The sequence below is a fragment of the Oricola nitratireducens genome (genome assembly GCF_014904745.1).
Lineage (GTDB): Bacteria > Pseudomonadota > Alphaproteobacteria > Rhizobiales > Rhizobiaceae > Oricola > Oricola nitratireducens.
The window spans coordinates 393573-448676 of the sequence record NZ_JACZCS010000001.1; the positions used below are offsets into that span (position 1 = coordinate 393573).

General features: G+C 63.7%; 57 protein-coding genes and 1 pseudogene (2 of these 58 running past the window's edge). 39 read left to right on the forward strand and 19 right to left on the reverse strand.

The genetic code is table 11. The features are described from left to right. The 3 genes in view from ftsY to dapF are tightly spaced (at most 14 nt apart) and all read right to left on the reverse strand, a layout consistent with a single transcriptional unit that may run on beyond the window. Positions 1-1575, reverse strand: the 5' portion of a protein-coding gene (gene ftsY, locus IG169_RS01950) for a signal recognition particle-docking protein FtsY (protein ID WP_193174451.1). 186 nt of this gene lie to the left of the window's left edge; the window shows 1575 of its 1761 coding nt (coding positions 1-1575); it begins with the start codon at positions 1573-1575; its stop codon lies beyond the left edge, outside the window. 14 nt (positions 1576-1589) lie between these two features. Beyond that, positions 1590-2882 carry a tRNA (N(6)-L-threonylcarbamoyladenosine(37)-C(2))-methylthiotransferase MtaB gene (gene mtaB / locus IG169_RS01955; protein WP_193174452.1) on the reverse strand — a complete coding sequence of 431 codons (1293 nt, stop codon included), beginning with the start codon at positions 2880-2882 and terminating at the stop codon, positions 1590-1592. After that, positions 2882-3775: a diaminopimelate epimerase gene (gene dapF, locus IG169_RS01960; RefSeq protein WP_193174453.1), complete on the reverse strand. Its 894-nt coding sequence runs from the start codon at positions 3773-3775 to the stop codon at positions 2882-2884. The genes mtaB and dapF overlap by 1 nt, the downstream gene beginning before the upstream one ends. A gap of 144 nt (positions 3776-3919) precedes the next feature. Here dapF and IG169_RS01965 point away from each other — a divergent pair, with 144 nt between their 5' ends. Continuing rightward, positions 3920-5113 (forward strand): winged helix-turn-helix domain-containing protein, encoded by a 1194-nt coding sequence (locus IG169_RS01965; RefSeq protein ID WP_193174557.1) that lies wholly within the window; start codon positions 3920-3922, stop codon positions 5111-5113. A gap of 1 nt (position 5114) precedes the next feature. Here the strand turns inward: IG169_RS01965 and IG169_RS01970 are convergent, their stop codons facing one another. Both IG169_RS01970 and IG169_RS01975 read right to left on the reverse strand, forming a co-directional pair. Then, positions 5115-6161: a fatty acid desaturase gene (locus IG169_RS01970; protein ID WP_193174454.1), complete on the reverse strand. Its 1047-nt coding sequence runs from the start codon at positions 6159-6161 to the stop codon at positions 5115-5117. Between the two features lie 130 nt (positions 6162-6291). After that, entirely contained in the window at positions 6292-7341 is a 1050-nt protein-coding gene (locus IG169_RS01975) for an MBL fold metallo-hydrolase (RefSeq protein ID WP_193174455.1), read from the reverse strand. A 272-nt stretch (positions 7342-7613) separates the two neighbouring features. Here IG169_RS01975 and ffh point away from each other — a divergent pair, with 272 nt between their 5' ends. The 3 genes from ffh to rpsP are packed head-to-tail and all read left to right on the forward strand — an operon-like array spanning position 7614 to position 10037. Continuing rightward, positions 7614-9161, forward strand: coding sequence for a signal recognition particle protein (ffh, locus tag IG169_RS01980; protein WP_193174456.1), 1548 nt, complete (start codon positions 7614-7616; stop codon positions 9159-9161). Positions 9162-9172: 11 nt separating this feature from the next. Further along, on the forward strand, positions 9173-9496 hold the full coding sequence (locus tag IG169_RS01985; protein WP_428982223.1) for a chorismate mutase: 324 nt from the start codon (positions 9173-9175) through the stop codon (positions 9494-9496). Positions 9497-9548: 52 nt separating this feature from the next. Further along, positions 9549-10037: a 30S ribosomal protein S16 gene (rpsP, locus tag IG169_RS01990; RefSeq protein ID WP_193174457.1), complete on the forward strand. Its 489-nt coding sequence runs from the start codon at positions 9549-9551 to the stop codon at positions 10035-10037. Positions 10038-10083: 46 nt separating this feature from the next. On the opposite strand, the gene bioB is transcribed toward rpsP, so the two are convergent. From bioB to IG169_RS02005, 3 genes are all read right to left on the reverse strand, one after another. Beyond that, entirely contained in the window at positions 10084-11073 is a 990-nt protein-coding gene (gene bioB, locus IG169_RS01995; RefSeq protein ID WP_193174458.1) for a biotin synthase BioB, read from the reverse strand. Further along, on the reverse strand, positions 11070-11642 hold the full coding sequence (locus IG169_RS02000) for a biotin transporter BioY (protein WP_193174459.1): 573 nt from the start codon (positions 11640-11642) through the stop codon (positions 11070-11072). Before IG169_RS02000 ends, bioB begins: the two co-directional genes overlap by 4 nt. Before the next feature lie 100 nt (positions 11643-11742). Continuing rightward, positions 11743-12399, reverse strand: coding sequence for a GntR family transcriptional regulator (locus IG169_RS02005; RefSeq protein WP_193174460.1), 657 nt, complete (start codon positions 12397-12399; stop codon positions 11743-11745). A 226-nt stretch (positions 12400-12625) separates the two neighbouring features. On the opposite strand from IG169_RS02005, the gene IG169_RS02010 reads away from it, so the two are divergent. The 12 genes from IG169_RS02010 (at position 12626) to IG169_RS02065 (ending at position 27821) form a co-directional block, all read left to right on the forward strand. Next, the gene (locus IG169_RS02010) at positions 12626-14203 is read left to right on the forward strand and encodes an alkaline phosphatase D family protein (protein WP_193174461.1); all 1578 of its coding nucleotides are present in this window, start codon (positions 12626-12628) and stop codon (positions 14201-14203) included. A 388-nt stretch (positions 14204-14591) separates the two neighbouring features. After that, entirely contained in the window at positions 14592-15047 is a 456-nt protein-coding gene (locus IG169_RS02015) for a protease inhibitor Inh/omp19 family protein (protein WP_210325808.1), read from the forward strand. 21 nt (positions 15048-15068) lie between these two features. Then, positions 15069-16223 carry a cell division protein ZapE gene (gene zapE / locus IG169_RS02020; RefSeq protein WP_193174463.1) on the forward strand — a complete coding sequence of 385 codons (1155 nt, stop codon included), beginning with the start codon at positions 15069-15071 and terminating at the stop codon, positions 16221-16223. A 308-nt stretch (positions 16224-16531) separates the two neighbouring features. Then, the gene (mdh, locus tag IG169_RS02025; protein ID WP_193174464.1) at positions 16532-17494 is read left to right on the forward strand and encodes a malate dehydrogenase; all 963 of its coding nucleotides are present in this window, start codon (positions 16532-16534) and stop codon (positions 17492-17494) included. A 42-nt stretch (positions 17495-17536) separates the two neighbouring features. Beyond that, on the forward strand, positions 17537-18736 hold the full coding sequence (gene sucC / locus IG169_RS02030; protein WP_193174465.1) for an ADP-forming succinate--CoA ligase subunit beta: 1200 nt from the start codon (positions 17537-17539) through the stop codon (positions 18734-18736). Then, entirely contained in the window at positions 18736-19371 is a 636-nt protein-coding gene (locus IG169_RS02035) for a hypothetical protein (protein WP_193174466.1), read from the forward strand. Before sucC ends, IG169_RS02035 begins: the two co-directional genes overlap by 1 nt. A 16-nt stretch (positions 19372-19387) precedes the next feature. After that, a complete protein-coding gene (gene sucD / locus IG169_RS02040) occupies positions 19388-20308 on the forward strand; it encodes a succinate--CoA ligase subunit alpha (RefSeq protein ID WP_193174467.1) in 921 nt (306 codons plus the stop codon). Between the two features lie 140 nt (positions 20309-20448). Then, on the forward strand, positions 20449-23439 hold the full coding sequence (locus tag IG169_RS02045) for a 2-oxoglutarate dehydrogenase E1 component (RefSeq protein WP_193174468.1): 2991 nt from the start codon (positions 20449-20451) through the stop codon (positions 23437-23439). A 37-nt stretch (positions 23440-23476) separates the two neighbouring features. Then, positions 23477-24709: a 2-oxoglutarate dehydrogenase complex dihydrolipoyllysine-residue succinyltransferase gene (gene odhB, locus IG169_RS02050; protein WP_193174469.1), complete on the forward strand. Its 1233-nt coding sequence runs from the start codon at positions 23477-23479 to the stop codon at positions 24707-24709. A gap of 63 nt (positions 24710-24772) precedes the next feature. After that, positions 24773-25414, forward strand: coding sequence for a LysE family transporter (locus IG169_RS02055; RefSeq protein ID WP_193174559.1), 642 nt, complete (start codon positions 24773-24775; stop codon positions 25412-25414). A gap of 88 nt (positions 25415-25502) precedes the next feature. Further along, positions 25503-26912 carry a dihydrolipoyl dehydrogenase gene (gene lpdA, locus IG169_RS02060; protein ID WP_193174470.1) on the forward strand — a complete coding sequence of 470 codons (1410 nt, stop codon included), beginning with the start codon at positions 25503-25505 and terminating at the stop codon, positions 26910-26912. 90 nt (positions 26913-27002) lie between these two features. Beyond that, positions 27003-27821 (forward strand): MipA/OmpV family protein, encoded by an 819-nt coding sequence (locus tag IG169_RS02065; RefSeq protein WP_193174471.1) that lies wholly within the window; start codon positions 27003-27005, stop codon positions 27819-27821. A 22-nt stretch (positions 27822-27843) separates the two neighbouring features. Here IG169_RS02065 and IG169_RS02070 read toward each other — a convergent pair whose 3' ends face one another. The 4 genes from IG169_RS02070 to IG169_RS02085 form a co-directional block, all read right to left on the reverse strand. Continuing rightward, positions 27844-28044: a hypothetical protein gene (locus tag IG169_RS02070; protein ID WP_193174472.1), complete on the reverse strand. Its 201-nt coding sequence runs from the start codon at positions 28042-28044 to the stop codon at positions 27844-27846. A 142-nt stretch (positions 28045-28186) separates the two neighbouring features. Then, on the reverse strand, positions 28187-28384 hold the full coding sequence (locus IG169_RS02075; protein ID WP_193174473.1) for a hypothetical protein: 198 nt from the start codon (positions 28382-28384) through the stop codon (positions 28187-28189). Positions 28385-28487: 103 nt separating this feature from the next. Further along, the gene (locus IG169_RS02080; protein ID WP_246717056.1) at positions 28488-29573 is read right to left on the reverse strand and encodes a TraB/GumN family protein; all 1086 of its coding nucleotides are present in this window, start codon (positions 29571-29573) and stop codon (positions 28488-28490) included. A 61-nt stretch (positions 29574-29634) separates the two neighbouring features. Beyond that, positions 29635-30582 carry a tyrosine recombinase XerC gene (locus IG169_RS02085; protein ID WP_193174474.1) on the reverse strand — a complete coding sequence of 316 codons (948 nt, stop codon included), beginning with the start codon at positions 30580-30582 and terminating at the stop codon, positions 29635-29637. Between the two features lie 106 nt (positions 30583-30688). Here IG169_RS02085 and rimM point away from each other — a divergent pair, with 106 nt between their 5' ends. Together rimM and trmD are read left to right on the forward strand one after the other, a co-directional pair. Then, the gene (gene rimM, locus IG169_RS02090; protein WP_193174475.1) at positions 30689-31255 is read left to right on the forward strand and encodes a ribosome maturation factor RimM; all 567 of its coding nucleotides are present in this window, start codon (positions 30689-30691) and stop codon (positions 31253-31255) included. After that, positions 31252-31935: a tRNA (guanosine(37)-N1)-methyltransferase TrmD gene (gene trmD / locus IG169_RS02095; protein WP_193174476.1), complete on the forward strand. Its 684-nt coding sequence runs from the start codon at positions 31252-31254 to the stop codon at positions 31933-31935. The genes rimM and trmD overlap by 4 nt, the downstream gene beginning before the upstream one ends. Positions 31936-31953: 18 nt before the next feature. Here the strand turns inward: trmD and IG169_RS02100 are convergent, their stop codons facing one another. Continuing rightward, on the reverse strand, positions 31954-32697 hold the full coding sequence (locus IG169_RS02100; protein ID WP_193174477.1) for a sulfite exporter TauE/SafE family protein: 744 nt from the start codon (positions 32695-32697) through the stop codon (positions 31954-31956). Between the two features lie 294 nt (positions 32698-32991). Here IG169_RS02100 and rplS point away from each other — a divergent pair, with 294 nt between their 5' ends. The 8 genes from rplS to leuC all read left to right on the forward strand — a co-directional run bounded on the left by rplS (position 32992) and on the right by leuC (position 39523). Then, entirely contained in the window at positions 32992-33525 is a 534-nt protein-coding gene (gene rplS, locus IG169_RS02105) for a 50S ribosomal protein L19 (protein WP_193174478.1), read from the forward strand. Positions 33526-33852: 327 nt separating this feature from the next. Next, positions 33853-34041, forward strand: a complete 189-nt coding sequence (locus tag IG169_RS02110; RefSeq protein WP_193174479.1) for a hypothetical protein — start codon at positions 33853-33855, stop codon at positions 34039-34041. Further along, the gene (locus IG169_RS02115; protein WP_193174480.1) at positions 34038-34661 is read left to right on the forward strand and encodes a cytochrome b N-terminal domain-containing protein; all 624 of its coding nucleotides are present in this window, start codon (positions 34038-34040) and stop codon (positions 34659-34661) included. Before IG169_RS02110 ends, IG169_RS02115 begins: the two co-directional genes overlap by 4 nt. Continuing rightward, the gene (locus tag IG169_RS02120; RefSeq protein WP_193174481.1) at positions 34658-35686 is read left to right on the forward strand and encodes a hypothetical protein; all 1029 of its coding nucleotides are present in this window, start codon (positions 34658-34660) and stop codon (positions 35684-35686) included. Before IG169_RS02115 ends, IG169_RS02120 begins: the two co-directional genes overlap by 4 nt. Positions 35687-35812: 126 nt before the next feature. Next, positions 35813-36610 (forward strand): basic amino acid ABC transporter substrate-binding protein, encoded by a 798-nt coding sequence (locus IG169_RS02125; RefSeq protein WP_193174482.1) that lies wholly within the window; start codon positions 35813-35815, stop codon positions 36608-36610. Positions 36611-36677: 67 nt separating this feature from the next. Continuing rightward, a complete protein-coding gene (locus tag IG169_RS02130) occupies positions 36678-37493 on the forward strand; it encodes an amino acid ABC transporter permease (RefSeq protein ID WP_193174483.1) in 816 nt (271 codons plus the stop codon). Positions 37494-37594: 101 nt separating this feature from the next. Next, positions 37595-37870 carry a hypothetical protein gene (locus tag IG169_RS02135; protein WP_193174484.1) on the forward strand — a complete coding sequence of 92 codons (276 nt, stop codon included), beginning with the start codon at positions 37595-37597 and terminating at the stop codon, positions 37868-37870. A 246-nt stretch (positions 37871-38116) separates the two neighbouring features. Then, the gene (gene leuC, locus IG169_RS02140; protein ID WP_193174485.1) at positions 38117-39523 is read left to right on the forward strand and encodes a 3-isopropylmalate dehydratase large subunit; all 1407 of its coding nucleotides are present in this window, start codon (positions 38117-38119) and stop codon (positions 39521-39523) included. Positions 39524-39574: 51 nt separating this feature from the next. Here the strand turns inward: leuC and IG169_RS02145 are convergent, their stop codons facing one another. Further along, complete coding sequence (locus tag IG169_RS02145) at positions 39575-40522, reverse strand: AEC family transporter (protein ID WP_193174486.1); 948 nt, start codon at positions 40520-40522, stop codon at positions 39575-39577. 262 nt (positions 40523-40784) lie between these two features. Between IG169_RS02145 and IG169_RS24310 the strand changes: the two genes are divergently transcribed. The 6 genes from IG169_RS24310 to IG169_RS02170 all read left to right on the forward strand — a co-directional run bounded on the left by IG169_RS24310 (position 40785) and on the right by IG169_RS02170 (position 45981). After that, entirely contained in the window at positions 40785-41921 is a 1137-nt protein-coding gene (locus IG169_RS24310; RefSeq protein WP_193174487.1) for a diguanylate cyclase domain-containing protein, read from the forward strand. A gap of 234 nt (positions 41922-42155) precedes the next feature. After that, a complete protein-coding gene (locus IG169_RS24180) occupies positions 42156-42278 on the forward strand; it encodes a hypothetical protein (RefSeq protein WP_281435886.1) in 123 nt (40 codons plus the stop codon). 231 nt (positions 42279-42509) lie between these two features. After that, positions 42510-42914, forward strand: coding sequence for a succinate dehydrogenase, cytochrome b556 subunit (gene sdhC, locus IG169_RS02155; RefSeq protein ID WP_193174488.1), 405 nt, complete (start codon positions 42510-42512; stop codon positions 42912-42914). Between the two features lie 14 nt (positions 42915-42928). Beyond that, complete coding sequence (gene sdhD / locus IG169_RS02160) at positions 42929-43309, forward strand: succinate dehydrogenase, hydrophobic membrane anchor protein (RefSeq protein WP_193174489.1); 381 nt, start codon at positions 42929-42931, stop codon at positions 43307-43309. Between the two features lie 45 nt (positions 43310-43354). Then, positions 43355-45190 (forward strand): succinate dehydrogenase flavoprotein subunit, encoded by a 1836-nt coding sequence (gene sdhA, locus IG169_RS02165; RefSeq protein WP_193174490.1) that lies wholly within the window; start codon positions 43355-43357, stop codon positions 45188-45190. A gap of 11 nt (positions 45191-45201) precedes the next feature. Next, positions 45202-45981 (forward strand): succinate dehydrogenase iron-sulfur subunit, encoded by a 780-nt coding sequence (locus IG169_RS02170; RefSeq protein WP_193174491.1) that lies wholly within the window; start codon positions 45202-45204, stop codon positions 45979-45981. A 379-nt stretch (positions 45982-46360) separates the two neighbouring features. Here IG169_RS02170 and IG169_RS02175 read toward each other — a convergent pair whose 3' ends face one another. After that, complete coding sequence (locus IG169_RS02175) at positions 46361-47011, reverse strand: hypothetical protein (RefSeq protein WP_193174492.1); 651 nt, start codon at positions 47009-47011, stop codon at positions 46361-46363. Positions 47012-47115: 104 nt separating this feature from the next. On the opposite strand from IG169_RS02175, the pseudogene IG169_RS02180 reads away from it, so the two are divergent. Further along, positions 47116-47445, forward strand: a pseudogene (locus tag IG169_RS02180) (4Fe-4S dicluster domain-containing protein); the annotation flags it as partial. Positions 47446-47448: 3 nt separating this feature from the next. Here IG169_RS02180 and IG169_RS02185 read toward each other — a convergent pair. Beyond that, a complete protein-coding gene (locus IG169_RS02185) occupies positions 47449-48105 on the reverse strand; it encodes a transglycosylase domain-containing protein (protein ID WP_193174493.1) in 657 nt (218 codons plus the stop codon). A gap of 264 nt (positions 48106-48369) precedes the next feature. On the opposite strand from IG169_RS02185, the gene IG169_RS02190 reads away from it, so the two are divergent. The 3 genes from IG169_RS02190 (at position 48370) to IG169_RS02200 (ending at position 50457) form a co-directional block, all read left to right on the forward strand. Beyond that, positions 48370-49026 carry a TetR/AcrR family transcriptional regulator gene (locus IG169_RS02190; protein ID WP_193174494.1) on the forward strand — a complete coding sequence of 219 codons (657 nt, stop codon included), beginning with the start codon at positions 48370-48372 and terminating at the stop codon, positions 49024-49026. 262 nt (positions 49027-49288) lie between these two features. Further along, on the forward strand, positions 49289-49972 hold the full coding sequence (locus IG169_RS02195; RefSeq protein ID WP_193174495.1) for a hypothetical protein: 684 nt from the start codon (positions 49289-49291) through the stop codon (positions 49970-49972). A 140-nt stretch (positions 49973-50112) separates the two neighbouring features. Further along, positions 50113-50457 (forward strand): carboxymuconolactone decarboxylase family protein, encoded by a 345-nt coding sequence (locus IG169_RS02200; RefSeq protein WP_193174496.1) that lies wholly within the window; start codon positions 50113-50115, stop codon positions 50455-50457. A 22-nt stretch (positions 50458-50479) separates the two neighbouring features. On the opposite strand, the gene IG169_RS02205 is transcribed toward IG169_RS02200, so the two are convergent. Together IG169_RS02205 and IG169_RS02210 are read right to left on the reverse strand one after the other, a co-directional pair. Further along, the gene (locus IG169_RS02205) at positions 50480-51613 is read right to left on the reverse strand and encodes a Leu/Phe/Val dehydrogenase (RefSeq protein ID WP_193174497.1); all 1134 of its coding nucleotides are present in this window, start codon (positions 51611-51613) and stop codon (positions 50480-50482) included. Between the two features lie 143 nt (positions 51614-51756). After that, positions 51757-52182, reverse strand: coding sequence for an OsmC family protein (locus tag IG169_RS02210; RefSeq protein WP_193174498.1), 426 nt, complete (start codon positions 52180-52182; stop codon positions 51757-51759). A 176-nt stretch (positions 52183-52358) separates the two neighbouring features. On the opposite strand from IG169_RS02210, the gene msrA reads away from it, so the two are divergent. Both msrA and IG169_RS02220 read left to right on the forward strand, forming a co-directional pair. Further along, on the forward strand, positions 52359-53006 hold the full coding sequence (msrA, locus tag IG169_RS02215; protein ID WP_193174499.1) for a peptide-methionine (S)-S-oxide reductase MsrA: 648 nt from the start codon (positions 52359-52361) through the stop codon (positions 53004-53006). Between the two features lie 154 nt (positions 53007-53160). Further along, a complete protein-coding gene (locus IG169_RS02220) occupies positions 53161-54060 on the forward strand; it encodes a 1-acyl-sn-glycerol-3-phosphate acyltransferase (protein WP_193174500.1) in 900 nt (299 codons plus the stop codon). Between the two features lie 68 nt (positions 54061-54128). On the opposite strand, the gene fsa is transcribed toward IG169_RS02220, so the two are convergent. Then, positions 54129-54782 carry a fructose-6-phosphate aldolase gene (gene fsa / locus IG169_RS02225; protein WP_193174501.1) on the reverse strand — a complete coding sequence of 218 codons (654 nt, stop codon included), beginning with the start codon at positions 54780-54782 and terminating at the stop codon, positions 54129-54131. A gap of 84 nt (positions 54783-54866) precedes the next feature. On the opposite strand from fsa, the gene IG169_RS02230 reads away from it, so the two are divergent. Further along, positions 54867-55104 carry the 5' end (the start) of a primosomal protein N' gene (locus IG169_RS02230; protein WP_193174502.1) on the forward strand. It continues 1949 nt past the right edge of the window, so 238 of the gene's 2187 nt are visible here — the first part of the coding sequence; the start codon lies at positions 54867-54869; its stop codon lies beyond the right edge, outside the window.

Consider the following 55104-nt stretch of genomic DNA (forward strand, 5'->3'; position numbering starts at 1 on the left):
GTTGCGGAAGATCTCGACCTGGTTGAGCGCGTTCTGCCCGGTCGTCGCGTCGAGCGTCTGCAGCACCGTGTGCGGCGCTTCGGGATCGTGCTTCTGCAGCACGCGGACGATCTTCGCCAGTTCGTCCATCAGTTCGGCCTTGTTCTGCAGCCGGCCGGCGGTGTCGATGATCACGACGTCGGAACCGTTCTCTTGCGCCGTCCTGTAGGCGTCCCAGGCGAGTCCGGCCGCGTCCGCGCCGATCTTGGTGCCGACGAAGGTGGAGCCAGTGCGGTCAGCCCAGATCTTCAGTTGCTCGATCGCTGCGGCACGGAAGGTGTCGCCGGCGCCGAGCGTGACCTTGAGTCCGGCATCGCGCAGCTTGGCGGCGAGCTTGCCGATGGTGGTCGTCTTGCCGGTGCCGTTGACGCCGACGACAAGAATGACATGCGGCTTGAAGGACAGGTCGAGTTCCAGCGGCTGGGCGACCGGTTCCAGTACCTTGGAGACCTCGCTCGCCATGATCCCGCGCACTTCTTCGCCTGACACTTCCTTGCCGTAACGGCCGGAGGCGAGCGTATCGGTGATGCGCATGGCGGTCTCGATGCCGAGATCGGCCTGGATCAGGACGTCTTCGAGATCCTGCAGCGTGTCGTCGTCGAGCTTGCGCTTGGTAAAGACGCCGGCGATGTTGTCGGACAACTGGCGCGATGACCGCGACAGACCGGTGGTCAGGCGGGCGATCCAGTTGCGGCGCTCCGGTTGCGGGGCCTCGTCGACACCGGGCGTGGGCCGTTCGTCGCCGATCAGCACCTTGCCTTTCGGTTCGGCAGGGGCCGCTTCGGCGGCGGGAGCTTCCGAAATCGGCTCTTCCGCCACAGGCACGTCCACTGCGGTCTGGACTTCGGGTTCGGCCCGGAGTTGCGTCTCAGGCTCAGGCTCAGGCTCAGGCTCAGGCTCAGGCTCAGGCTCAGGCTCAGGCTCAGGCTCAGGCTCAGGCTCAGGCTCAGGCTCAGGCTCTTGCGCGGCCACGGGTTCGATCACCGGCTCGGGCTGGGGTTCCGGAGCTGGCTCCGGGACAGGTTCTTCCGCCGGTTCCGGTGCTTTCGCCTCGGCAGAAGTGAATTCCGCCGGGAAATCGCCCGGCGGAATTTCGGATGGGGTATAGGGCGGAACCTCGTAAGGCTCCGGCGGAACCTCGGAGGGCGGCTCGTAGACCGGTTCGCGCACCGGCGGCGCCTCCGGCGGAGCGGAGGGCGGAATGTCCGGAGCGTGCTCCGGCTCGGGCGTATCCGGGCCGGGCGGCAGTTCCTCGGGGCTTTCGCCGGGAACCGGCTCCTCGGACGGCGGCGTTTCCTGCGGTGCGCCGGGCGCGGGCTCCTCGGAGGGCTGCGGCGGCTCGGGTTGCTCCGGCGGAGGCGGCGGAATATCCGGCTCGCCGGCGGCGGTCGCCGCTTCAGACGATGCAGCCTCGACGGCGGCTTCGGCTGCCGGCGCTTCGGTTTCTGTTGCTTGGGTTTCGGCCTCTTCGGCCGGGATTTCCTCGACGGCCTTCTTGCCGAAGGAGAAAATCTTTTTAACGAATCCAAATGCCATGGTGCGGACTATACTTACTCGGCCGCCAGCGCGAAAGCGGGATTTGCGGTCAGCATCGCGCCATCGTCGCCGTCGATCACGACCGGGACGATATTTCCGGGGCCGGCAGCCAGGCCAGCGACGCTGACCAGCGAGAAATCGGCGGTGCGGCCGATGCTGTCGCGCTCGATCAGCACATCCTGGCGGGTGCCTGCAAGGCGTCGCATGTGGCGCGTCCAGGCCTGATCGGCCTTTTCACGCAGGCGCTTCGCCCGCTGCTTGACGATCTCGCGCGCCACCTGCGGCATGCGCGCCGCCGGCGTGCCCTCGCGCGGCGAGAACGGGAAGACGTGGATATGGGCGAGGCCGCACTCGTCGACGATCCGCAGGGAATTCTCGAAATGCGCTTCGGTCTCGGTCGGGAAGCCGGCGATGATATCGGCGCCGAAGGCGGCGTCGGGCCGCAGGCGGCGGACGTCCTCGCAAAAGGCAATCGAATCCTCGCGGGCGTGGCGGCGCTTCATCCGCTTGAGGATGAGATTGTCGCCATGCTGCAGCGACAGATGGAAATGCGGCATCAGGCGCTGTTCGGTGGCGATCGCATCCATCAGGTCGTCGTCGGCCTCGATGGAATCGATCGACGACAACCGCAGCCGGTCGAGGTCTGGCACCTGGCGCAGGATCGTGCGTACCAGCTTGCCGAGCTTCGGAGAACCGGGCAGGTCCGGGCCGTAACTGGTCAGGTCGACGCCGGTCAGCACGACCTCGCGATAGCCGTTGCCGGCCAGGCGCTTCACCTGTTCGACGACCGCGCCCATCGGCACGGAGCGCGAATTGCCGCGGCCATAGGGAATGATGCAGAAGGTGCAGCGGTGGTCGCAGCCGTTCTGGACCTGCACGAAGGCGCGGGCGCGGCCCTCGATGGCGTCGACCATGTGCGACGCCGTCTCGGTCACCTCGAAAATGTCGTTGACCCGCACCTTCTCGAACTGGTTGATCCCGAATTCGGGCAGGGCTCGGTAGCTCTGCGCCTTCAGCTTGTCGTCATTGCCGATGACGAGATCGACCTCGTCCATCCCGCCGAAGGAGGCGGGCTCGGTCTGGGCGGCGCAGCCGGTGACGATAATGCGCGCGTCCGGGTTTTCGCGGCGCGCCTTGCGGATCGCCTGGCGCGCCTGACGGACGGCCTCGCCGGTCACCGCGCAGGTGTTGAAGACGATGGCGCCGCCGTCGAGTTCGCCAAGGCCGGCGGCCTCGGTTTCGCGGCGCATGACTTCCGACTCGTAGGTGTTCAGCCGGCAACCGAAGGTGACGATGTCGATGCCCATCAGCCGGCCTCCTGCGACGGGGCGTCCTCGTCGCGGACCCACTCGCCGGATTTCGGATCGAGATGGCCGGAAAATTCCCATTCCGCGGGGCCGGTCATGATGATGTGGTTGTCGTCGCGCCACTCGACAAGGAGATCGCCGCCCGGCAGCGTCACGGTCGCCTTGCGGCCGGTCTTGTCCATGCGCGCCGCGCAAACAAGCGCCGCGCAAGCGGCGGACCCGCAAGCTTCGGTCAGGCCGGCGCCGCGTTCCCATGTGCGGATGACAATGTGGTCGCGCGCAACGACATTGGCGATGGTGATGTTCGCCTTTTCCGGAAAGATCGGATGGTTCTCCAGAAGCGGGCCGAAGCGGGCGAGGTCGTGCGACCAGACATCGTCCGTCGCCCAGAAGACGGCGTGCGGATTGCCGATATTGGCGACTGACGGCGTATGCAGCACGGGATCGTCGATCGGGCCAATCTGCAATTCGATGCCGGTGGTGTCGTGGAATTCCTCTTCGAGCGGGATTTCGTCCCAGCGGAAGCGGGGCTTGCCCATGTCGACGGAAATCGTGCCGTCGGCATGTTCCTCGGCATTGAGGATGCCGCCGGGCGTCTGAAAGGTAAAATTCGGCTTGCCGGTTTCCGCCGACAACGCCTGGACGACGCAGCGGGTGCCGTTGCCGCAGGCCTGGGCGCGGCTGCCGTCGGAATTGAGGATGTCGATATAGTTGTCCGTGCCATCGAGGCGCGGATCGTGGATCGCCATGATCTGGTCGAAGCGGGTCTCCGGGGCGGCGTTGAGCGCGACGGCCGCCGCGGGCGCAATCGTGTCGGCGCGGCCGCGCATGTCGGCCACGATGATCAGGTTTCCAAGCCCGTTCATTTTCGCAAACGGAACGTCGAGCGCCATCGGTCTTCCGGTTTCCCCTGATTGTCGCTGCTATATGGCGGATCAGGGCTTAAAATGCCAGTGTCAGCAGTGTTCGGCCTGCGGCTTGCGTCCGGCCCGATTTCCGTTCCAGTCTCGCCGCAAATCCTGAACCATACGCAAACCATGACCGCCACGATCGACAACCGCACCGCCCGCCGCGCCTTTCTGGCCCTCCAAGGCCTTTCCGGGCCGCCGCAAACGGGCCAGACCAAGGCCGATCTGTTCGAGGTGATCCGGCAACTCGGTTTCGTGCAGGTGGACAGCATCAACACGGTCGCGCGCGCCCACCACCAGATCCTGTTTTCGCGCAACGCCACCTATCGCGAGAAACACCTGAAGGCACTGGTCGAGAAGGACCGGCACCTGTTCGAGCACTGGACGCACGACGCCTCGATCATCCCGTGTGAATTGTTCCCCTATTGGCGCCACCGCTTTATCCGCGAGGACGCGCGGTTGCAGAAGCGCTGGGAAGGCTGGCAGCGCGCGCCCTTCCTGCATGAATGCGATGGCGTGCTGGAGCGGATTGCGAAAGACGGCCCGGTGATGACGCGCGATTTCGAGGGCGACAAGCCGTCGACCGGCTGGTGGGACTGGCACCCGTCCAAGACGGCGCTGGAATATCTCTGGCGGACGGGAAAGCTCGCCATCGCGCGGCGCGACGGATTCCAGAAGGTCTACGATCTCGCCGAGCGAATCATTCCCGGCGCGCATCAGGCGGCGAAAGTGGAGCACCACGAGTTCGTCGACTGGGCCTGCCGCAGCGCGTTGCAGCGGCTGGGTTTTGCGACGCGCGGCGAGATCGCGGCGTTCTGGGGCCTGTTGAGGCCGGACGAGGTGGCGGAATGGATTGCGGAGAACGAGGTCGAACTGGAGACGGTGCTGGTCGAAAACGCGGACGGATCGAAGCCGCGCGCCGCGCTGCGCTTCAGGGACTATCCTGATGTGCTGGACGATCCGCCGGAGCCGCCGGGGCGCGTTCGCGTGCTCAGCCCGTTCGATCCGGCGTTGCGGGACAGGAACCGCGCCGAGCGGCTCTTCGGGTTCCGTTACCGGATCGAGATCTTCGTGCCGGAAGAAAAGCGGGTCTACGGCTATTACGTCTTCCCGATTCTGCGGGGCGACCGGTTGGTCGGGCGCATCGACATGAAGGCCGACCGCAATCGCGATATGCTCGCGGTCCGCAAGTTCTGGCCGGAGAAGGGCGTACGGCTGTCGAAGGCGCTGCTAGCCGATCTTGACGCCGAACTCGACCGCATCCGGAAATTCGCAGGCGTCGCCGGCATCGAATACGCCGGCGACTGGCTCGGTTCGGGCTAGCCTAGACGGCCGCCATCCGGGTTCGCCGGTATTCGCCAAACGAGATCATGCAATGGCGGGTCTCGTCCCAGAGCGCCAGGGGAATCGTCTTGAGGCTGTCGAGCAGCGTCATCCGGTTGATGTCGCGCAATTCGGGGAAATCGCGCAGGACGCGCGCTAGCCGGTAGAACGGGATGCGGGCGCACAGGTGATGGACGTGGTGGACGCCGATATTGCCTGTCATCCAACGCAGCGGCGCCGGCAGGTCGTAGTGCGAGCTGCCATGCAGGGCGGCTTCCTGGCGTTTCCATTCGGGAAGTCGTTCCCAGTAGGTTTCCTCGAACTGGTGCTGGACGAAGAACAGCCATACGCCGGCGGTCGCCGCAAGGATGGTGACGGGAAGCTGGATGGCGAGGAAAACCTTGATGCCGACCAGCCAGATGGCGGTCCCGACGACGGCGGCGATCGCCAGATTGGTGCCCATGGTGGAAAGCCATGGCTGCCAGCCGCGGCGCATCATGCCGACCGGCAGGCGGTGTTCGAGGATGAACAGATAGGCCGGTCCGATGCCGAACAGAACCACCGGATGGCGGTATACCCGGTATTTGAACCGTTTCCAGGGCGACAGGGCATTGTATTCCTCGACGGTCAGCGTCGCGATTTCCCCGAAGCCGCGATGGTCGAGACAGCCGGCGCCGGCGTGGTGCAGCGCATGGATGCGTTTCCACACGCTGTAGGGCGTCAGCGTCAGCACGCCGAGGACGCGGCCGGTCCAGTCATTGGCGCGCTCATTGCCGAAAAAGGCGCCATGGCCGCAATCGTGCTGGATCATGAACAGGCGCACCAGAAAACCGGCCGCCGGGACGACAAGCGCCAGCCCCAGCCAGTGGCCATGCATCAGCAAGAGAGCCATGGCCGCCCACAGGGCGGCGAATGGCAGGAAGGAGACGGCGATCTCGAGAATGCCGCGGGCGTAGCTCGGGCGGTTGTAGCTGGCGAGGGCCTTTGCCCATGCGCGCGCGTCTTTCGGGGCAGCTTGCGCTGCCGTGCTATCGGGTGTCTTGGACAAGCAATACGGCTTTCGTTCTGGATTTTCGCGGCGGGCGCGCCGTTGCGAGCGCGGCCTTTCCTTTCAAATGGGGGATTTCCGCGCCGGTTACCAGCTTTATTCGCGGATGCGGCGATTTGGTTGCGCGCGGCTAAGGTCCGATTGCCGGCACGTCCCATGCCTCGCCGGGGCTGAGCGGGCGGAATTCCTCGCGGGAAACGCCGTGTGTTTTCAGCGCTTCATCGAGTGCCTTCAGCGGTTCTTCGATGCCCTCGTTGGTCAGGTTGAACGTGCCCCAGTGATGTCCGGCCGTGCGCGCCGCGCCGCACAATTTGTGGCCGCGCACGGCCTCGTCGGGGTTCTGGTGCTGCGTTTCCATGAACCAGCGCGGCTCATAAGCGCCAATCGGCAGGATGGCGAGGCGGAACCCGCCGTGTTTTTCGGCGGCCGCACGGTAATTGTTGCCGTCATGAAAGCCGGTGTCGCCGACATGGTAGGTCTTGCCGCCGGGCGCATCGACGACGAAACCGGCCCATAGCGCCATGCTGCGGTCGGATCCCTTGCGCGCCGACCAGTGATGCACCGGCTCGAGGTGCAGCTTCACGTTCGCCGAGAGCGTGACGACATCGCCCCAGTCTCCGGTGACGATCCGGGCCGGATCGGCTGCATCTTTTATGATCGCGTCATTGCCCAGCGGCGTGACGAAGAGCGGGTCGTGCTCGCGCGCCAGCCGTTTCAGCGTCGCGAGGTCGAGATGGTCGTAATGGTTGTGGCTGACGAGCACCGCGTCGATTTTCGGCAGGTGCTCGAAGCGGACGCCGGGCGGATTGCGCCGTTTCGGTCCGAACCACTGGACCGGGCTGGCGCGTTTCGCCCAGACCGGGTCGAAAAGCAGGTTCAGGCCGGCGGTCTGCAGCAGCAGGGAAGCATGACCGATCATCGTGATCCTGAGGTCCGTGCCGTGAACCCTTTCCTCGGGAACATGGCCGTCGAAGGAGCTCGGATAATGTTTCGGCCAGGCGACATTGCCCGGACCCAATTGCCAGCGCAGCAGATCGAGGAAGCTGCGGGGCGGCGCGCCGCCCGGATTGAAGAAGACCTCGCCGTCGAAATGATCGCTGACCGGCCCGCTGTAATAGGGATTGGACGAGCGGGGTGAAGGGGTGGCTGTGCCGCCTGATCCGTTAAGCGTGGTCGTCATGGTGTGTTAGGTGGTCCCGGCCTCCGCGAAAGCAAGGTGGCGCAAGGGACGGCTGCCGCGAAAACCTTGACTCCTTCTGCCTTTTCCGCCATAGCCCGCCCGACTAGCGACGAGTTGAAACTCCGAGCCACCGACCGGGACGCCGCGAAGCGAACGATCCCGGAGGTCAACACCCGGCAGCGCGATGCGCCCCCGGGTGCTTTTTGGTTTTGGGGTTTTGGTCGCCGTTTCGGATCACTACCTTCCGGGAAACGCCGGAAGTGGAGAAAGACATGTTTGAATCGCTTCAGGACCGCCTCGGTTCGATCCTGAGTAACCTGACCGGACGCGGCGCGCTGTCGGACAAGGACGTCTCGGCGGCGCTGCGCGAAGTGCGCCGTGCGCTGATCGAGGCGGACGTGGCGCTGGAAGTCGTGCGCGATTTCACCGAGAAGGTGCGCGAAAAGGCCGTCGGGGCGGATCTGGTCAAGAGCGTCAAGCCGGGCCAGATGGTCGTCAAGATCGTCCATGACGAACTTGTCGAGATGCTGGGCTCCGAGGGCGAGGTCATCGACCTCAACGCGCCCGCGCCCGTCGTCATCATGATGGCCGGCCTGCAGGGCTCCGGCAAGACCACCACCACCGGCAAGATCGCCAAGCGGCTGACCGAGAGGCAGGGCAAGAAGGTGCTGATGGCGTCTCTCGACACGCGCCGCCCCGCCGCCCAGGAACAATTGCGCCAGATCGGCGAACAGACCGGCGTCGCCACTCTCCCGGTCATCGATGGGCAGGGGCCGGTCGAGATCGCCAAGCGCGCGGTGCAGGCGGGCAAGCTCGGCGGTCATGACGTCGTCATTCTCGATACCGCCGGCCGGACGCATATCGACGAGCCGCTGATGGTCGAGATGGCGGATATCGCCAAGGCGACCAATCCCCATGAGACGCTGCTCGTCGCCGACTCGCTGACCGGCCAGGACGCCGTCAACCTGGCGAAGAGCTTCGACGAACGCATCTCGATTACCGGCATCGTGCTGACCCGCATGGACGGCGACGGCCGGGGCGGCGCGGCGCTGTCGATGCGCGCCGTCACCGGCAAGCCGATCAAGCTGATCGGCACCGGCGAGAAGATGGAGGCGCTCGAGGAGTTCCATCCCAAGCGCATCGCCGACCGCATTCTCGGCATGGGCGACATTGTCAGCCTCGTCGAGAAGGCCGCCGAAACCATCGACGCGGAAAAGGCCGCGGCGATGGCGAAGAAGATGCAGGAAGGCAAGTTCGACCTGAACGATCTCGCCGACCAGCTTCAGCAAATGGCCAAAATGGGCGGCATGGGCGGCATCATGGGCATGATGCCGGGCATGGGCAAGATGAAGGACCAGATGGCGTCCGCCGGCCTCGACGATTCGATCTTCAAGCGCCAGCTCGCCATCATCTCCTCGATGACGCCGAAGGAACGCGCCCACCCTGAACTGCTCAAGCACAGCCGCAAGAAGCGCATCGCCGCCGGCTCCGGCACGGACGCCGCAGAGATCAACCGGCTTTTGAAGATGCACCGCCAGATGGCCGACATGATGAAATCCATGAAGGGCAAGAAGGGCGGCGGCATGATGGGCAAGATGATGGGCGGGCTTGCCGGCAAGATGGGCCTGCCGGGCGGTATGGGTGGCATGGGCGGAATGCCCGATCTTTCCAAGATGAGCCCGAAGGAACTCGAGGCGCTGCAGAAACAGGCCGAGGCCGCAGGTCTCGGCGGGGGCAGTATGCCGAAACTGCCGGGCCTCGGCGGTCCGGGCCTGCCCGGACTTGGCGGCGGCCTTCCCGGCCTGCCGAAGAAGAAGTGAGGGGGAGCGCCATGAACATGCCGGAAACCGCGGATCACGCGCGGGAGCTGTTGAAGGACCTTCGCCGCTCGATCGACAATTTCGACGCGATCCTGATCCACACGCTCGCCGAACGCTTCCGCTGCACGAAAGCCGTCGGCGAGCTGAAGGCGCTGCATGGCCTGCCGCCATCCGACCCCAATCGCGAAAAACAACAGATCGAACGGCTGCGCCGGCTGGCGAAGGATGCCGATCTCGATCCGGATTTCGCCGAGAAATTCCTTGCCTTCATCATTCGCGAAGTGATCCGCCATCACGAGGCGATCGCGGCGAAGAACGAGGATGTCGCCGGCTGAAAGCCGGCAAACGAAACCAGAAGACGAACATACAGCCTATCAGGAGTAAACCATGGCACTGAAAATCCGTCTGGCCCGCGCGGGCTCCAAGAAACGTCCCTATTACCACGTCGTCATCGCCGACGTCCGCTCGCCTCGCGACGGCCGCTTCATCGAGCAGGTCGGCGCGTGGAACCCGATGCTGCCGAAGGACGGCGAAGCCAAGCGCGTGACGCTGAACGAAGATCGCATCAAGCATTGGCTCGAAATGGGCGCGCAGCCGACCGACCGCGTCGCCCGCTTCCTCGATGAGGCCGGCCTGGTCAAGCGTGAAGCGCGCAACAACCCGAACAAGGCACTGCCGGGCAAGGCCGCCCAGGAACGCGTCGCGATGAAGCAGCAGAAGGAAGAGGAAGCCAAGGCTGCCGCCGAAGCTGCCGAAGAAGAAAAGAAGGCAGCTGCTGCCGCTGCGGCCGAAGCACCGGCCGAGGAGGCTGCAGCCGAGGAAGCGCCCGCAGAGGAAGCTCCGGCCGCCGAGGAAGAAACCGCAACCGCGGAATAATCGGCGCCTCGATCGACATGAAAAAGCGGGCTTCGGGCCCGCTTTTTTATTCTGCGGCCGTCGTCGGGTGGCCGGTGCGTTCAGGCCGGTCGAGCGCCGCAAACAGTTCGGCGTCATCGCCGATATCGGCATTGGGTGTCGTCAGCAGCGTATCGCCGTAGAAGACGGAGTTCGCTCCGGCGACGAGGCAGAGAATCTGCGCCTCGCGGTCAAGGTCCGAGCGCCCGGCCGAGAGCCGAACCGTCGAACGCGGCATGACGAGCCGGGCCGTTGCCACCATGCGCACCAATTCCAAGGGGTCGACGCGTCCGCGTCCGGCGAGCGGCGTTCCGTCTACCGGCACAAGGGCGTTGATCGGCACGCTTTCGGGATGCGGATCGAAATTTGCGAGGACATGAAGCATGGCGGCACGGTCCCGCACGGTTTCGCCCATTCCTATGATGCCGCCGCTACACAGTTCGATGCCCGTAGCGCGCACGGCCGCCAACGTTTCCAATCGATCCTGATAGATTCTCGTGGAGACGATCCGGCCGTAAAATTCCGGGCTGGTGTCGAGATTGTGATTGTAGGCGGTCAGTCCCGCCTTTGCGAGTCGTTCCGCTTGATGCGGCTCGAGCATGCCCAGCGTCACGCAGGCCTCCATGCCGAGCGCGCGAACGCCCTTGACCATCTCGATCACAGCATCGAACTCATCGCCGTCGCGCACCTGCCGCCAGGCGGCGCCCATGCAGAACCGCTCGGCCCCCGCCGCTCTGGCGGTTGCCGCCATGGCAACGACCTTCTGCGGGTCCATCAGCCTGTCACGGGTCAGATCGACTTCGCGATGATGAGCCGATTGCGGGCAATAGGCGCAATTCTCCGGGCATCCTCCGGTCTTGATCGACAGCAGACTCGCCTTCTGCACCCTGTTCGGGTCGTGATGCCGCCGGTGCGCTGCATTGGCCCGGCCGATCAGCTCGAGAAGTGGTGATTCATGAATCGCCACGATCTCCTCAACGGTCCAGTCGTGCCGCGTGTCGGAACCGTTCGCGGTCATCGGGAGGAGTCCCGCCCGGTCTTGCGGATGCCGGAAAGAAGTTGCGAACCCAGCGCGACAATACCGATCTTGATCAGGTCGCCGGGGAGAAACGGCGCGACGCCGACGGCGAGAAGCCGATCCGCGGGGACAAAAATCGTGAGCCATGCCAGACCGAGCGCATAGATTACCACCATGCCGGCCAGCATGGCGCCGAGGCGCGCGAACGCGGCCCTCCCCGCCGCCAGCATGCCAACCAGCCAGGACGCCACCAGGTAGCCGGCGAGATAGCCGCCGGTCGGTCCGGCCATATAGGCGAGGCCGATGCCGCGTTCCGGGGTGCCCGAGAAGATGGGAAGGCCGGCTGCGCCCGCGGCGAGATAGGCGAGGAAAATCGAAACGGCGAGGCGGGGCCCCAACGCGACGGCGAAGGCCATGACTGCCAGTGTGTGCAGCGTCATGGGCACGGGCCAGAACGGAATATGTATCTTTGCGGCCAGCGTCATAAGCGCGACGCCGGCAATGATTGTCAGGCCGGTTCGGGCGGCCTGTTTCCTTTGCCCGGCGAGTTTCTCGGCGATGGCGATCATGAGAGGGCTCCTTGCATATTATAGATAATTTAGAATCACTATCGCTAAAGAAGTCCACAAGAGCGCTGGATTTTCAAGATGCGAGAAAATTATAGATATTCTAGTGCTTGATTGCGGCCGGCTTGACGCCGGGCTGCCGCGGCTTCTGGCCGATCGTTTGCACGTGCCGGGCGAGAACGGAGGCGGCGGTCTCCACCTGTCCGGCACGCAAGGCGGCGAGAATTGCCCGGTGATCGCGGTCGGTGGGAGCCTCCCATTCCGCCCGCCAGCCGGAGAACAGGAACCGCGCGCTCGCCGTGTGCAGGTCATCGATGGTCTTCAACAGCCTTGGCATGCCGCAAGGCGCGAGAATGAGCCGATGGAAGGTCCGGTTCGCTTCCTCCCATGTCTGCACGTCGCCGGCCTTGTCACCGGCGCGCGTTGCTTCTTCCGCCTGGTCGAGAATGGCGCTAGTCAAGTGAGGTGCGGCGTTGCGCAGCGCCAGCGCTTCCAGCGCGGCGCGCATTTCCGCGACCTCGCGGACCTCTTCCGGGCTGAACCCGGCCACGCGCACGCCGCGACGCGGCTCGCTTATGACCAGCCCCTGGGCCTCCAGGCGGCGGAACGCCTCGCGCACAGGCACATGGCTCGCGCTGAATTCGGCCGCCACGTGATCCTGCCGCAACCGGGTGCCGGCCTCGATCGCGCCGGAGATGATGCGGTCGGCAAGGGTCCGGCTGATTTGCACCGCGAGGGTATCGTTCTTCGCTGTCGTCATGTTTTATAGATAATTCGTCCCGCCAGCGGCGTCGAGCCGCGGTTCGGGTTATCCGCGGGGTTCGCGACACATCGGCAAAGGCGCCGGCGCGGTTCCGGGCCGCCTTCTTCCTTTTCCACAACCGTCATCAAGCCGTCAGCAAAATTTCATCCAGCCGAGAAATGGCTGCCATGAAACGGGCCGATGTCTCCGCGCGGCGCGGAGTGCGCCTAACGGAGATCGTTCTATGACCAAATCACTGACCTTGTCGCGCCGCGCCTTCATGGCGAGCGCGGGCGCCGCCGGCCTCGTTGCAGGATCCGGCCTTGCCGTTCCCTTCTATTCGCGCGCCAACCAGCGCCCCGTCTTCACGCACGGCGTGCAGTCCGGCGATGTCGACGCCATGTCCGGCATGGTCTGGACGCGCACCGACCGCCCGTCGCGGGTGATGTTCGAGGTTTCGACCTCGGAGAGCTTCAAGGATGCGCGCAAGCTGGCGTCGCTCGACGCGCTGCCGGACACCGATCTCGCCGTGAAGCGCCTGATCGAGGACCTGCCGTCCGACCAGGACATCTTCTACCGCATGACCGCTCATGACCTCGCCGACGTCAATTCCGTCTCCGAGCCGATCACCGGCCGTTTCCGCACGGCGCCGATGTCGAAGCGCTCGGTGCGTTTCGCATGGTCGGGCGACACCGCTGGCCAGGGCTGGGGCATCGACGACGACGGCATGCTGACCTACGCCACAATCGCCAGGCACACGCCGGATTTCTTCCTACATTCGGGCGACACGATCTATGCCGACGGCCCGATGAAGGACGAAGTCGCGCTCAAGGACGGCAGCAAGTGGGTTAACAAGGTACTGATCGACGAGAAGCGCAAGGTTGCCGAAACGCTCGACGAATTCCGCGGCCAGTGGAAATACAACATGATGGACACGCATGTGCGTGCGCTGTCTGAAATCTGCCCGACCTTCTACCAGTGGGACGACCACGAGGTGATGAACAACTGGTCGGATTCCAAGGATCTTTCCGGTGACGACCGCTACACCGAAAAGTCGGTTCAGCTGATTGCGGCGCGCTCGGGCCGCGCCTTCCACGAGATGACGCCGATCCGCTACACGCCGGCCGAACCGGGCCGCGTCTACCGCAAGATCGCCTACGGGCCGATGCTCGACGTTTTCTTCCTCGACCTGCGGTCCTATCGCGGTCCGAACGGTCCGGCGATGGAAACCGAGATGACGCCGGAAAGCCGCATCCTCGGCGCCGAGCAGCTTGCCTGGCTGAAGCGCGAGCTGGCCAACTCCAAGGCGACCTGGAAGGTGATCGCCTGCGACATGCCGATCGGCCTGATCGTCTGGGACAACTGGAAGGAACAGGCCGGCGCCGAAGCCGTCTCCAATGGCGACAACGGCCCGGCGAAGGGCCGCGAGCTCGAATTCGCGGACCTGCTGCGCTACATCAAGACCGCCGGCATCACCAACACGGTCTGGTTCACCGCCGACGTGCATTACACGGCCGCGCATTACTACGATCCGTCAAAGGCGCAGTTCCAGGACTTCGAGCCGTTCTGGGAATTCGTCTCCGGCCCGCTGCATGCCGGAACGTTCGGCCCGAACGATCTCGACATGACCTTCGGTCCGCAGGTGAAGTACGTGAAGGCGCCGACGGCCGAGCAGGGCCAGAACCTGCCGCCGTCGATGGGGCTGCAGTTCTTCGGCCTGGTCGACATCGACGGGACGACCGAACAGATGACCGTTCGCCTGATGGACCGCGGTGACAGCGAACTCTACACGGTCACGCTCGATCCGGTGCGCAACGCCTGATTGCGTCGTCAATGCCAAGGAAGAAGCGGGCCGTTGCGCCCGCTTTTTCATTTCCGCCACGAAAATCCGCGCAAGACGCTTCCATTGTCTTGCCGAATCCTGCAATTGCACCCTTCGGGCAGCGGGCCATAATGATTAATGAAACCTGTAACCGTTGAGAAACGGTTGGCAGGGTTTTGTTAAGGTTGTGTTTTCCTTATTTCGCCATTTTATTGGTCAAGTGAAGGGCGCATCGGCTCGGAACGCGGTTCCGGGAATACAGGAGAATGTAATGCGGAAATCTGCGTTTGCAGCGGGTGTTTGTCTTGTCTCGGCGGCGATTGCCGTCAGCGGATGCACGAGTTCCCGTTTTGGAACTTTCGACACGCGCCCGGCTCCGGCCCCGATCATGCCGGCTCCCTCCGGAACCGTGACATCCGGCCAGTTGCCGCCGCCCGTACAGCCGGGAATGACGCCTGACGCGCAGGGCAACTTCCCGGCCGCGCCCGGCACGGAAGACCAGACCTTCATGGATCCGAACGCTCCGTCCGACGGCAGCAGCATCCAGAGTGTGACGACGGCGGCTCCGGTCACGCGCGAGGCGATGGTCGGCGCCTGGAAGGTCACCACCGGAGGCTCGTCGTGCCAAATGTTCATGGCGCTGACCAAATGGACCGGCGGTTTCCGCGCCGCCTCGCGCGGCTGCCCCGGCGACGCGGCGAACGTCGCGGCGTGGGACGTGCAGGGCCAGCAGGTGGTCCTGAGCGACTCCGGCGGCAACAAGGTCGCGACCCTGTTCTCGTCGGGCAACGGATCCTTCAACGGCCAGACGACGAGCGGCGCCGCGATCACGCTGTCCCGCTAGTCCCGCTGCGCGAGCCGGCCGATGGCTGAAACGCTTCACCCCGGCGACCTGGTACGGGCGCGTTACGACGCGCTCGCGGCCGAAGGCAAACTCGATCCCGATCCCGCGCAGGAAGCGCTGGCGAGCCGTTTCGACGCGCTGAACGAGGAAATCGGGTCGCTCCGGCTCGCCGCCAAGTCCTCGTCGCTCGGCTGGCTGTTCGCGCAGCGCGCGCCGAAACCGGGCGCGGTCAAGGGCCTTTACATCCATGGCAGCGTCGGACGCGGCAAGACGATGCTGATGGATTTTTTCTTCGCGGCCTGTCCGGCGAAGCGCAAGCGTCGCGCGCATTTCCACGATTTCATGGCCGACGTGCATGACCGCGTCGGCGCGCACCGCAAGGCGCTGAAGGCGGGACACGTCAAGGGCGACGACCCGATCCCGCCGGTTGCCCGCGCTCTCGCCGACGAGGCGCGCGTGCTCTGTTTCGACGAGTTCTCGGTGACCGATATCGCCGACGCGATGATCCTGTCGCGGCTGTTCAACGCGCTGTTCGCGCATGGCGTGATCCTGGTCGCGACGTCGAACGTGGCGCCGGACGATCTCTACAAGGACGGGCTCAACCGGTCGCTCTTCCTGCCCTTTGTCGACGTGTTGAAGGCGCATGCGCAGGTGATGAGCCTCGACGCCGACCGCGACTATCGGTTGGATAAGTTGTCGCGCACCAAACTCTATGTCGCGCCGCTCGGCGACGCGGCCGACCGGGCGCTGGATGACGTCTGGATGCGGCTCACCGGCGGCCTGACTCCGCACCGGGAAATGATCGAGGTGAAGGGACGCGAGATCACCGTGCCGGCGGTGGCGATGGGCGCGGCGCGTTTCGGTTTTGCCGATTTGTGCGAGAAGCCGCTCGGCGCGCGCGAATATCTGGCGATCGCGCGCAACTACCATACGATCTTCATCGAGCGCGTGCCGGTGCTGCACGACAACCGGCGCAACGAGGCCAAGCGCTTCATCAACCTGATCGATACGCTCTACGACAATCGCATCCGCGTCGTTGTCTCGGCGGAGGCCGAGCCGCAGGATCTCTACCAGGCCAAGACCGGCACGGAGGCCTTCGAGTTCGATCGCACGGCCTCGCGGCTGATCGAGATGCGGTCCGAGGAATGGGTGGCGCATGCGGGGCAGGCCGCGTGATGCCGCTCGAGTTCGCCTCACCGGCGGCACCGGATTCTGGCGATCCTTCCGGTAACGAAAGGGAACCGATTGAAATGGCGACGGCAGGCGATTGCGGCGGCCGCGGGACATATTTGTGACAAATCGGCGAAAAATTCTTACTTTTACGTAAGAACCGAATTATCTAACCGTTTGAAAATATTGATCGCGAAAGTTTCTGTTGATTTTTCTGCCGTACTGGTCCACCTCCCCGTCCGGCAGTAACGGCTCATGCGACCATGCGCCGCGCTTTGACAACCACTCTAGGTATTCAACGGAAGCATCCCACCATGGCACGCAACAAGATTGCACTCATCGGTTCCGGCATGATCGGCGGAACGCTCGCTCACATGATCGGCCTGAAGGAACTGGGCGACGTCGTCCTGTTCGACATCGCGGAAGGAATCCCGCAGGGCAAGGGTCTCGATATCGCGGAATCCTCGCCGGTCGACGGGTTCGACGCGTCGTTCACGGGCGCCAATACCTATGAGGCGATCAAGGGCGCCGATGTCTGCATCGTGACGGCGGGCGTGCCGCGCAAGCCCGGCATGAGCCGCGACGACCTGCTCGGCATCAACCTGAAGGTAATGGAACAGGTCGGCGCCGGCCTGAAGAAATACGCCCCCGACGCTTTCGTCATCTGCATCACCAACCCGCTCGACGCGATGGTCTGGGCGCTGCAGCAGTTCTCCGGCCTGCCGAAGAACAAGGTGGTTGGCATGGCCGGCGTGCTGGATTCGTCGCGCTTCCGCCACTTCCTCGCCGAGGAGTTCAAGGTGTCGGTCGAGGACGTCACCGCCTTCGTGCTCGGCGGCCACGGCGACTCGATGGTGCCGCTCGCGCGCTACTCGACGGTCGCCGGCATTCCGCTGACCGACCTGATCAAGATGGGCTGGGTCTCCAAGGACCGGCTGGAGGAAATCATCCAGCGCACCCGTGACGGCGGCGCCGAGATCGTCGGCCTGCTGAAGTCCGGTTCGGCCTATTACGCGCCGGCCGCTTCCGCCGTCGCCATGGCTGAAGCCTATCTGAAGGACAAGAAGCGCGTGCTGCCCTGCGCGGCGCATCTCGACGGCCAGTACGGCGTGAAGGACATGTATGTCGGCGTGCCGACCGTCATCGGCGCCGGCGGCGTCGAGCGCGTCATTGAGATCGAGCTCAACAAGACCGAGCAGAAACAGTTCGACAAGTCGGTCGATGCGGTTGCGGGGCTTTGCGAAGCCTGCCGCGGCATCGCGCCGAACCTGAAGTGATCCGACACCGGATCTCCCGCACACAGGCATGAAGGATTTGCCATGAACATTCACGAATATCAGGCCAAGCGGCTGCTGCACTCCTACGGAGCGCCGGTTGCCGGCGGCGTGGCGGTCTATTCCGTCGAGCAGGCGGAGGAATGGGCGAAGAAGCTGCCCGGACCGCTTTACGTGGTGAAAAGCCAGATCCATGCCGGCGGACGCGGCAAGGGCAAGTTCAAGGAACTCGGAGAGGACGCCAAGGGCGGCGTCCGGCTGGCCAAGTCGGTCGAGGAAGTTGTCGACAACGTCAAGGAAATGCTCGGCAAGACGCTGGTGACCAAGCAGACCGGCCCGGCCGGCAAGCAGGTCAATCGTCTCTATATCGAGGACGGCGCCGACATCGACCGCGAACTCTATCTCTCGATCCTGATCGACCGCACGGTCGGCCGTCCGGCCTTCGTGGTTTCGACCGAGGGCGGCATGGACATCGAGGCGGTTGCCGAGGAAACCCCGGACAAGATCGTCACCCTGGCGATCGATCCGGAAACCGGCGTCACCGATGCCGACTGCAAGAAGCTCAACAGGGCGCTTAAGCTGACCAAGGACGCGGCCAAGGACGGGATGAAACTGTTCCCGATCCTCTACAAGGCGTTCACCGAGAAGGACATGAGCCTGCTCGAGGTCAATCCGCTGATCGTCATGAAGGACGGCCATCTGCGCGTGCTCGACGCCAAGGTCTCCTTCGACGGCAACGCGCTGTTCCGCCACGACGACATCATGGCGCTGCGCGACAAGTCGGAAGAGGACGAGAAGGAGATCGAGGCTTCCAAGCACGATCTCGCCTATGTCGCGCTCGACGGCGATATCGGCTGTATGGTCAACGGCGCAGGCCTCGCCATGGCGACGATGGACATCATCAAGCTCTACGGCAAGGAGCCGGCGAACTTCCTCGATGTCGGCGGCGGCGCGTCGAAGGAAAAAGTCACCGCGGCGTTCAAGATCATCACCGCCGATCCTGCCGTCAAAGGCATCCTCGTCAACATCTTCGGCGGCATCATGAAATGCGACGTGATTGCCGAAGGCGTCGTCGCGGCGGTCAAGGAAGTCGGGCTCAAGGTGCCGCTGGTCGTGCGCCTCGAAGGCACCAATGTCGAACTCGGCAAAAAGATCATCAACGAAAGCGGCCTCAACGTCATCGCGGCCGACGATCTCGATGACGCGGCGCAGAAGATCGTCGCAGCCGTCGGAGAGGCCGCGTAGTGCACGCGTTGCGGTCAGTCGCTGTTGCAGCAGCGCTCGTAGCGGCGTCGATGACGCCGGTTCGGGCGCATGCGCCGGACGGCGCGGCCTTCGTGGCCGCGTTCCGCGCGGTCTGCCTGCCGCAGCGACTGTCCTATGACGGCATGATCGACCTCGCCGGATCACTCGGATGGCGGACTGTTGTCCCGGGCTCCAGCGAGGAACTCGCGGCCATTCTCAAACTGGCTGACGATGCGATCGCCAAGAATGACGGAGACGTCCGAATGGCGCGGTCCGCGTTCGAACGTGTCGTCGCCGGCAAGCTCCACCACCTGCTTCTCAGCCACATAGTCGCTCCGGAAGCCCCGGCGGTGACGAGCTGCGCGCTTTACGATTTCGGGGCCACCGAACAGATCGATGCGCAACTGGTCACCGATGTCGTCGGCGTCGAGCAAAAACGCTACTTCGTCAATGACGGCTTCCATGCCTATAGCTGGGGCGTCACGCCGGCGATGCCCGGCACGTTCCAGACCGTTCTCACTTTCGTTGCCGAGGACAGCCCGCATGTCGAAAAGACGGGTTTTTCCGGCCTTGTTCTGAAAATCGATTCCACTGACCCGGATGCCGTCAAGGCGGAACCGGACGCCAAGGATTAAGGGAGCTGCAAAGCACATGTCCATCCTCGTAAACAAAGACACCAAGGTTCTTGTCCAGGGACTGACCGGCAAGACCGGGACCTTCCACACCGAACAGGCGCTGGGTTATTACGGCACCCAGATGGTCGCCGGAATTCACCCGAAGAAGGGCGGCGAAACCTGGACCGCGGGCGAAGGCGCCGGCGAGGCGGCCGGTCGCGAACTGCCGATCTTCGCCAGCGTCGGGGAAGCCAAGGAAGCGACCGGCGCCAACGCATCGGTGATCTACGTTCCGCCGGCAGGCGCGGGCGCCGCGATCATCGAGGCGATCGAGGCCGAGATCCCGCTTATCGTCTGCATCACGGAAGGCATTCCGGTGCTGGACATGGTCAACGTCAAGGCGAAGCTCGACAAGTCGACCTCGCGCCTGATCGGGCCGAACTGCCCGGGCGTTCTGACGCCAGAAGAATGCAAGATCGGCATCATGCCGGGCTCGATCTTCAAGAAGGGCAATGTCGGCATCCTGTCGCGCTCCGGCACGCTGACCTACGAGGCGGTCTTCCAGACCACCAATGAAGGCCTCGGCCAGACGACGGCTGTCGGCATTGGTGGCGACCCGGTCAAGGGCACCGAGTTCATCGATGTCCTGGAGATGTTCCTCGCCGACGACGAGACCCAGTCGATCATCATGATCGGCGAAATCGGCGGTTCGGCCGAGGAGGACGCGGCGCAGTTCCTCAAGGACGAGGCCAAGAAGGGCCGCAAGAAGCCGATGGTCGGCTTCATCGCCGGCCGCACGGCGCCTCCCGGCCGCACCATGGGCCACGCCGGCGCGGTGATCTCCGGCGGCAAGGGCGGTGCCGAAGACAAGATCGCGGCGATGGAGGATGCGGGCATCCTCGTCTCGCCGTCGCCGGCACAGCTCGGCAAGACGCTTGTCGAAGTGCTGAAGGGCTGAAGAGACTGACCGGGGCGGCGCGTTCGCCCCGGACTCGACCAGGGGGCAAAGGCGGCTCGAGACCGCCATGGAAACATGAGCGCCAAGGCGCAACGGCAACCCAAGGATCGGGCCGGCACGGCCCGCACAAGGTGAAGCAAATGGCACGCACCGACGAACTGAACGACATATTCGCGTCGACCTCGTTTCTCTATGGCGGCAACGCCCACTATATCGAGGAACTCTACGCTCAGTTTCAGGACAATCCGGCCTCCGTACCGGTCGAATGGCAGACCTTCTTCGGCGATCTGCACGACAAGCCCGACGACGTGCGCAAGAACGCGCGCGGCGCGTCGTGGGAGCGCGACAACTGGCCGCTGACGCCGAATGGCGAGCTGACCTCGGCGCTCGACGGCAACTGGGCCGTCGTCGAAGACCACATGGGCGCCAAGCTGAAGGAAAAGGCGGCCGTCGCCGGCAAGCCCACCTCGGATGCCGAGATCCTGCAGGCGCAGCGCGATTCGGTCCGCGCCATCATGATGATCCGCGCCTACCGCATGCGCGGCCATCTGCACGCCAATCTCGACCCGCTCGGCCTGGCCGGCCCGAAGGAAGACTATAACGAGTTGCATCCCTCGGCCTACGGTTTTACCGAGGCCGACTACGACCGCAGCATCTTCATCGACAACGTTCTCGGTCTCGAATACGCGACCATCCCCGAGATGCTCGACATTCTGAAGCGGACCTATTGCTCCACGATCGGCGTCGAATTCATGCACATCTCCAATCCGGAGGAGAAGTCATGGATCCAGCAGCGCATCGAGGGGCCGGACAAGGGCGTCGCGTTCACCGCCAACGGCAAGAAGGCGATCCTGCAGAAGCTGGTCGAGGCGGAAGGTTTCGAGCAGTTCATCGACGTCAAGTACAAGGGAACCAAGCGCTTCGGCCTCGATGGTGGCGAATCGCTGATCCCGGCGCTCGAGCAGATCATCAAGCGCGGCGGCGCCATGGGCCTCAAAGAGGTCGTGTTCGGCATGGCCCACCGCGGCCGTCTCAACGTGCTCAGCCAGGTGATGGCGAAGCCGCACCGCGCGATCTTCAACGAGTTCAAGGGCGGGTCTTTCACGCCTGACGAGGTCGAGGGTTCGGGCGACGTGAAATACCACCTTGGCGCCTCGTCGGACCGCGAGTTCGACGGCAACAAGGTGCACCTGTCGCTGACCGCCAACCCGTCGCACCTGGAAATCGTCGATCCGGTCGTGATGGGCAAGGCGCGCGCCAAGCAGGACCAGCATGCGGGCGGCGCGCAGCGCGACGAAATCGTGCCGCTGGAGGATCGCGCCAAGGTGATGCCGCTGCTGATCCACGGCGACGCGGCCTTTGCCGGCCAGGGCGTGGTGCCGGAATGCCTGGGCCTGTCGGCGCTGCGCGGCCATCGCGTCGCCGGCACGCTGCATGTCATCATCAACAACCAGATCGGGTTCACGACCAATCCGCGGTTCTCGCGCTCCTCGCCCTATCCGTCCGACGTGGCGAAGATGATCGAGGCGCCGATTTTCCACGTTAACGGCGACGACCCGGAGGCGGTGGTCTACGCGGCCAAGGTGGCGACCGAATTCCGGATGCTGTTCCACAAGCCGGTCGTCATCGACATGTTCTGCTACCGCCGCTTCGGCCACAACGAGGGCGACGAGCCGGCGTTCACGCAGCCGCTGATGTACCGCAAGATCCGCGCCCACAAGACGACGGCGCAGATCTATGCCGACCAGCTGATCGCCGAAGGCCTGATCAGGGTCGACGAATACGACAAGATGAAGTCCGACTGGCGCGAGCATCTGGAGGTCGAGTTCCAGGCCGGCGACAATTTCAAGCCGAACAAGGCGGACTGGCTCGACGGCAAGTGGTCGGGCCTGTCCAAGGCGGACAACGAGGACGAGCGCCGGCGCGGCAAGACCGCCGTGCCGATGAAGGCGCTCAAGGAGATCGGCAAGAAACTGACGACGGTGCCGGACGGGTTCAACGCGCACCGCACGATCCAGCGCTTTCTCGGCAACCGCGCCATGATGATCGAGACAGGCGAGGGCGTCGACTGGGCGACGGCGGAGGCGCTGGCCTTCGGGTCGCTCGTCCAGGAAGGCTACGGCGTGCGGCTGTCCGGACAGGATTGCGAACGCGGCACCTTCTCGCAGCGCCATTCGGTGCTCTACGACCAGGAGACCGAAGACCGCTATGTCTCGCTGAACAACATCGCCAAGGGCCAGGGCCGCTTCGAGGTCATCAACTCGATGCTCTCGGAAGAGGCCGTGCTCGGCTTCGAATACGGCTATTCGCTGGCCGAACCGAACGGGCTGACACTCTGGGAAGCGCAGTTCGGCGATTTCGCCAACGGCGCGCAGGTCGTCTTCGACCAGTTCATCTCGTCGGGCGAGCGCAAGTGGCTGCGCATGTCCGGCCTCGTCTGCCTGCTGCCGCATGGCTACGAGGGCCAGGGGCCGGAACACTCCTCGGCCCGGCTCGAGCGCTATCTGCAGATGTGCGCGGAAGACAACATGCAGGTGGCGAACTGCACGACGCCGGCCAACTATTTCCACATCCTGCGCCGGCAGCTGAAGCGCGACTTCCGCAAGCCGCTCATCCTGATGACGCCGAAATCGCTGCTGCGCCACAAGCGCGCCGTGTCGACGCTGAACGAGATGTCGGGCGAAAGCGCGTTCCACCGGCTGCTGTGGGACGATGCCGAGATGATCAAGGACGGCCCGATCAAGCTGGTGACGGATTCCAAGATCCGCCGCGTCGTGATGTGCACCGGCAAGGTCTATTTCGATCTGCTCGAGGAGCGCGAGGCGCGCGGCGTCAACGACGTCTATCTGCTTCGCCTCGAACAGCTCTATCCGTTCCCGGCCAAGGCGCTGATCACCGAATTGTCGCGCTTCAAGAACGCCGACATGGTCTGGTGCCAGGAGGAGCCGAAAAACATGGGCGCCTGGGCCTTCATCGATCCCTACCTGGAATGGGTTCTCGCCCACATCAACGCCAAGCATCAGCGCGTGCGCTACACCGGCCGCGCGGCGTCCGCCTCGACGGCGACCGGCCTGATGTCGAAGCACAAGGAACAACTGGCGGCCTTCCTAGAAGACGCGCTCGGCGAATGACGCCGCTTTGAACCACGAATTTTGGAAAGACTGAACGATGGCTAAAGAAATCCGCGTACCCACCCTCGGCGAATCGGTCACGGAAGCAACGATCGGCAAGTGGTTCAAGAAAACCGGCGACGCCGTCGCCGACGGCGAAACTCTGGTCGAACTCGAAACCGACAAGGTGACGCTGGAAGTGCCGGCGCCCGCCGCGGGCACGCTCGGCGAGATCCTTGCGCCGGAAGGCGAGACGGTTGAGGTCAACGCGCTTCTCGGCATGCTGAACGAGGGCGAGGGCGCGCCCGCCGCCCCGGCCGAGGCGGCAAAGACGCAAGAGGCCGCGCCGGCGAAAGAAGAGGCAAAGCCCGCTCCCGCCCCGGCCGCGAAATCCGGCGACATGCCGCCGGCGCCGTCGGCCGCCAAGCTGATGGCCGACACCAATGTTGCCGCGGACAAGGTTGCCGGTTCCGGCAAGCGCGGACAGGTGCTCAAGGGCGACGTCATCGAGGCGATCGCCTCGGGCGCGACCGCGGCAGCGCAGCCGGAAGCGCCGCGCGCCGCCCGCGCGTCGTCGCCGGAAACCGATGCCGTGCGCGAGGAACGCGTGCGCATGACGAAATTGCGCCAGACCATCGCGCGCCGACTGAAGGATGCGCAGAACTCGGCGGCGATGCTGACCACCTACAACGAGGTGGACATGACCGCGGTGATGGACCTGCGCAAGAAATACAAGGACCTGTTCGAGAAGAAGCACGGCGTGAAGCTCGGCTTCATGGGCTTCTTCACCAAGGCGGTGACGCATGCGCTGCAGGAAGTCCCGGCGGTCAATGCCGAGATTGACGGCACGGACATCATCTACAAGCATTTCTGCCACATCGGCGTCGCGGTGGGCACTGACAAGGGCCTCGTCGTTCCGGTCGTGCGTGACGCCGACCAGATGGGCATTGCCGATATCGAGAAGGAAATCGGCCGGCTCGGCCTTGCGGCGCGCGACGGCAAGCTCGGCATGGCCGACATGCAGGGCGGCACCTTCACGATTTCCAATGGCGGCGTCTACGGCTCGTTGATGTCCTCGCCGATCCTGAACGCGCCGCAATCCGGCATTCTCGGCATGCACAAGATCCAGGAACGGCCGATGGCGATCGGCGGCCAGGTGGTGATCCGTCCGATGATGTATCTGGCGCTTTCCTACGACCATCGCATCGTCGACGGCAAGGAAGCCGTGACCTTCCTGGTGCGGGTCAAGGAGAGCCTCGAGGATCCGGAGCGTCTCGTTCTCGACCTCTAATCGCAAGGCGGGTTGCCGGTCGCTGCCGGCCATCCGCCGACCCGATCCGGGAGACCAATGCCGATGACCCAGTACTGGATTGAACTCGCCTCCATCATGGCCGTTTTCTCCTTCGCCATCGTGGCGCCGGGAGCCGATACGGCGATGGTCATGCGCCAGGCGATCGTCCACGGACGCCGGGCCGCGATCCTGACCAGTATCGGCGTCGGGGTGTCGCTGATGTTCCATGTCAGCTACACGATCCTCGGGCTCGGGCTGATCATTTCGCAGTCGATCCTGCTGTTCAACCTGCTGAAATGGCTTGGCGTCGCCTATCTCGTCTATATCGGCGTGCAGTCGCTGCGCGCAGGCAGGGTGACGCTTGACGCGGGCGTGCCAGACGCGTCGGGCAAGGCGCTTCCGCAGACCGCCTTCAAGGGGTTCGCGCTCGGTTTCCTGGCCAATGCGCTCAATCCCAAGCCGGTGTTCTTCTTCCTGTCGGTCTTTTCGGCGATCGTCAGTCACGAGACGCCGGCGGCGATCAAGTTCGGCTACGGTCTGGTGATGGCGGGCTGCCTGATCGCCTGGTTCGTCGGCGTGTCCTTCTTCCTGACGACGCCGCGCATGCGTGCCGCTTTCGAGCGGGCGAGCAAGTGGATCAACCGCGCGAGCGGCGCCGTCTTCATTGCCTTCGGCCTCAAGCTTGCCGCCGAAAAGGCGGGTTGACCTGACGGCCGCGTATACCAATTCGAGAAAAGGCGGGTCTGGATACAGCCGCACAAGCAGCAAGACCGCGTAAAAAAGGAAAAGTTCCATGGCATACGATGTTGTAGTGATCGGATCGGGACCGGGCGGCTATGTCTGCGCAATCAAATGCGCGCAGCTCGGCCTCAAGACCGCGATCGTCGAAAAGCGGCCGACGCTCGGCGGCACCTGCCTCAACATCGGCTGCATTCCGTCAAAGGCGCTGCTGCATGCGTCCGAGATGTTCCACGAGACCGAGGCGACGTTGCCGAAGCTCGGCGTCAAGGTCGGCAAGCCGAAGCTCGATCTGCCGGCGATGATGGCGCACAAGGACGCCACCGTGAAATCCAATGTCGACGGCGTCGCCTTCCTGATGAAGAAGAACAAGGTCGACGTGCTGCGGGGCACCGGCACGGTGCTCGGCGAAGGCAAGGTCTCGGTCGCCGACGAAGACGGCAAGACCAGCGAGATCGAGGCGAAGAACATCGTCATCGCCACCGGGTCCGATGTCGCCGGCATCCCCGGGGTCGAACTGGAATTCGACGAGAAGACGATCGTTTCCTCGACCGGCGCGCTCGACCTCGACAAGGTTCCGGGGCATCTGGTGGTGGTCGGCGCCGGTGTGATCGGGCTTGAGCTCGGTTCGGTCTGGCGGCGGCTCGGCGCGGAGGTGACCGTGGTCGAATTCCTCGACACGGTTCTCGGCGGCATGGACGGCGAGGTCTCCAAGCAGTTCCAGCGCCTGCTGGAACGGCAGGGGATGAAGTTCAGGCTCGGCGCCAAGGTCACCGGCGTCAAGAAGACGGCGAAGGGCGCCGACGTCACCTTCGAACCGGTCAAGGGCGGCGACGCCGAGACGGTTTCGGCCGATATCGTGCTCGTGGCGACGGGCCGCAAGCCCTATACGGACGGCCTCGGTCTGGAAAAGGCCGGCGTCGTGCTCGACGAGCGTGGCCGCGTCGAGATCAACGATCACTGGCAGACCTCGGTCACCGGCATTTATGCGCTGGGCGACGTGGTCAAGGGTCCGATGCTGGCGCACAAGGCCGAAGACGAGGGCATGGCGGTCGCCGAAATCATCGCCGGCCAGCATGGCCATGTGAATTTCGGCGTCATTCCCGGCGTGGTCTACACCGAGCCGGAGGTCGCTTCCGTCGGCAAGACCGAGGAGGAGCTGAAGAAGGAGGGCGTGGACTACGTCTCCGGCAAGTTCCCGTTCTCCGCCAATGGCCGCGCGCGGGCGATGCTGGCGCCGGACGGTTTCGTCAAGATCCTCGCCGACAAGAAGACCGACCGCGTGCTCGGCGTGCACATGCTCGGCAAGGGCGTCGGCGAGATGATCCACGAGGCGGCGGTGCTGATGGAGTTCGGCGGGTCTTCGGAAGACCTGGCGCGCACCTGCCATGCGCATCCAACCATGTCGGAAGCCGTGCGCGAGGCGGCGCTGGCGACCGCCTTCGGCAAGCCGATCCACATGTAGTCTTTTCCGCATCGGCATCGCGCCGTTGCGGAAACGGGAACAATCTCTTCACGGTTTTTCCGTAGACGGAACGGCGTGGATGGTCGCATCGTGCCAGGAGCATGCGGCGAGAAGGGACTTACCGATTTGATCAATCTGTCTAAATTCAGCGGAACGCTTGGCGCGGGCGCGCTCGCGGCCGTCTTGTTGGCTACGCCGTCGCTTGCGGGCGATTCCCCGCCCGGCATCGAGTTCGAACTCGGCGGCGGCGGTGCGGTCGCGCCACGCTACGAGGGATCGTCCGACTATCTCCTCAGCCCCTATCCGACGTTTCGCCTGAAGCGGCTGACCTTCTCGAACGGTTTCCAGATCGGCGGCGGCGACGGGATGGGCCTGTCCTTCTATCCCTCGTTCGCCTATCGTGGCGCGCGCAAGGCCGCCGACACGCTGGCGCTGACCGGTCTTGCGGATGTCGACGCGGCCGTCGAACTCGGTCTTGGCGCGTCCTATACGACGCCCGGTTTCAGGGTCTTTTCCGAGATCCGCCGCGGGGTGACCGGACATGACGGATTTGTCGGGGAAATCGGCGCGGATCTCATCATGCGGCCGGCGGACAAGCTGACGCTGTCGGCGGGGCCGCGCGCATCGTTCGCCGACGGCGCCTATATGGACACCTATTTCAGCGTCACGGCTGCCGAAGCCGTTGCGTCCGGGCTGCCGCAGTTCGACGCCGGGCCGGGCTTCAAGTCCGTCGGCGCGGAGGCCAAGCTGCGGTACGACTTTGCGCCCAACTGGGCGGTGGAAAGTTCGGCCAGCTACAACCGCCTGATCGGGGATGCCTCGAATTCGCCCGTGACGGGCATCGGCTCCCGCGATCAGTACGGCTTCCGGCTGGGTCTCGTGCGCAGTTTTCGGATCGACTTCCGGTAAGCGCGCGAGTTCGCCAAAACCGTTATTGTTCGGGCGAGGCCGGGATGATGTCATCCGGCACGTCGATCGTCACGTTGACGTCGTTGCTGTCGGTGAAGGCACCCGAATTATAGAGATAGAAGCCGCCGACCGCGAGCACGATCAGCAGAAGAATGGCGATGAACCAGCCGGCGCCGGTGCCGTTGGTGTAGACGACCCGGGTTTCACGATCCTGCGTTGTCATGTGTCATCTCCTGTTTGATTTCAGGGCGATAACGACGGGCGCCGCGAAGCGTTCCATCCTCTTTTTCGGCCATGACGAAACGAAAAAACCCGGCGTCTCAGAGGTACGCCGGGCGTGAAGTTGTTTGGAGATCAGTCGGCGATCAGGCTTTTTGCCACTCGTCGAGGTATTTAATGAGCCAAGCATCGACCGGAATTTGCGCTACATCCATTGTCTTCAGCTTGGTGTAGTCGACCGGTGTTTTGCTTTCCGCCACGGTTTGATGAAAACCGCAGGCGGATGCGCCGGCGGTTACGAAGAGCGCGGCGGCAAGGCCAAGGGCCAGTGCTTTACAAGACATGCGCTTCTCCTTTTCCCTGGTCCGGATCCGGCCGGACAATTAAAAGTTAACGCAACGGCAAGATTTCGCCAAGGGCAAAGGTGATCACAAATTCGCGCGCGGACTACTCGTAGACCGGCGTGACCGTGTAGCCGGCGTCGGCGAGAAGCTTTGCGAGGCCCTTGTCGCCGGGCAGGTGCAGCGCGCCGACGGCGATGAAGACGCCGCCGCCCTTGTCGAGCAGCGGCGTGGCGCGTTGCAGCATGGTCCTGTTGCGCACATGGACCATTTTTTCCTCGAAGGCGGCGTAGCCGGCGGCGAGGTCCTCGTCGCTTTCCATCTCGGGCGTGACGGCGCGCAGCATCGGCCAGACCGCGCCGGTCCTGCCCTGCACATAGAGTTCGATCATCGTTTCTACGACGTCGTCGATCTTGTCGCCGAGCGCGATCGTGTCGATCAGGCCGCGGACATGGAATTCCATCGGCAGGGAGGCCATGGCGTCGAACTGCTCGACGATGGTTTCCAGGCCCTTCAGGTCCTTGCCCTCGCGCTGCGCATCCTGCGCCAGCTTGAGGTCGAGGAAGGACGCGCCGGCCTGCTTGCGGTCCATCTCGCATTTCGGCAGCGCAACCATGGCGGTGAGCAGCCAGGGCTTCATGCGGTCCACAAGGGCGAGTTGCATGCCACGCTTGGCGAGTCCGTCCTTCAGAATGTCACGCTGTTCGGCGGTCAGGTAGTCCGACAGCGCCTTGCCGTCGGTGAACATTGTCAGGTCGGGCTTGGAAAACAGCGCCATCTGCGCCTTGGCCGGGTCGAGAATCTCGGTCGATTCGATGGCGACGGTGTCCGCGCCCTCGAAGGCCTGTTTCGCCTTTACCGGAAGGTCGATGACGCGCTCGTCGGTCAGATGCATGGTTCCGAACAGCCAGGACGACGCGAGGCCCGGCTTGTCGATGCGGAACAGCAGCGTGTCGCCGTTGATCGTCGCGGCGGCCTCGTCCATCAACTTCCTGTAGCTTGCCGGGTCGTCGCGCTTCATTTGGTCGAGCACGTTTTCGCCGCGGCAGGTCTCGCCGGCGTGCGCGGGCAGCGATTGCATTGCCACGAAGAGCACGGCCAGAAAGCTCAGCGCGAACAGCGCGTTGGCAAGGCCAAGCGCGCCGAGAAGGGGGCCGGACAGGCGGTCCATACGGTCAAACAGGCGGTTCATCGCGCCAACCTCGCACAAAATGGCGACCATTCCGTTAAGAGCCTGCGCGAAATTGGGGCTTTCACGCGCGCGGATGGGCGTTCCGGTAGACGTCGAGCAGGCGGGCGGTGTCGACGCCGGTATAGACCTGCGTCGTCGACAGGCTGGCATGGCCGAGCAATTCCTGGATGGTGCGCAGATCGCCGCCGTTTCCGAGCAGGTGGGTGGCGAAGGAATGGCGCAGCGCATGCGGCGTCGCGGTTTCGGGGAGACCGAGCGCGCCGCGCAGCGCCCGCATGTCGCGCTGGAGGACGGCAGCCTGCAGAGGTCCGCCGCGCGCGCCGCGGAAGAGCGGCATATCGGCCGCAAGATCGTAGGGACAGAGGCGGCGGTAGAGATCGACGGCGTCGAAGACGACCGGCAGCAACGGCACAAGCCGTGTCTTGTTGCCCTTGCCGGTGACACGAAGCGCCTTGTCGCGGCGATCCTTCAGCGCGCCGCCGGAAAGCGCCAGCGCCTCGCCGATGCGCAGGCCACAGCCATAGAGCAGTGTCAGGACGGCGGCGTTGCGCGCCGCGATCCACGGCTCTCCGTTCAATTGTTCCGACGCGTCGACGACACGGCGCGCGTCGGCGGCGGTCAGCGGCTTGGGCAGCGATTTCGGCTGGCGCGGCGCGCGCAGGCTGGTCGCCGCCGCCGCATTGGCGAGGCCGTTGCGCTCCAGATGGCGCATGAAGGAGCGGATACCGGCCAGTCCGCGCCCGAGCGTGCGGGCGCCGGCGCCGGCGGCGCGGCGTTTGGTCAGGAAGGCGCGGAAATCGAGCGATTTCAGGTCGGCGACGTCGGCGATGCCGGGCGCGCCGCCGAGATGCGCTGTCAGAAAGGTGAGGAACTGGCGGGTGTCGCGCTCATAGGCTTCCAGCGTCTTCGGCGATAGGCGGCGCTCGCTCGACAATTGTTCCAGCCACGCGCTACGGGCGGCGGCGAGGTCGGGCTTTGCATTGACGAGGGGCGCATCGGTGTCGGGCATGGCGCCATTATCGCCCGGCAATGGTTACCGGGCGATTGCTTGCATTGCCGCGCTTGGCGGAAGACCGAAAAGCCTGTATCGCGGACCATCTTTTTTGGAGTGGCGAATGACAAAACCGGACAATCCGGTCCTGATGGGCGTGATCGGCGCGCCGCATGGCGTGCGCGGCGAGTTGCGCGTGAAGCCCTATACCGGCGATCCGCTGGCGCTTGGCGATTACGGCACGCTCTACGATGCGCAGGGCCGTGCCTTCGACGTGACCGACATAAGGCCGCAGAAGAATGTCGTCGTCGTCAGCTTCGAACAGGTGAAGGGCCGCACCGAAGCCGAGGCGCTGAACGGCGTCGAGCTGTTCGTCGACCGGAGCCAGCTGCCGGACGAGGAGCTGGACGAGGACGAGTTCTTCGTCGCCGATCTGGTCGGCCTCGCCGTCCATGACGAGGCCGGCGAGAAGACCGGAGAGGTGATCGCGGTGCATAATTTCGGCGCTGGCGACCTGCTGGAGATTGCACCGCTGACGCCCGGCGGCGGGCTGGCGCGCAAGCAGGCCTTCTTGGTCGAGTTCTCGCGCGAGACCGTGCCGGCGATCGATTTCGACGCCGGCAGGCTGACGCTGGTCCGCCCGGGCGAGATCGAGGCGCGCGGCCAAGAGGGCGGCGAGGAAGACGAATGAGCTTCAAGGCGACGGTGCTGACGCTTTATCCGGAGATGTTTCCGGGCACGCTCGGGCAGGCGCTCGCCGGCAAGGCGCTGGCGCGTGGCGACTGGGCGCTCGATGCCGTGCAGATCCGCGATTACGCGACCGACAGGCACCGCAGCGTTGACGACACGCCGGCGGGCGGCGGCGCCGGCATGGTGATGCGCGCCGACATCGTCGCCGCGGCGCTCGACGCCAGTGTGGAGGAAGACGATCCGCGTCCGCGCCTCCTGATGAGTCCGCGCGGCAAACCGCTGACGCAGGCCCGTGTCCGCGATCTGGCGGCAGGTCCCGGCGCGGTCATCGTCTGCGGCCGTTTCGAGGGTGTCGACCAGCGCGTCATCGAAGGACGGAACCTCGAGGAGGTCTCGATCGGCGATTACGTGCTGTCGGGCGGTGAACTCGCCGCGCAGGTCGTGCTCGACGCGATTATCCGACTGCTGCCGGGCGTCATGGGTAACGCGGAATCCGGCGAGACGGAGAGCTTCGAGGGCAATCTCCTCGAACATCCGCACTACACCCGCCCCGCTGAATGGGAAGGCCGCACCATCCCCGAGGTGCTGACCTCCGGCAATCACGCGAAGATCGACGAGTGGCGGCGCGAGCAGGCGGAGAAGCTGACGAAGGAGCGGCGGCCGGACTTGCTTGGCGAGTGATCCTTGCTGTCCGGCACGTCACTTCGCGAAGTAATACCAGCTCAGCAATAGCCCGACGGCGATCACCGCCATGCGGACGACGGATTGAGGCACCCTCTTGGCCATCCAGACCCCGGCATAGCCGCCGAGCGCGCCGGCCGGGATCATGATCGCGGCGGGAAGCCAGGCCACAACGCCGCCGCCGGAAAAGACGAGGATTGCCATGGCGGCGATCAGCACGGCGACGAAATTCTTGATCGCGTTCAACCGGTGATAGTCGCCGCCCTTCGAAAGGCCGAGCACCGCCAGCATCATGATGCCCATGCCGGCCCCGAAGAACCCGCCATAGACCGAGGTCGCGAACTGTGCCGCGAGCCCGGCCGGCCCCATCCGGTGATCGGGGCCGAGATGTTTCGGCTTCAGCCACGGCCCGGCGGCGAACAGGACTGTAGCTCCGAGCAGCAGCCACGGCACGATCTGCCGGAAAGTCGGGTTCGACAGCGAAAGCAGGATCAGCGCTCCGCCCAGGCCGCCGACCAGCGAGAGCCCGCCAATCGTCAAGGCCTCCCGCAGGTCGTTGCGGATTTCCTGGCGGTAGGCCAGCGCCGATGTCACATAACCCGGGAACTGGGTCACGGACGAGGTCGCGTTGGCGACGATCGGCGGCAGGCCGACCAGCGTCATCGCGCCAAAGGTGAGGAACGTGCCGCCGCCGGCAATGGCATTGACGGCGCTGGCCAGGAAACCGGCAGCAAACAGCAAAAGGGAATCGAAAAAAGTCATGGGGCCCAACATGTCGGGCCGAACGCCCCGCTACGGGCTAGCCGATCGGACGGTGCGCGCGCAAGAGAGGCGGCGTCGCGGTCTCGCGTGATCGTCCGAAAAATCGGCTTCGGGAGGTGACAAACGCTGCTTTCTCATGTATGCCCGCGCGGAATTCGGGCGAAAAGTCCTGATCTCAACAGCAAATACGATCTCGTGAATACGCTCCGGCCTGATGGCCAGGCATGACGGTCCTTGCACTTTCTGCCCTCTAAGAGCGCTCTGGCGGTTCAAAAGAACAAGAGGAATATCAACATGACGGACATCATCCGCCAGCTCGAAATCGAGCAAGCCGCCAAGATTCTCGAAAAGCGCACCTTCCCGGATTTCTCGCCCGGCGACACCGTCCGCGTCCAGGTCCGCGTCACGGAAGGCAAGCGTACGCGTCTGCAGGCCTATGAGGGCGTCTGCATCGCGCGCTCCGGCGCCGGCTTCAACGAGAACTTCACCGTGCGCAAGCTTTCCTACGGCGAAGGCGTGGAACGCGTGTTCCCGATGTTTTCGCCGATGGTCGAGGCCGTCGAGATCGTCCGCCGCGGCAAGGTCCGGCGCGCGAAGCTCTATTACATGCGCGGCCTGACGGGCAAAAAGGCCCGTATCGTCGAGAATACGAATGCCCGTTCGCGCAAGCTGAACGACGAAGAGCGCCAGAAGATGCTCGACGAGAAGGCGCGTCTGGAGGCCGAGAAGGTCGCCGCGGCGCAGGCACTCGCCGCCGAGAAGGCGGCCGAGGAAGCGGCGGAAGCCGCAAAGGCCGCCGCAGCGGAAGCGCCGGCAGATAACGCATAAAGCTTTTCTGCGTCTCGCAGGGATCGAAAGGCGGGTCTTTGGCCCGCCTTTTTTGCTTATGAATACTCCGATGAGCTGGCGATTACATCGCCTCGGTAAGTGCGCTGCCTCCTGAACTAGGCGCTTCGAAGCGCTGGATAACGGTCACCTCGCTATCGACATAATTTAATGATCGATTTGACGCGCCGAAATAAGTCTCTTCTACCTGACATGCGTGACTCCGCGTCATTTTTGGCGGGGTTGGGTCAGTCGCGTCAGCTTCATCACGGTCTGCTACCGCAGCGGTATTATGAATGCGGTGCGTAGCGGGCCAAAGGCGGTCCAACAATGGAAAATCTTGCGATCATCAAACAGCCAGCCGTCGCCCATGTGGCGTTCGGCTGGTTCAATCTTGCATGGCCCAACATCGCCTTCTGGGTCGCGGTGATCATCCTATTCTTCATCTTCGCCTGGGCCCGCATCCCGTTTTTCATGGAGGCGGATGCCCGGTCCCGCGAGCACCGAGCAGACAAATGAGCATCGACCAAAGGCTTCAGTCCTACCTGAAACGCAATCTGACGCTCGAAGATGCTTTGCCGACGAAAATGCCGGCTTACGTGAATTCGTTTGGCTATTTCTTCGGTACCATAACCTTGGCGGCGCTGGCGATGCTGTTCATGACAGGTATCTGGATGTCGATCTTCGGCCCGGCCTGGCGGCATGAGTCGTCCCTGGGGGCCTTCGTCAACGCTATGCATTTTTGGGCGGTCGAAGTGTTCTACCTCGCCGCTATCCTTCACATCCTGTTCAAGTTCTTTACCGCGGCCTGGCGCGACGGACGCTGGCGGACCTGGCTAGTCGGGTGGTTGATCTTTGCGGCCAGCATCTTTTCGGGAATCAGCGGCACGCTGCTGCAGCAGAACTGGGATTCCCAGTGGAACGCCCAGCAGGGCAAGGACGCCTTCGCCGCGCTCGGTCTCGGCTGGCTCAACTGGAACGACTATGCCAGTTTGCTGACGTTGCATATTGCCGTCTTTGCGCTGATGGTGGCGTTGCTCGCCGCGGCGCATCTCTTCCTGATCCGCCGCGAGGGACCGGTGCGTCCGATCGTCGATGGCGGTCAGGTCCGCATCGAGAATGAGGAGAGTGCGCGATGAGCGCGCTTTCCGACAAATATATGCGCGGCATTCCTATGAAGCCGTACGACATGATCCGCGAAGGACTGTTTATCCTCGCCGGAGTAGCCATTGTCGTCATCCTGCTCTCGGCGGTCTGGGGCTTTCCCCGAATCCCGCCGCTGACGTTGAAGCAGGTCGCCATCACCGCGCCCGTGGCCTTCACCGAGCGTACGCTGTCCTATTTCGACGGGCAGTCCGGGCTGCAGACTTATGGCCCGCCCTATACCGGCGACCGTGAGAATGCCCAGCGGGTCGGGCCGATCTGCCCAGCATGCTGGACGGGCGTTGCGCATCCGACCGACTTCCGTCAGGCGTTGGTGATCAATCCGCTCAAGAGCGCGGCCGTGTTGAACCCGGACATCGCCACCGCGCTTGACAGCTATGACAAGGCCACGCCCGCGCAGCAAAAGGCCTGGACCGACGCCTATGGCGCCGCGCTCGGCAAGGCGACGGCGAAGGATGGCAAGTTGATCCTGGCGACGGGTGACTACGGTCCGGTACCGACGCTGATGAACGGGATGCTGAAGCTCGCCCAGGCCGGCCTGCTGGAAGGGGCGCTGGTCCAGGGCGCGAATCCGAACTACGCTCCCTACAACACCGACTTCACGCTTCCACTCTATTATCTGGGCGGCGACCGGATCATGGGCACCGTCGCCGACCACTTCGACGAGCAGGGCGGCCAATGGGGTATGTCGCATGTCGCAGGACCCTATCCGGGTGCGTGGTGGCTGTGGCCTTACGCTTTCCTCTATCAGATCCCTGCGATCGGCAATGCCGACGCCGCCGACCTGATCGCGGGAATGATCATAGCGGCTTTCGGACTGATCCTGTTCTTCCTGCCGTTCGTGCCCGGGCTGAATCGGTTGCCCTATATCATCCCGGTCTACCGGCTTATCTGGCGTGACTGGTATGCCAAATACCCTTCTGGCGATCCGACGCGGGACCCGGCCAACTCAGGCTTCGATTCAGACCGAGGGCAATTTCCGTCAACTAAACCAGGCTGAGCGGATCACGACGCATAGCAGGTTCTCTTGTCCCGAGCGGATCATGTCTTGATCCGACGGCAAATTTGCTGCCACTCTCGGGAAATGTCCGGCGGGCGGTCTTCGTCGAACAAAAAGGAGGCTTTCATGATTTCGCGACGTTTCGTTCTCGGCGCGTGCGCCACTCTCGTTCTTTCATCCGTTGCCGCATCCGCGCAGGATCTGCCCGATCTCGCCGGCCGCAAGGTGGTGGTGGTCACCGAAAACGCCTATCCGCCGCTGCAGTTCATCGATCCGAAGACCGGCGACCAGATCGGATGGGAATATGACGCGGTGAACGAGATCGCCAAGCGGCTGAATTTCGCCGTTGAGTACCAGAACACCTCCTGGGACGCGATGATCCAGGCCGTATCCGACGGGCAGTACGACATCGGCATGACCGGTATCACCATCAATGACGAACGCAAGCAAAAGGTCGATTTCTCCGATCCCTATATGCGCTCGGAACAATTCATGCTGGTGCGCGGCGACGAAAACCGGTTCACCGACGCGAAGAGTTTCGCCGCCGACGAAAATCTGCTGATTGGCGCGCAGCCGGGCACGACGCCGTTCTATACCGCCGTCTATGACGTGCTGGACGGCAATGAGCAGAATCCGCGCATCAAGCTGTTCGAGACCTTCGGCGCCACCGTGCAGGCGCTGAAGACCGGCGACGTGGACATGGTGCTGACCGACGGCACCGCCGGCAAGGGCTATGTCGCGGCTTCGGACGGCGGCCTGAAACTGATCGGCGATCCGCTCGGCTCGGAGGATTTCGGCTTCATCTTTCCGAAGGGTTCCGATCTCGTCGCGCCGGTTAATGCGGCAATCGCCGCGCTGAAAGCCGACGGAACGATCGACGCGCTGAACAAGAAATGGTTCCTGGACTACAAGTTCGGCGAATAGTTCCGGATGTCACCAATGACCATGCCTCGCGCCGTCGAGACAGCCGGCGGCGCGCGGGAGGGCGGCCTTGGCGTCTGACGGCCGCAACGGCGAGAACGATTTTCCCTGGTGGCTGGTGACGCTCGGTGTCATCGGCGTGACCCTGGCCGTGGTGATCGCGGCGAACGATCTCTACACGCAGGTCTTCGTCACCGTCGCCAAGGGCGTGCGGATCACCATTTTCGTGACGCTTGTCGGTTTCGCGTTCGCCTCGGCGTTCGGCCTGTTGATCGCCTTGATGGGGCTTTCGGGATCGCTGGTCCTGCGCCAGATCTCGCGCTTCTATGTCGAGGTGATCCGTGGCGTGCCGATTCTGGTGCTCTTGTTCTACATCGCCTTCGTCGGCGCGCCCGGCCTCGTCTGGCTGATCAATTTCGTCACCCAGCCGCTGCAGGCGGCGGGCATCATGGGCGAAATGCTGGTACGCGACCTCTCTCTTCTGTGGCGCGCTGTCCTGGCGTTGACCATCGGTTATTCGGCCTTCATCGCGGAGGTATTCCGGGCAGGCATTCTCGCTGTCGACGAGGGCCAGATCGAGGCCGCCGAGGCGCTCGGCCTGAACCGCTGGCAGCGCTTCCGGCTGATCGTCTTTCCGCAGGCGGTCCGCACCATCTTGCCGCCGCTCGGCAACGACTTCGTCGCCATGGTCAAGGATTCCTCGCTGGTCTCGGTTCTCGGCGTCGCCGACATCACCCAGATGGGCAAGGTCTATGCGGCGGGATCCTTCCGCTTCTTTGAAACCTATTCCATCGTCGCCTATATCTACCTTATCCTGACGATCGGGCTTTCGATCGGGCTGCGGCGGCTGGAAAAGCGCATGCGCCGTGCCGAGGAGCGCGGCTGACCGCGCCGCGCGCAGGTCACGCTTTCGCCGCCTTTTGACTATGTGTCGGCGGAACACTATCTGACCGACGACATAACCCGACCGTCCATTTGGAGACCGACATGCGCAAACTCGTCCTGATCGCCCTCGCGCTTTTCATCGCTGCGCCGGCCGCCGCGGGCGACGGCACCAGCAGGGGTGGCGCGCGGCTGAACGCCATTACCTCCGGCCGTCTCTATGACCGCATTCTCACGCCGCAGCTCAATCCGAGCTTTTCGCTGGACCAGCGCGCCGAGGAGCAGCTTTTCGACGACGTTCGCGCCGGGCGCACCAATCTCAATGTCGTGCCTGAAGAGCAGCGCCGCTATTTCGAGTTGCAGATGGACATGGGCCGGTAGAGGCCGGTCGGGAGGCGCGTCGCCAGATTGCCCATGACCGGGAAAGTTGGTAAGAGCGCGCCGTGAGGAAGAATTTCGGACATATGGAATGCGAGGCATTCGTTCTGCAGGACAGAAAACGCCTGCCTTCGCGCTTTCATGCCCGCGTCGCGGTGTCGGCGCTGAACCGACTTCTCTGAGCATCATCCGCTCCCGGCCTTGAGCCGGTTCCGCCAATTTCGACAGCTTATCACGGACACCAGGACAATGACCGCACCCCGTACCCTCTACGACAAGATCTGGGACGACCATATGGTCGACACCGCCGAGGACGGCACATCGCTGCTCTATATCGACCGCCACCTCGTGCACGAGGTGACGAGCCCGCAGGCCTTCGAGGGCCTGCGCATGGCGCACCGGCAGGTGCATGCCCCGCAAAAGACTCTGGCCGTCGTCGATCACAACGTGCCGACGACCCCGGACAGGGTCGAGGGCATCAAGAACGAGGAGAGCCGTATCCAGGTCGAGGCGCTGGCGAAAAACGCCGCCGATTTCGGCGTGGAATACTATTCCGAGAAGGACAAGCGCCAGGGCATCGTGCACATCGTCGGGCCCGAACAGGGTTTCACCCTGCCGGGCATGACCATCGTCTGCGGGGACAGCCACACCTCGACGCATGGCGCCTTCGGCGCGCTGGCGCACGGCATCGGCACGTCGGAGGTCGAGCATGTGCTCGCCACCCAGACGCTGATCCAGAGGAAGGCCAAGAACATGCTCGTCCAGGTGGACGGCAAACTGCCGGACGGCGTGACGGCGAAGGATATCATTCTCGCCATCATCGGTCATATTGGCACGGCGGGCGGCACCGGCTACGTGATCGAATTCGCAGGCGAGGCGATCCGCGCTCTGTCGATGGAAGGCCGCATGACGGTCTGCAACATGACCATCGAGGGCGGAGCGCGCGCCGGCCTGATCGCGCCGGACGAAACGACCTTCGAATATATCAAGGACAAGCCGCGCGCGCCCAAGGGCGAGGCCTGGGACATGGCGCTCGAATACTGGAAGACGCTGAAGAGCGACGAGGGCGCGCATTTCGACAAGGTGGTCACTCTCGACGCCGCCAATTTGCCGCCGATCGTCACCTGGGGTTCCTCGCCGGAGGATGTCGTCTCCATCGAGGGCGTGGTGCCGAACCCGGACGATATCGAGGATGCCAACAAGCGCGCCTCGAAATGGCGTGCGCTGGAATATATGGGCCTGAAACCGGGCACCAGGATGACCGACATCGCGATCGACCGGGTCTTCATCGGCTCCTGCACCAATGGCCGTATCGAGGATTTGCGCGAAGTGGCGAAGATCGTCGAGGGCAAGAAAGTCGCGCCGACCGTCAGCGCCATGATCGTGCCGGGCTCAGGCCTGGTGAAGGAACAGGCCGAGAAGGAAGGCCTCGACAAGATCTTCCTGGAAGCCGGTTTTGAATGGCGCGAGCCGGGCTGTTCGATGTGCCTCGCGATGAACGACGACCGATTGGCGCCGGGCGAACGCTGCGCGTCGACCTCGAACCGCAATTTCGAGGGCCGCCAGGGCTTTAAGGGCCGCACGCATCTGGTCTCGCCGGCGATGGCCGCGGCCGCCGCGATCGCAGGCCACTTTGTGGACGTGCGCAAGCTCTAACATATTGCGATACCAACTGAATCAGCGGCGCCTTCGGGCGCCGTTTTCGGTTCAGCCGGGTACCATGTGGTGCAGCACATATAGCCAGACGGAGACCGTGGCAACGGCGAGCGTCGTCGCCAGCAGGAAGGCCGAGGCCGCGAGGCTGACCGCGCGGTCGTACATCACCGCGAAGACGTAGATGTTCATGCCGGGCGGCATCGCCGCCAACAGCGTCGCGGCGCGCACCATGTCGGGTGGCAGGTCGAAGACGAAATGCGACAGCGTGAACGCGATCAGCGGATGCAGCAGCAGCGACAGTGCCGCCACCATGCCGCTTTCGGCGAGATCGGCGCGCATCCGGTAGCGCGTCATCGCCGCGCCGATGCCGACGAGGGCCACCGGAATGGCCGCCGAAGCGATCATGTCGACTGCCGCCATGACCGGTTCGGGCAGGCTGAAGCCCGACAGGTTGAGCGCCGCGCCGGCGAGGATGCCGATCATCAGCGGATTGACGACGATCGAGCGCCCGGCGACGGCAAATGTCTCGGAAAGTTTGCGGCCGTCGCGGCGCATCAGTTCCATGGTGACGATGCCGACGGCGTAAAGAACCGGCGCGTGGAAGGCGATGATGCCGAAGGCGGGCGTCAGCGGCGCGGTTCCGAAGGAGCGTTCGACAATGGCGACGCCGAGCAGGACCGAATTCGAAAACGTCGCGGAAAAACCGACGGCGACCGCCTCGCCGGGCCTGCGGCTAAAGACCTGGCGCGCCAGGAGAATGCCGACCGCGAAACAGACGAATGCGCCGGTATAAAAACTGACCAGCATCGGCACCGAGAAGGCGCCGTGGAAATCGAGCCGCGCGAGCGCGCGAAACAGCAGTACCGGCACGGCGAGCTTCACCGCGAAACCGTTGAGCGCGTCGGCGATGGAAGCCGGCAGGTAGCCGGACCGCACCGCGCCCCAGCCGGTGGCTATGAGCAGGAAGACCGGTGCGACGGTGACGAGAATGGTGAGCATCACTCCGCTTTAGAGCGGATTTTGCGGTTGCGGAAGTGGATCGGACCGATTCATCGGCTTTCGAGCGTTCGTGCGTGCGCGAGGCCTGTTTCGGGAAAATTACGCGGCGCGGGAAAATCGGCCGGGCGGATTAACCTGAAATCAAACTCGTGCGTCTATCGTCCGCGCCAATGCATCACCGGCATTCTGCCGGGGAACGAAACAAGGTGCGGCGGTGCAAGGGCAATCCCTTTTCCAACTGATCAGTCCATTGATCTTTCTGGTGTTTTCAGTCGGTTTTACCGTCCTGTGGCACTATGCGCGCGATGTTAGAGCGCTGCAGTTCTTCGCGCTGTCATATTTCCTGGGCGCATGCGCCTTCGTGGGGGATTTCCTGCGCCCGCTGATGTCGCCGGTCGTCGAGATCTATGCCACCAGCCCCTTCTATATCAGCATGGCCCTGTTCTTTTGCGGTGCGACATTCCTGTTCTATCGCGGCCGGGCGCCCTGGAAGGCACTCTGGCTGACAGGCGCGGCAATGTTGGCGCTTGTCAGCTGGTATCGCTTCGGCAAGGACGACATCGTCGCCCGCACGGTAGTGATGCATGCCGGTGTCTTCGCGATGATGGTGTATACCGCGTTTTCCCTTCACCGCGACATGACCCGGAGGATCGACCGGGTTCTACAGGCGATCATCGTCATGAGCGCGATACAACTCGTCTGTCGCGGCGCTTTTATCGTATTTTTCGAAGGCCCGTCGCTGACGCAGGCGAATTATCCGAATTCGGTGTTGGCGTTGTTGGTGCATTTTTCGGTTTCGATCGTCGCGCTGGCGCTTGCGTTTAGCCTGTTCGTCATTTTCAGCATGGAAATCGTGACCCGGCTGACCCGGACCAGCGAAACCGATCCGCTGACCGGCGTTCTCAACCGGCGCGGTTTCGACAGCCGTATCGCGGCGCTTTACGAAGGCCCGAGCGTCGAGGGTCACTGCCATGCGGTCGTCATGGCGGACATCGACCATTTCAAATCGGTCAACGACCGCCATGGCCACGATGCCGGCGATGCGATCCTGTCGCGATTCGCCCGCATTCTCCAGGGGGCGGCGCGCGACAGCGATTTCGTCGTGCGCTGGGGCGGCGAGGAATTCATGATCGTTATCACCAATTCCGATGTCGCCGGCGGCCGGCTCTATGCGGAAACGGTGCGCGCGGTGTTCGAATCGCAGCGGCACGAGCGTCTCGGCGGCGACAGCGTCACGGCGAGTTTCGGCATCGCCGAGTGGCGGCAGGGCCAAAAGATATCCGAGGTCGGCCGCCTTGCCGATTTGGCGCTGTACCGCGCCAAGCGGGAAGGCCGGAACCGTGTCTGCATCCATCGGTCGGGCGTTCACGAGCACGGCGACGAATGGGCAGTCGCCTAGCGGCTTGTCCGTTACATTTGCCAAGCGTATCACCGAATCATGACAAAGTTCCGTACCCTGTTTCCGCTTGTTTTTACTGCCGTTCTCGCGGGGTGCGTTGGCCCGGGCTCCCAGGTTTCCACAAGCTCTCCCGTCCGCCAGGCCAGTTACCGGTGTTCCCACGACGCGACGCTGTCGGTCACCCGTTCGGGTTCGAGCGCGAGCGTCGTCGACAGCCGCGGCTTCGAAACGACCATGCCGGCCAGCCCGGCGGGCCAGTCGACGCGCTATTCGGAGGGTATTTACGCGCTGATTCTCGAAGGCCGTGACGCGACATGGTTCGTGTCGGGCGAGGTTCCCCTCGAATGCCGCCGGTGAGCGGTTTCGCTTTCCAAATCAGGCATTTGAAAAAGACCGGTGCAGTTTTTCGGGATCGAGCGACATTCCAATCGATTGAATATCGGGTGCGGTGTTGCATTGCACCCAAATCCCATTAAGGGAAGACGGTGAAGCCGGTGCGATCCTTTGACGCGGCGGTCAAGCCAGCCTATTAACGGGTACGTCCCCGCGACGCATACGCCCGTAATCCAAACGAGGAGCAGCCTGAACGTGAGCGCTTCCAGTCCCGCGAGCAAGACAAACCGGCCGCTGTCGCCGCATCTGCAAATCTACAAGCTGATCCCGACCATGGCCATGTCGATCGTGCACCGAATCACCGGCGCGGCGCTCTATTTCGGCACGTTGCTGGTCGCCTGGTGGCTGATCGCGGCGGCCAGCGGGCCGGGCTATTTCGATTTCGTCAGCGGCTTCTTCGGCTCGTGGTTCGGCATCTTGGTGCTGTTCGGCTACACATGGGCGCTGATCCACCACATGCTGGGCGGATTGCGCCATTTCGTGTGGGACATGGGCTATCTGTTCGAAAAGCACACCGCCACCAGGCTTGCCTACGCGACGATCACGGCCTCGGTCGCGCTGACGCTGGTGATCTGGATCGTCGGCGCCGTCGCGCGCTGAGGCAGGAGGAAGAGATGTCGATTCTGACCCCCTATAAACGCGCCGAGGGCCTCGGTTCGGCCAAGGACGGCACCGAGCATTTCTGGCGCCAGCGCCTGACCGCGGTGGCCAACGTGCCGCTGTTGATCGGTTTCGTGTGGATCATAGCGTCGTGCATCGGCGCCCCCTACGAAGAGGTGCGCGCCACGCTCGGCAATCCGCTGGTCGCGGTGATCCTGCTCCTGACCGTGGTGAGCGGTCTCTACCATGCCAAGCTCGGCATGCAGGTAATCATCGAGGACTATGTGCATGGCGAGGGCGCGAAATTCGCGGCCCTGATCGCCAATGTGTTTTTCACCTTTGTTGTCGGCGCGCTCGCCGTCTTTGCAATCCTGAAACTGGGTTTTGCGGGCTGAGACCAGCGCCGCGAGATCCGGTCCGCATTCCGGGGAACGATACCGATGAACACTGACGCTCCGAAAGCAGGGTCTGCCTACCGCACCGAGGACCACAAGTTCGATGTGGTCGTCGTGGGCGCGGGCGGCGCCGGCCTGCGCGCCACGCTCGGCATGGCCGAACAGGGCTTGCGCACGGCCTGCATCACCAAGGTCTTCCCGACGCGCTCGCATACGGTCGCGGCGCAGGGCGGCATCGCCGCCTCGCTGACCAACATGACGCCCGATTGCTGGCAGTGGCACATGTACGACACGGTGAAGGGCTCCGACTGGCTCGGCGACACCGACGCCATGCAGTATCTCGCCATGGAAGCGCCGAAGGCGGTCTACGAGCTCGAGCATTACGGCGTGCCGTTTTCGCGTACCGAGGACGGCAAGATCTACCAGCGCCCGTTCGGCGGCCACATGCAGAATTACGGCGACGGCCCGCCCGTGCAGCGCACCTGCGCGGCAGCCGACCGCACCGGCCACGCTATCCTGCACACGCTCTACGGCCAGTCGGTCAAGCACAAGGCGCAGTTCTTCATCGAGTATTTCGCGCTCGACCTGATCATGGACGAAGACGGCCGCTGCACCGGCGTCGTCGCTTGGAACCTCGACGACGGCACCATCCACCGCTTCTCGGCGAAGATGGTGGTGCTGGCGACCGGCGGTTACGGCCGCGCCTTTTTCTCCTGCACCTCGGCGCATACCTGCACCGGTGACGGCAACGGCATGATCGCGCGTGCGGGCTTGCCCCTGCAGGACATGGAGTTCGTGCAGTTCCACCCGACCGGCATCTATGGCGCGGGCTGCCTGATCACCGAGGGCGCGCGCGGCGAGGGCGGCTATCTGGTCAATTCCGAGGGCGAGCGCTTCATGGAGCGCTACGCGCCGTCAGCCAAGGACCTCGCGTCGCGCGACGTCGTTTCGCGCTGCATGACGATCGAGATCCGCGAAGGCCGCGGCGTCGGCAAGAACAAGGACCACATCTTCCTGCATCTCGACCATCTCGATCCGGCCGTCCTGGCGGAGCGTCTCCCCGGCATTTCGGAGTCGGCGAAGATCTTCTCCGGCGTCGACGTCACCAAGGAGCCGATCCCGGTACTGCCGACCGTCCACTACAACATGGGCGGCATTCCGACGAATTACTGGGGCGAGGTGCTGAACCCGACCAAGGACAATCCCGATGCCGTCGCTCCCGGCCTGATGGCCGTCGGCGAGGCGGGCTGCGCTTCCGTGCACGGCGCCAACCGGCTCGGCTCCAACTCGCTGATCGACCTCGTGGTCTTCGGCCGAGCCGCGGCGATCCGCGCCGGCGAGGTGATCGACCGCGAAGCGGCGATCCCGGACGTCAACGAGGCCGCCTGCGAAAAGATCATGGACCGCTTCGACCGGCTACGCCACGCCAGCGGCTCGACGCCGACGGCGGTGCTGCGCGAAAAGATGCAGCGCGCCATGCAGGAAGACGCCGCCGTCTTCCGCACACAGGAATCGCTCGAGCAGGGCTGCAAGCGCATCACGGAAATCTGGGGCGAACTCTCCGATCTCAAGGTGACCGACCGGTCGATGATCTGGAACTCCGATCTGGTCGAGACGCTGGAACTGGAAAACCTGATGGCCTGCGCCACGACCACGGTCCATGGCGCCGAAGCGCGCAAGGAAAGCCGCGGTTCGCACGCCCGCGAGGACTATGCGGAAGGCCCGCTGGGCGGCCGCGACGACGAGAACTGGCGCAAGCACACGCTGGCCTGGGTCTCCGAAGACGGCAAGGTCTCGCTCGATTACCGGCCGGTGCACACCGACCTGATCGCCGAGGGCATCGACATCAAGAAGATCGCGCCGAAAGCACGCGTTTACTGAGGACTGCAGGAATGGTTGAACTCGCACTCCCGAAAAACTCCAAGGTCAATGCGGGCAAGGTCTGGCCGAAGCCCGAGGGCGCGACCAATCTGCGCGAATACAAGATCTATCGCTGGAGCCCGGATGACGGGAAGAACCCGTCGATCGACACCTATTACGTCGATGCGGACGATTGCGGCCCGATGGTCCTCGACGGGCTGTTGTGGATCAAGGACAATCTCGATCCGACGCTGACGCTGCGCCGCTCCTGCCGCGAGGGGATTTGCGGTTCCTGCGCGATGAATATCGATGGCACCAACACGCTGGCCTGCACCAAGGGCACCGACGAGATCGACGGCGCGGTCAAGGTCTATCCGCTGCCGCACATGCCGGTGGTCAAGGACCTGGTGCCGGACCTGACGCAGTTCTATGCCCAGCACGCCTCGATCGAACCATGGCTGGAAACCAAGACGCCGGCGCCGGAAAAGGAATGGAAGCAGTCGCACGAAGACCGCGCCAAGCTCGACGGCCTCTATGAGTGCATTCTTTGCGCCTGCTGCTCGACGTCGTGCCCGTCCTACTGGTGGAACGGCGACCGCTATCTCGGCCCCGCCGCGCTGCTGCAGGCCTATCGCTGGCTGATCGACAGCCGCGATGAAGCGACCGGCGACCGGCTCGACAACCTGGAAGACCCGTTCCGGCTCTATCGCTGCCACACCATCATGAACTGCACCCAGGCCTGCCCGAAGGGCCTGAACCCGGCGAAAGCAATCGCCGAAATCAAGAAGATGATGGTCGAACGGCGAGTATAGCGTTACTCGACGTTGGTTATTTGGTGGGCGGTCTAACAAGGTCGTCATCCTCGGGCTTGACCCGAGGACCCATTCCGTGACGCACATTTCCGGTGCGACGATACAGAACGGTCGCCATCCCATCCCGATAAAATCCGCTCCACTCGGGATTCACGGATTTGATCAAGTCGATCTTCCGTCGCCGTCGCCAGCGTTTCAGCGATTGTTCGTGTTGGATTGTGCGGGAGCCCGTCGCTGTACGCCCACCCCTCCCCACTAAGGGGAGGTCGCGGAACTCGCGTGCACCCTTTCCCATCCAAGCCGGCTTCACCTGAAATTGTTGGGCTTGGCTGGTCGGATGAGTGAGTGCGCCAGCAGAGGGCATATTCCGTGCCGTGGATTATGCTAACGCTGATGCTTCTTTCAAGAGATCATGCAAATAGCAGAGACCGAGCTTTGCCACGGCTATTGGAGACGTGTCAGAAAGTGGTTTTCCGAGATGCTCTCTGGGAGGCTGATAGGTGATATTCCCGCGACCGGTTACGCTTTTGAGCGCGATTTCTGATGGCGTTCTTTTTGTTAAGACCGGCTTATTGTCGAGCGGTGTGACCTTTGCTCCCGGAGGTGGTGGGGCCCCCTCAAATGTAGCAGCGGCTTTGGTCGCGTTCTTGACTATTATGTTGAAGGACGGTCCTAGCTCGATGTTCATTTCATTTGAATATCCATCCTTCGTAACGCCAATTTCATGGCGCTCCGGAACGTAAGCGATTGATGTCTCTAGGCCGTGCTCTTCGTCGTCTCTTGCCTGGAATAGATATTGAAGTAGGGCATCCGATTTTCGTTCGGCCTTCTTTGCGCCAAACCATTGTCGAGATTTAGGGTTGCTTTTTGCCCCTTGCTCCAATGATGTGTAGACATTCTTGGCTGATGTCAGAAAGACGTACCAATTGTCGGTGAACGCACGGAAATCGTCTGTTACCGTTAGCTCGGAAAGGGCTTTTTCGGCCACTCTCAGCCGACTTGCTGCTTTATCGAGGGCTTTTTTATTCATGGTGGATACCGATAAGACCACAGACGAAAAAAAGTTCAACGAAACGCCTCCGGCGGATGCTGAAAAAGACGCCGGAGAAGCGCAAGACTAATCGCGAGAAACAGGAAAAGGAATGGCGCCAGTCGCACGAAGACCGCGCCAAGCTCGACGGGCTCTACGAGTGCATCCTGTGCGCCTGCTGCTCGACGTCGTGCCCGTCCTACTGGTGGAACGGCGGCTGATATCTCGGCCCCGCCGCACTGCTGCAGGCCTATCGCTGGCTGATCGACAGCCGCGACGAGGCGACCGGCGAGCGGCTCGACAATCTCGAAAACCCGTTCCGGCTCTATCGCTGCCACACGATCATGAACTGCACCCAGGCCTGCCCGAAGGGCCTGAACCCGGCCAAGGCGATCGCCGAAATCAAGAAGATGATGGTCGAGCGGCGGGTATAGGGCCTAGCGGCAGCCTTCCAGCCAGACGTCGCCGTGATCGAGCGGCGCGCATTGTCCCTCCACGAGACGGGCGATCCGCGACACTCTTTCACGCAACGCCGGATCCTCTCCGCGCAGATCATATTTGCCCGGTGCGATCATGACTGCGACAAGTTCGAGGAACTGTTCGTGGTCGATATTGGCCGGCGATTGCCCGAAAATCGTCTCGGATGCCTCGAAAAATCCTGTCATCCAGCCGTCCGGCCCGCGTCCCATTTCCAGCGTATCGAGCCAAAGCGCCAGGATCTGGCTCTTTTCCAGGCGCGCCTCCAGCCCGAGTGCATAACCGGTTTGCCGGATCTTGCCGACGCCCGGTCGGAAATTCTCGAAGGCCAGCCGCTTGGACGCCGACTGCGAGATCGTGGTGAGACCGGCGCCGGGGCTTCGAAAGTCGACGCCGCGGTGATCGAAAAAGGCCGGGTCCTGCACTTTCAGCAGATCGGCGAGGCGATCTTGTCCAAGGTCGTGTCCGCCGTGCCCGGCGGCGATCAGCCTGTCGGCGCGTTGCCGGAGAGCGTCCGCATCGCCAACCGCGTCGAAATAGCCCTTGCCCCCGTAGACCAGCGCTGCGGCGATTACCAGCACGACGGCGAACGCGACAGCTTTCAGAAAACGTTTCATGCGTCGATCTGATCCCGAAGACGATGTGACGGAATATGCGTTTTTAGCCCCGGATCTATGCGGCGAAGAGTGGTGGAACTTGGGCGGACCATTTTCACTCCGGCATCGTTTTCGTTTTCCCCCGATTTTTGATCGAGCGTGGTGGCGCCTGTCTTCGGCATGGTTGCGGTCCGGTTCTCATGCCACGTATGAGAACGAAGCCTATCGTCTTGTATCGCCGGTACGATTCGATAGGCTCTCGTATCGTGGTAAGTGAAATTCCAGATGAAACAGTGGCTTGCGGATCACCCCAAGGCGAAGCTCATGGCGCGCAAGCGCGTCGCCATCCTTGATGCCGCGCATGCGCAATTCCTGGCAAAGGGCTATGACTCGACCACGATGGAGGCTGTCGCCGCGGCCGCCGGGGTGTCGATCATGACGCTTTACCGCCATGCCGACGACAAAGCGGACTTGTTTCGCGCGGTGGTCGGCCGCGCCGCGGCCGCCGCTGCCGAGACGGCCCGGAACGATGCCGCCGCCTGGTTTGTGTTGCCCTTCGAGGCTGCGCTGCACGCCTTCGCCCTGCGGCACCTCACGCGGCTTCGGAGCGCCGAAACGATCGCGCTGCTGCGCGCGGTCATGACAGAGACGAAACGCTTCCCGGATATCGCCGGGATGGTCTGGAATGGCCTCGTTACCACGCAGGAGACCCTGCTCTTTGGCTTTCTGTCGTATTGCGAGGAAACCCGCCCTCTCGACGCGGGCGAACGCCGCAGGCTCGCCTCGATCTTTCTGGACCGTATCGCCGGAGCGGACATGCCGCGCGTCCTGCTCGGCCTTTCCGGCGAGACATTGGAGGAACGCGAGGCGCGCATACGCGCCGCGATCCGCACGATAATGGCCGCGCTTCCGCCCTATTCGCCCTGCGCCCGCATCGCGTAATGCCTTCTCAAGTACTGCCTTGGGTCCTTTGTCGTGAAGATGGATAGATCGCGCGCGTTTTTTAACGCCCGGGACGAAAAGGCGAGCCGAACCCGGCGGTTCCACGGTCATCGGCGCTTTCCCGGTCCCCGGCTTTTCCACCTTTTCCCAACCGCCAGTACCCTGTTTGCGCACAGGGGCCTGCCGGCGATGGGTATCGGACAGCGGCCTGCCGCTCACGAAGGAAAAGGCGAGGGGCGTAACGGTGGGACAAACAGCGGGCATGAACTGGGAACGGGTGATCGAACGCAACCGCGCGGCGCTTTCGCGCATCGTCGCGATGCTGTTCGCCATGGCCGGTCTGGCCGAGGGCGAAACAGTGGCCACCCTACCGCGCCATCTGCGCAATGCCGTCCTGCGCATCCTGCGCCCGGCCGAGGCCGCCGTCCGGCGGCTTGTGATGATCGCCGCACGCGATGTTGTGGTGGTTGTGAAACCGCGCCGGCCCGCCACCACAACATCCACCACAACAACAACCAACACCACAGGCAAAACTGATGCCACCATCCCGGCGCTCCCGCTCATCGATCCCCGGAAGCGTTTCGATGTCCGCCCGCGGAGACGCCGCGCCCGGTCCTTCCCGCGCATCAGCGTCATTGGCGTTTCCGAACCGCGCCCGATCCCCGACGACTGGTTACCCTCGCCCGACGACGAGATCGACGCCGCACGGGTCGGCCGCCGGTTGCACACGCTGAAGCGCGCGCTCGACGATCTCGACAGCCAGGCGAAACGCCTCGCGCGCTGGAAAGCGAAGCGCGATCTCGGTTTCAATCGCTCCAAATATTTCTCGCCAATGCGCCCCGGTTATCCGCCGGGGCGCCGCAAGCGGGCCTTTCACGAAGTCGACGATGTCCTGCGCGAATGCCACGCGTTGGCGCTGGATCTGGAGCGGCTGGATACATCGTGAGCCGTCGGGGACACGGCAGCGAGGCGTTTCAGGCCGGGGCAGGGAAGCCCGCGGCGGCGTTGGCGCGCGCGCTTGACGCTAATCAAACCGCCATCCGCCAATCCGCCGTAGGACAAGCCGAAACAGCAAAGGGAATACCGATGGCCGAGACCGACTGGATTGCATTCACCGACCAGACCAACAAGCGCATGGCGGAATTGCGCAAGGCGATGCCGGAGCCCTCGAAAGGCTTCGGTCAGCTGGCGCAAGCGGCGATCGCGCCCGGCGCGCTCGATTCCAGGACCAAGGAACTGATGGCGCTCGCCATCGGGATCACGGCACGCTGCGACGGCTGCCTCGCCTTCCATGCCAAGGCGGCGAAGAAACATGGTGCGACGCGCGAGGAGGTGATCGATACCATCGCGGTGGCGCTCTATATGGGCGGCGGACCGTCGATGATCTACGGGGCCGAGGCGCTCAGCGTGTTCGACGCGCTGCCGGACTGAAACAGGCCTGTGCCTGACGGGCTCAGGCGGCGGCCTGGCGCTTGCGCAGCGCGGCGGCGATGCGTTCCTCGGCGATCGTCCGGGCGACTTCGCCTGTCGTCGCGCCGGTTTCCTCCGCGCGGTCGAAAATGCGGGTGAGCGTGACCGGGATCTCGCGGACCTTCGCGAAGGCTGCGTCGCGGTCGTAGCCGCCGGGCGCGAGTTCGGCGGCGACGTTGATCAGCCCGCCGGCATTGATCAGGTAGTCGGGCGCATAGAGAATGCCGCGGCTCTTGAGGCGCTTGGCGTCTTGCGGCCGCGCCAGCTGGTTGTTCGCCGATCCGGCGACGACGGTTGCCTTCAGGCCGGGGATTGTCTGTTCCGACAGGACGCCGCCGAGCGCGCAGGGCGCGAAGACATCGGCATCGGCGGTCAGGATCGCGTCCGGAGCGGTCTTGCGGGCGCCGAATTCGGTCACCGCGGCTTCGACGCGCCTGGTGTCGATATCGGTCACGACGAGTTTCGCCCCGGCAGCATGGAGCTTCTCGCACAGCGACCAGCCGACCGCGCCGAGGCCCTGAACGGCGATGCGCAGGCCGTCGAGCGTATCCGAGCCGAACCGGCGTTGCACTGCGGTCTTGAGGCCGAGAAAGACGCCTTCGGCGGTGATCGGCGAGGGGTTGCCGCTGCCGCCGATGGAGGTGCCGGTGACGTTCGGCGTGCGGGCGCGCAGGAAGTCCGCGTCGTCGAGGGTCATCCCGACGTCTTCCGCGGTGATGAAGCTCTCCGTCAGCGTTGCCAGCATCTCCGTATAGGCTTCCAGCATCTGCGGGGTCTTGCCGGTGCGCGGATCGGCGACGATCACAGCCTTGCCGCCGCCAAGCGGCAGTTCGGAGATGGCCGCTTTCAGCGTCATGCCGTGCGACAGGCGAAGCACGTCGGTGAGCGCGTCCCCGCGCGTCGGGAAGGGCCAGATCCGGGTACCGCCGAGCGCGGGGCCGAGAACCGTCGAGTGGATCGCGACAATGGCGGTCAGGCCGCGTTGCCGGTCTTCTCCGAGCACGATGCGCTCATGAGCCGCAAAATCGGCCAGATTGCGGGCCTCGTCCGTGATGTCGCGGATAGAAAGTGACGCGGAAGGGACCGCTTCAACGGTTTTACGAATGCGCTCGGGCATGGCGGCGTCTCCTCACGAAATGTGGAGAAATGATACCGCCAAAGCCGAGACATATGGTTGTTATCTCGGGTGCCTGCGCGTCAGATTCCGCATTTTCCAGGCCGCTGCGCCGAAACAAAATTGCCCCGAGGCGTTTTCGCCGGTCAGACCAGTTTCGCGTCCAGCGTAATCGTTATGGCGGCCAGCGCCCCGGAAACGGGACATTCGGCCTTCGCCTTGTTGGCCAGTTCCTCGAACTTCGCCGAATCGATACCGGGCACGGTCGCTTCGAGCACCAGTGCCGAGCCCTTGATGCCTTCGCCGGGTTTGACCTCGACGGTCGCGGTCGCCTTCAACTCGTCGGCGGGCGTGCCGTTCTCGGCCAGGAAGTGGGAAAGCTGCATGGCGAAGCAGCCGGCATGGGCCGCGGCGATCAGCTCCTCGGGATTCGTGCCCGAGGTTCCGTCCTCGTCCTCGAAGCGGCTGCGGAAATCGTAGCGCTTTTCCTTCAGGACGCCGCTTTGCGTCGAGACGTTGCCGCGCCCGTTCTGCAGGTCGCCGGTCCAGATTGCGGTTGCGTGCCTTTTCATGATTGTCCTCCATGCCGGGCTGTTCGCTCGCCCACGCGCAATACCTGCGGCGCGGAATTTCCAAATCAAGGGGATCGGTCGAGAGTCGTTCCTCACGCAACCGTGTTCAAAACTGATTGGGCTCGCGCGGCGGCTTGTGGTTTCAAATGACGGTACGCTCCAGAAAAGGATCCGTCATGACCCGCCTGAAACCAGCTGCCCTCGCGTCCGTCCTCCTTGCAGCCTCGCTTGTGCCGCTTCCCGCGGATGCCGAGACAAAGTCCCTTGTTGTCGCCGGCGGCTGTTTCTGGTGCGTCGAGAGCGATTTCGACCATGTCGACGGCGTCGTCGCCACGACCTCGGGCTACGCCGGCGGCGAGATGCAGAACCCGACCTACCGAAATCACGGAAATCACCGCGAAGTCGTCAAAGTTGACTACGACGACACCAGGACCGATTACCGCACCCTGGTGACGACGTTTCTGCGCACGATCGACCCGACCGACCCCGGCGGCCAGTTCTGCGACCGCGGCCACAGCTACACCACCGCCATCCACGCCGCCAATGGCGAGGAAGCGGCAATCGCCCGCGAGGCGGTCGCGGACGCCGAAAGGCAACTGGGCCAAAAAGTCGTTACGGAAGTGGAAGGACCTGCGACTTTCTGGAAAGCGGAGGACTATCACCAGAACTATTACAAGAGCCAGGTCCGGCAGTTGACGCGTTTCGGCTATGTAACGCGGGCAAGCGCCTACAAGGGGTACCGGAAAGGCTGCGGCCGCGATCAGCGGGTTCACGAGGTTTGGGGCGACCAGGCCTACAAGGGTGTGCACAAGGCCGGCATGTAAGAACCTGCTCTTGACGTAAAGGCCTATTAATACTTTGAAAATCGGGCCGCGACACGTTATGCGGCAGTGCGGCACTTCAAACTTGCGCTGATGTGTCATACTATCGCTACACAAATCGGTGAGAGGACGGCTGACGCCCACCGGACACATGGCCATGGAATTCCAGAGCGCATCTTCGACATTTTCCGATATCGTCACGGGCCGGGCCGACGCGCGCGCCCAGCGCAACCTGCATATCGTGGATCAGCTGATCGAGGAACGCGGCCAGACGCTAGTCAAGCATCCGATGTGGCCGATGATCCGTCCGGCGCTCTACAAGGTTCTCTATTACGATCAGGCCGTGCGGATGGCCAATGATGTCGCCGAGATCAGCGGCATCGATTGTTTTGAATATATCAGCCGGTTGCTGCAGCTCGACATTTCGGTCGAGGGCAAGGAAAACCTGCCCCGGGACGGCGGCTTCATCCTCGTGTCCAATCATCCGACCGGCATTGCCGACGGCGTGGCCGCCTATGACATGATCAAGGATACCCGGCCGGACCTGATGTTCTTCGCCAACCGCGATGCCATTCGCGTCAGCCAGCGGCTTTCGGAAGTCATCATTCCGGTCGAATGGCGCACGACCGAGAAGTCGCACGCCAAGAGCCGTGAAACGCTGGTGCGCACCAGCCGCGCCTTCTCGGACGGCCGGGCGATCATCCTGTTCCCGTCCGGACGCATCGCCTACTGGGCGAAGGGACGGCTGAACGAGCGGCCCTGGCAGGCGACCGGCGTTCACATGGCGAAGCGCTATAACGTGCCGATCATTCCGATGCACATGAGCGCGCGCAATTCGAAGCTGTTCTACCTGCTGTCGCACCGCACGCCGGAACTTCGCGACATGACCGTGTTCCACGAACTGCTCAACAAGAAGGGCCAGCCCTTCAAGATGACGATCGGCAAGCCGATCGAGCCGGAGACGCTGGAAGGCGACGTGCAGGACCTCACAGTGCGCATGCAGAAACATTGCGAGCATGTGCTGCGCGACGATCCGGGCGCTGAATTCATCGGTTGATCAGCTCTTCAACGCAATTAGAAAGCCCGCCGGATCGGCGGGCTTTTTTCATGCGGCGGGTAACAGGATCAGACGATTTTCTGGCCGGTCTTCGCCCAGTCTGCGAGGAAGCCTTCCAGGCCCTTGTCGGTGAGCGGATGCTTGACCAGCGCCTTCAGCGTCGCCGGTGGAACGGTCGCAACATCGGCGCCGATCAACGCCGCTTCCTTGACGTGGTTCACGGTGCGGATCGAGGCGGCGAGGATTTCGGTCTGGAAACCGTAATTGTCATAGATCGTGCGAATCTCGCCGATCAGTTCCATGCCGTTGATGCCGATGTCGTCGATGCGGCCGATGAACGGCGAAATGAAGGTCGCGCCGGCCTTAGCGGCGAGCAGTGCCTGGTTGGCCGAGAAGCACAGCGTCACGTTGACCTTGCGGCCCTCGGTCGTCAGCGCCTTGCAGGCCTTCAGGCCGTCGAAGGTCAGCGGTACCTTGATGCAGATGTTGTCGGCGATCTTCGCCAGCACTTCGGCTTCCTTCATCATGCCGTCGAAATCGAGTGCTGTGACCTCGGCCGAGACGGGGCCGTCGACGATCCCGCAGATTTCTTTCGTGACCTCGGTGATATCGCGGCCGGCTTTCATGATCAGCGACGGATTGGTGGTTACGCCATCGAGCAGACCGATGTCGTTCAACTCGCGGATTTCCTTCACGTCGGCTGTGTCGACAAAGAATTTCATGGCTTCGCCCTTGGTTGTCCCGCGTCGCGGGGGTTTTCGATCGGGCTTCCGTTTAGACCAAAGAGTAGGCAAGGTCACGGGGTAATGAAGCAAGATTCGCCACGCATTTCCAACACTGTGCCGGTTCTCGTGCCGACGCCTTCGGAACGGCCATACACTTATGCCGTGCCGGAGGGCATGGCGGTCGAGCCCGGATCGATCGTCGCCGTGCCGCTCGGCCCGCGCATGGTGGCGGGCGTCGTCTGGGACGCGGAGAGCGCCGACAAGGTCGATCCGAAGAAATTGCGCGCGATCGAGCATCTGTTCGACTGCCCGCCGGTGG

Excerpts from the sequence above, each read along its gene's own strand:
- mtaB (WP_193174452.1), bottom strand. The coding sequence starts at position 2,882 with ATGGGCATCGACATCGTCACCTTCGGTTGCCGGCTGAACACCTACGAG.
- dapF (WP_193174453.1), bottom strand. The coding sequence starts at position 3,775 with ATGGCGCTCGACGTTCCGTTTGCGAAAATGAACGGGCTTGGAAACCTG.
- IG169_RS01965 (WP_193174557.1), top strand. The coding sequence starts at position 3,920 with ATGACCGCCACGATCGACAACCGCACCGCCCGCCGCGCCTTTCTGGCC.
- IG169_RS01975 (WP_193174455.1), bottom strand. The coding sequence starts at position 7,341 with ATGACGACCACGCTTAACGGATCAGGCGGCACAGCCACCCCTTCACCC.
- ffh (WP_193174456.1), top strand. The coding sequence starts at position 7,614 with ATGTTTGAATCGCTTCAGGACCGCCTCGGTTCGATCCTGAGTAACCTG.
- IG169_RS01985 (WP_428982223.1), top strand. The coding sequence starts at position 9,173 with ATGAACATGCCGGAAACCGCGGATCACGCGCGGGAGCTGTTGAAGGAC.
- rpsP (WP_193174457.1), top strand. The coding sequence starts at position 9,549 with ATGGCACTGAAAATCCGTCTGGCCCGCGCGGGCTCCAAGAAACGTCCC.
- bioB (WP_193174458.1), bottom strand. The coding sequence starts at position 11,073 with ATGACCGCGAACGGTTCCGACACGCGGCACGACTGGACCGTTGAGGAG.
- IG169_RS02000 (WP_193174459.1), bottom strand. The coding sequence starts at position 11,642 with ATGATCGCCATCGCCGAGAAACTCGCCGGGCAAAGGAAACAGGCCGCC.
- IG169_RS02005 (WP_193174460.1), bottom strand. The coding sequence starts at position 12,399 with ATGACGACAGCGAAGAACGATACCCTCGCGGTGCAAATCAGCCGGACC.
- IG169_RS02010 (WP_193174461.1), top strand. The coding sequence starts at position 12,626 with ATGACCAAATCACTGACCTTGTCGCGCCGCGCCTTCATGGCGAGCGCG.
- IG169_RS02015 (WP_210325808.1), top strand. The coding sequence starts at position 14,592 with ATGCCGGCTCCCTCCGGAACCGTGACATCCGGCCAGTTGCCGCCGCCC.
- zapE (WP_193174463.1), top strand. The coding sequence starts at position 15,069 with ATGGCTGAAACGCTTCACCCCGGCGACCTGGTACGGGCGCGTTACGAC.
- mdh (WP_193174464.1), top strand. The coding sequence starts at position 16,532 with ATGGCACGCAACAAGATTGCACTCATCGGTTCCGGCATGATCGGCGGA.
- sucC (WP_193174465.1), top strand. The coding sequence starts at position 17,537 with ATGAACATTCACGAATATCAGGCCAAGCGGCTGCTGCACTCCTACGGA.
- sucD (WP_193174467.1), top strand. The coding sequence starts at position 19,388 with ATGTCCATCCTCGTAAACAAAGACACCAAGGTTCTTGTCCAGGGACTG.
- IG169_RS02045 (WP_193174468.1), top strand. The coding sequence starts at position 20,449 with ATGGCACGCACCGACGAACTGAACGACATATTCGCGTCGACCTCGTTT.
- odhB (WP_193174469.1), top strand. The coding sequence starts at position 23,477 with ATGGCTAAAGAAATCCGCGTACCCACCCTCGGCGAATCGGTCACGGAA.
- IG169_RS02055 (WP_193174559.1), top strand. The coding sequence starts at position 24,773 with ATGACCCAGTACTGGATTGAACTCGCCTCCATCATGGCCGTTTTCTCC.
- lpdA (WP_193174470.1), top strand. The coding sequence starts at position 25,503 with ATGGCATACGATGTTGTAGTGATCGGATCGGGACCGGGCGGCTATGTC.
- IG169_RS02070 (WP_193174472.1), bottom strand. The coding sequence starts at position 28,044 with ATGACAACGCAGGATCGTGAAACCCGGGTCGTCTACACCAACGGCACC.
- IG169_RS02075 (WP_193174473.1), bottom strand. The coding sequence starts at position 28,384 with ATGTCTTGTAAAGCACTGGCCCTTGGCCTTGCCGCCGCGCTCTTCGTA.
- IG169_RS02080 (WP_246717056.1), bottom strand. The coding sequence starts at position 29,573 with ATGAACCGCCTGTTTGACCGTATGGACCGCCTGTCCGGCCCCCTTCTC.
- IG169_RS02085 (WP_193174474.1), bottom strand. The coding sequence starts at position 30,582 with ATGCCCGACACCGATGCGCCCCTCGTCAATGCAAAGCCCGACCTCGCC.
- rimM (WP_193174475.1), top strand. The coding sequence starts at position 30,689 with ATGACAAAACCGGACAATCCGGTCCTGATGGGCGTGATCGGCGCGCCG.
- trmD (WP_193174476.1), top strand. The coding sequence starts at position 31,252 with ATGAGCTTCAAGGCGACGGTGCTGACGCTTTATCCGGAGATGTTTCCG.
- IG169_RS02100 (WP_193174477.1), bottom strand. The coding sequence starts at position 32,697 with ATGACTTTTTTCGATTCCCTTTTGCTGTTTGCTGCCGGTTTCCTGGCC.
- rplS (WP_193174478.1), top strand. The coding sequence starts at position 32,992 with ATGACGGACATCATCCGCCAGCTCGAAATCGAGCAAGCCGCCAAGATT.
- IG169_RS02110 (WP_193174479.1), top strand. The coding sequence starts at position 33,853 with ATGGAAAATCTTGCGATCATCAAACAGCCAGCCGTCGCCCATGTGGCG.
- IG169_RS02115 (WP_193174480.1), top strand. The coding sequence starts at position 34,038 with ATGAGCATCGACCAAAGGCTTCAGTCCTACCTGAAACGCAATCTGACG.
- IG169_RS02120 (WP_193174481.1), top strand. The coding sequence starts at position 34,658 with ATGAGCGCGCTTTCCGACAAATATATGCGCGGCATTCCTATGAAGCCG.
- IG169_RS02125 (WP_193174482.1), top strand. The coding sequence starts at position 35,813 with ATGATTTCGCGACGTTTCGTTCTCGGCGCGTGCGCCACTCTCGTTCTT.
- IG169_RS02135 (WP_193174484.1), top strand. The coding sequence starts at position 37,595 with ATGCGCAAACTCGTCCTGATCGCCCTCGCGCTTTTCATCGCTGCGCCG.
- leuC (WP_193174485.1), top strand. The coding sequence starts at position 38,117 with ATGACCGCACCCCGTACCCTCTACGACAAGATCTGGGACGACCATATG.
- IG169_RS02145 (WP_193174486.1), bottom strand. The coding sequence starts at position 40,522 with ATGCTCACCATTCTCGTCACCGTCGCACCGGTCTTCCTGCTCATAGCC.
- IG169_RS24180 (WP_281435886.1), top strand. The coding sequence starts at position 42,156 with ATGCCGGCCAGCCCGGCGGGCCAGTCGACGCGCTATTCGGAGGGTATT.
- sdhD (WP_193174489.1), top strand. The coding sequence starts at position 42,929 with ATGTCGATTCTGACCCCCTATAAACGCGCCGAGGGCCTCGGTTCGGCC.
- sdhA (WP_193174490.1), top strand. The coding sequence starts at position 43,355 with ATGAACACTGACGCTCCGAAAGCAGGGTCTGCCTACCGCACCGAGGAC.
- IG169_RS02170 (WP_193174491.1), top strand. The coding sequence starts at position 45,202 with ATGGTTGAACTCGCACTCCCGAAAAACTCCAAGGTCAATGCGGGCAAG.
- IG169_RS02175 (WP_193174492.1), bottom strand. The coding sequence starts at position 47,011 with ATGAATAAAAAAGCCCTCGATAAAGCAGCAAGTCGGCTGAGAGTGGCC.
- IG169_RS02185 (WP_193174493.1), bottom strand. The coding sequence starts at position 48,105 with ATGAAACGTTTTCTGAAAGCTGTCGCGTTCGCCGTCGTGCTGGTAATC.
- IG169_RS02190 (WP_193174494.1), top strand. The coding sequence starts at position 48,370 with ATGAAACAGTGGCTTGCGGATCACCCCAAGGCGAAGCTCATGGCGCGC.
- IG169_RS02195 (WP_193174495.1), top strand. The coding sequence starts at position 49,289 with ATGAACTGGGAACGGGTGATCGAACGCAACCGCGCGGCGCTTTCGCGC.
- IG169_RS02200 (WP_193174496.1), top strand. The coding sequence starts at position 50,113 with ATGGCCGAGACCGACTGGATTGCATTCACCGACCAGACCAACAAGCGC.
- IG169_RS02205 (WP_193174497.1), bottom strand. The coding sequence starts at position 51,613 with ATGCCCGAGCGCATTCGTAAAACCGTTGAAGCGGTCCCTTCCGCGTCA.
- IG169_RS02210 (WP_193174498.1), bottom strand. The coding sequence starts at position 52,182 with ATGAAAAGGCACGCAACCGCAATCTGGACCGGCGACCTGCAGAACGGG.
- msrA (WP_193174499.1), top strand. The coding sequence starts at position 52,359 with ATGACCCGCCTGAAACCAGCTGCCCTCGCGTCCGTCCTCCTTGCAGCC.
- IG169_RS02220 (WP_193174500.1), top strand. The coding sequence starts at position 53,161 with ATGGAATTCCAGAGCGCATCTTCGACATTTTCCGATATCGTCACGGGC.
- fsa (WP_193174501.1), bottom strand. The coding sequence starts at position 54,782 with ATGAAATTCTTTGTCGACACAGCCGACGTGAAGGAAATCCGCGAGTTG.